We start from the raw sequence: 56,673 nt of genomic DNA on the forward strand, positions 1-56,673 counted from the left end.
CCTCACGGTGGAGCACATAATCGAAGGCACTCCGGGGGAACCATCCACCGAATTGTTTCCAGCCGGGCACAGCCATCCAGATAAACGGCCTTCAGGAAATCGGGGTTGAACTCACCGAGACCTCCAGAACCACCGAATATGCGGAACGCAGGTACGAGGGGCCGCGTGCGCAGGCCCGGAGTTCGTTCGGCGAGGGCGTTGTGGTGCGGCTCATCCAGGCGACCCCGTACTGGCCGGACGCCGTGTCCTGGATCACCCACTTCCAGGCGTCGGAGAACGGTGTCTCGGTCCCGGCCCTCGGGGACGGTCGCAAGAAACTTTCACCCACCCGGGCGACTGCCCGGCCGCCGGGGCTCGTCTCGTAACCGGGCGGTGCGCCGGCTTCCCGCCGGGTCGCCGGGCGCCGCGGATCCCACCCGAGCACCAGGCCGGTCAGGCATCGTGACCTGCACCGCAGCCGCCCCCAGCGGCCCATTCCCCCGGCGGCGGGCGGGCGCCCGTTCCGAACGTTTATGTGATCGGGCGCTCGGCGTTCGGCTCGGAGTGGGTGGGGGTTTTTGCGATCTGCGCGTGCACCGCTCAGCGCACCGACTGCGATCGATTGACACTTTTCATGACCGCGGTGATAGTAACTGCACATTGCTCTCATCGGCCTGTTCCGCCTGACAGGAGCGCATTGTGCAGCCGACGGCCCGCCCTATCGGTCTGCCGTCGTGACACCTTCGGAGGGCGAAGTGAGAAAACGCTCGATCATCAGCGTGGCACTGGCGGCCGCGGTCGCCCCGCTCTGCGCCGCAACGGTGGCACTCACCACGACACCGGCCGCCGCAGCGGTCGGCGGCTCGGGCCCCTACCCGGCCGACTACGAAACCTCCACCAGCCTGCCCAACCACACCATCTACCGCCCCGGAACCCTCCCGTCGGAGAAGATGCCCATCTTCGTGTGGGGCAACGGCGGCTGCTCGGCCAACGGCCTAGACCAGCTGCCCTTCCTCCGCGAGATCGCCTCCCACGGATTCCTGGTCATCGCCAGCGGCAGCCCCAACGGCTCCGGCTCGACCACATCCCAGATGCTCACCCAGTCCATCGACTGGGCGGTCGCCGAAAACAGCCGCCAGGGCAGCAAATACAACGGCAAACTCGACACCGCCAAAATCGCGGTAGGAGGCTGGTCCTGCGGAGGGCTGGAAGCCTACGCCGTCTCCAACGACTCCCGTATCACCACGACCACCATCTTCAGCAGCGGCCTGCTCAACGACTCCGACGACTACCAGCTCCGCCGGCTCACCAAGCCCATCGCCTACTTCATCGGCGGGCCCAGCGACATCGCCTACCCCAACGCCATCGACGACTGGGGCAAACTCCCGGCAGGGCTGCCCGCGTTCATGGGCAACCTCAACGTCGGACACGGCGGCACCTACACCCAGACCAACGGCGGCGAATTCGGCCGCGTCGCGGTGCTCTACCTCAAATGGCGGCTGAAGAACGACACCACCGCCGGCACCAACTTCGTCGGCGCCAACTGCGGCCTGTGCAACACCCAATGGCAGGTCCAGCAGAAGAACCTCACCCTCGGCGGCGACCCGTCCCCCTCCCCGTCCCCCTCACCCAGCAACAGCCCGTCCGCCAGCCCGACCGTGACTCCGACCTCCGGTGGCGGTAGTGGGCCGATCAAGGGTGTGGCCTCCGGCCGCTGCGTGGACGTGACCGGCGCCAGCCAGACCGACGGCACCCAGGTGCAGATCTGGGACTGCAACGGCCAGAACAACCAGACCTGGTCGTCCACCTCGGCCAGTGAGATCCGCGTCTACGGCAACAAGTGCCTCGACGCCGGCGGCACCGGCAACGGCGCCAAGATCCAGATCTACGCCTGCCACGGCGGCACCAACCAGAAGTGGCGCGTCAACTCCGACGGCAGCATCACCGGCGTCCAGTCCGGCCTGTGCATCGACGCCGCCGGAGCCGCCACCGCCAACGGCACCAAGCTCCAGCTCTACAGCTGCCACGGCGGCACCAACCAGAAGTGGACCTGGAGCAGATAGTCCCGGATGCGGAGGGATCCCCCCGGTGCGGCGTGCCCGCCGCGCCGGGGCCCTTCGGACGATTCCCCCGGACGACCTCCTGAAGAACCCCTGAAAACTCCCGCAAGAACCCCCGAAAGAACCCCTCAGAAAGAGCAGAACGATGAGACGACATCTCAGGAAACTCGTCGGCACCGCCCTCGCCGCCGCGCTCACGGCGGTGGTCACGGCGCTGTCCATGCTCGTGGGACCGGTGCCGGGAGCGTCGGCGGCGACGCTGACAGAGGTGACGAACTTCGGCTCCAACCCCGGCAACATCCGGATGTTCCTGTACGTCCCCAACAACGTGGCGGCCAGGCCGGGGATCCTGGTGGCGATGCACGGCTGCAACGGCTGGGCGCAGGGCTTCTACCAGGGCACCGAGTTCGCCTCGCTCGCCGACAGGTACGGCTTCGTCGTCATCTATCCCCAGGCGAACAAGAGCGCCAACGGCATGTCGAACTGCTTCGACGTGTGGTCGAACGAGTCGCTGCGCCACGGCGGCGGCAGCGACCCGGGCTCGATCGTGTCGATGGTGAACTACGTCCAGCAGCGCTACAACGGCGACCCGGAGCGGGTGTTCGCCACCGGCTTCTCCTCGGGCGCGATGGAGACCAACAACCTGCTCGCCACCTACCCCGACGTGTTCAAGGCCGGCGCGCCGTTCTCGGGCGTCCCCTACGGCTGCCTCGGCCCGGCCGGGTGCGGCGACAAGACGCCGCAGCAGTGGGGTGACCTGGCCCGCAACGCCTACCCGGGCTACACCGGGCCCCGGCCGCGGGTGCAGGCGTGGCACGGCACCAACGACTCGGTGCTGAACTACAGCATGCTGCAGGAGGAGGTCGACCAGTGGACGAACGTGTGGGGCATCAGCCAGACGCCCGCCTCCACTGACACCCCGCAGTCCGGCTGGACCCGGCGGCGCTTCGGCTCGGGTCAGGTCGAGGCGTACACCATCTCCGGCGCTGGTCACGACCTGCCGCACCAGGGCATGGGGATCTACGCGATCCGGTTCTTCGGCCTCGACGCGCCGAGCACCTCCCCGTCCGCCACGCCGACCGTCACCCCCACCGTGACACCGACGATGACGCCGTCGGCGACCCCGACCTCCGGCGGGGGCAGCGGGCCGATCAAGGGTGTGGCCTCCGGCCGCTGCGTGGACGTGACCGGCGCCAGCCAGACCGACGGCACCCAGGTGCAGCTGTGGGACTGCAACGGCCAGAACAACCAGACCTGGTCGTCCACCTCGGCCAGTGAGATCCGCGTCTACGGCAACAAGTGCCTCGACGCCGGCGGCACCGGCAACGGCGCCAAGATCCAGATCTACGCCTGCCACGGCGGCACCAACCAGAAGTGGCGCGTCAACTCCGACGGCAGCATCACCGGCGTCCAGTCCGGCCTGTGCATCGACGCCGCCGGAGCCGCCACCGCCAACGGCACCAAGCTCCAGCTCTACAGCTGCCACGGCGGCACCAACCAGAAGTGGACCTGGAACAGATAACGAAGCACGCCCTCGTGCATGACGTCGGACCCCTTGGGTAGACGCACGTCGAGAGTGCGCTGCGGGGCCGCGCGGGACCGGGGTGGATTGGTCACCCCCCGGTCCCGCGCGGCCCTGCGCATGTTCCGGGAGGGCCGAAGGTCCCGCGACCACGGGACTTCGGAGTGACCGGAGGGTGCCGTACGGCTCTGCGCCGCCGATGCGGTGATGCGGTGTTCTTGGAACGTAAAGAACGCGACCACCGCAGTTGAAAGGGGCCGGTCATGGCCATCACCGAAGGGCGGCACCAGAAGGCCCCCCTCCTTCCCGCCGCTCCCCCCGCTCCCCAGATGACCGGCACGACGACCGGCACGGACCCGGCCAGGTACGTCTGGGCCGCCGCCCGCGTCGCCGTCGGCTGGGTGTTCCTGTGGGCCTTCCTCGACAAGCTGTTCGGCTGGGGCTTCGCCACCCCCGCCGCCAAGGCGTGGATCAACGGCGGCAGCCCGACCACCGGCTTCCTGAAGGGCACCGCCGACAGGACCTTCGGCGGCCTGTTCGGCGCCCTCGCCGGCCAGGCCTGGGTCGACTGGCTGTTCATGACCGGCCTCGCCGGCATCGGCGCCGCCCTCGTCCTCGGCGTGGGCATGCGCGTCGCCGCCACCACCGGCGGGCTCCTCCTGCTGATGATGTGGGCCGCCGAACTCCCGCTGACCACCAACCCCTTCATGGACGAGCACATCGTCTACGCCATCGTCCTCGCGGGCCTGGCGCTGACCCGGGCCGGCGAGACGTTCGGCCTCGGCGGACGGTGGGCCGCCACCCCGCTCGTGCGCCGCTTCCCGATCCTCAGGTGAGACTCTCCGGCTCCGATGCCCACTCCCCGCCCCCTGGGAGTGGGCATCGGCCTGTCCTCGATGCGAGACTGCCCCCTATGACCGACCACGAGCTGTCCCGGTCGCTGATTCCGAGCATGCGACTGGACGACCTGCTGGCCGAGTTGCAGTCACGCCTCGAAGCGGTGCTGGCCACCCGCGACCGCGTCCACGCGCTGCTGGAGGCGGTGGTCTCGATCGGCAGCGACCTCGACCTGGAGATCGTGCTGCGCCGCATCGTGGCCACCGCCGCCACTCTGGTGGACGCCACCTACGGTGCGATGGGCGTGATCGGCGAGGACAACACCCTGGTGCAGTTCGTCCCCGTCGGGCTGAGCGAGGAGGAGATCGCCCGGATCGAGCACTGGCCGCACGGTCTCGGCCTGCTCGGCCTGTTGATCAAGCAACCGCGGACGCTGCGCCTGGCCGACATCTCCCAGCACCCCGAGTCGTACGGCTTCCCACCCGGCCATCCGCCGATGGGCGGCTTCCTCGGGGTGCCGATCCGGGTCCGCGACGAGGTGTTCGGCAACCTCTACCTGACCGAGAAGCGCGGCGGCGGGCAGTTCGACGAGGACGACGAGGCGATCGTGGTCGCCCTGGCCACCGCCGCCGGAGTGGCCATCGAGAACGCCCGCCTGTACGAGGAGAGCCGCCGCCGGGAGACCTGGCTGCAGGCGTCCGCCGAGATCACCACCCGTCTGCTCTCCGGCGCCGAGCCGCAGGAGGTGCTCACCCTCATCGCGCACCGGGCCCACCAGATGAGCGCCGCCGACGGCGTCGCGATCCTGCTGCCCCGCGCCGGCAGCGACTCCCTGCACCTGGCCCTGGAGCGCACCGGTTCCGCGGACCCGGCCGACCCCGACGGCGATCCCCGCGACCCCGCCGACGGGAAGGAGCGGGGAGACCAGGCCGGCCCGGCCGGCTCCGCGTACGACGGGCGGGTGCCGATCACGGGCTCGCTGGCCGGGCGGGCCTTCCTCAGCGGCGAGCCGCTGATGCTCGACGACGACGGCGCGGACGAGGAGACGCTCGCCTGGGAGATCGACGCTCCCGTGGGGCCGGTGGCGGCGGTGCCGCTCGGCGCGCCCGGCGCGGTCCGCGGCGTGCTCGCCCTGGTGAAGCGCGCCGGGCGGATGCCCTTCAGCCGGTCGGAGCTGCGCATGCTGCACGCCTTCGCCGGGCAGGCGGCCGTCGCGCTGGAGCTCGCCGACACCCGCAGGGACGCCGAGCGGCTCGGCCTGCTCGAAGACCGCGACCGCATCGCCAAGGACCTGCACGACGTGGTCATCCAGCGGCTGTTCGCCGTCGCGATGACCCTGATGAGCACGGTGCGGCTGGTCGAACGCCCCGAGGCCTCCTCCCGCCTCCAGACCGCGATCGACGAACTGGACACCACCATCCGGCAGATCCGCTCGACCATCTTCGCCCTGCAGACGCCGCGCGAGGACAGCTCTCCCAGCCTGCGGGCCCAGGTGGTGGACCTGGTCGAGAGCGCCCGGGGGCACCTGGGCTTCATGCCGGGCCTGAGCCTGGAGGGCCATCTCGACAGCCGGGTGCCTGCGCAGGCGGCCGAACACCTGCTCGCCGTGCTGCGCGAGGCCCTGTCGAACATCGTCCGCCACGCCAGGGCCTCGCGTGCCGACGTGACCCTCGACGCCACCGGCGAGCGGCTGACGCTCGTGGTGGAGGACAACGGCGTCGGCGTCTCCGCCGAGGGCCGCCACAGCGGCCTGCGCAACCTCGCCGACCGCGCCGAACGGCTCGGCGGGTCCTTCGCCCTCACCGCGCCGCCCGGCGGCGGCACCCGCCTGGAATGGACCATTCCCCTGAGCGGATGACCGGCGCCGGGCGGCGGTGGTCGAGCCGATCTAGTCGTGTTCGGCCTTGAGGCGGGCGGCCAGGGCGGCGGCCTGGGTGCGGCGCTGCATGTCGAGCTTGCCCAGCAGGTTCGACACGTAGTTCTTGACCGTCTTCTCGGCCAGGAACATCCGCTCGCCGATCTGCCGGTTGGTCAGGCCCTCGCCGATCAGTTCCAGGATCTGGCGCTCCTGGTCCGACAGGGCGGCCAGTGGGTCCTTCCTGGTGGCCTGGTCACGCAGCCGGTGCAGCATCGCGGCCGTGGTCTGCGGGTCGAGCAGCGACTGCCCGGCGGCCACCGTCCGCACCGCGCCGACCAGATCGGAGCCGTGGATCTGCTTGAGCACGTAACCGGCCGCACCGGCCATCACCGCGTTGAACAGCGCCTCGTCGTCGGCGAAGGAGGTCAGCATCAGGCAGGCCAGGCCGGGCACCTTCGAGCGCACCTCCCGGCAGACGTCCACGCCGTTGCCATCAGGCAGGCGCACGTCCAGCACCGCGACGTCGGGCCGCAGGGCCGGAATGCGGGCCACGGCCGACTCCGCCGTCCCCGCCTCGCCGATGACCTCGATGTCGTCCTCGGCCTCCAGAAGCGCCGCCACGCCGCGCCGTACCACCTCGTGGTCGTCCACCAGGAACACGCGAATCATGACTCATACGCTAAGCCCTCAGAGCCCGATCGGCCGAGCACGGGCCCGGCCGGTGAGGCGAAAAGCGGCGGTTCGTACTGGGGATACCAAGCCTCGTCTTCGGGATAGCCCGCTCCGCCCGACACACATAACGTTCAGACATGGCCGCTTCCACCAGCCGGACGACCGCCCGTCAGGGGCGTCCCGGCGGGGCGGCCGCGGAGGTGAGCGAGGGGAAACTTTCCCGCGCACCCCGCCCGACCAGTGACGACGCACAGAACCTCCGGCCGAGGAGCACGACGACACGATGAACGCACAGCTCATGAACCGTGCCCACGCCGCCGGGGCCGCAGCGCCCACGGCTGTGTACACCTGTCCGGTGCCCCACATGCCGCAGGCGGTCGCCGCCGTACGGCACCGCGCGCACGGCCCGCTCAGGACATGGGGACTGCCGGAGAACACCGTGGACGAGGCCCTGCTCGTGGTCTCCGAGCTGGTCACGAACGCCGTGCTCCACGCTCTTCCCCCGGCCGAGTTGCGGCTCCTCCTGCTGGAGGACGTCGTACGGATCGAGGTGGCGGACTCGGGGACGGCACCCGTGCGGTCCGGCGGCACGCCCGCGGGCGGACGCGGCGTCGTCGTCATCGAAGCGCTCGCGGTCGGGTACGGCGCCGACGTCCGGCCGAAGTCCGTCACCCACTGGGTGGAGCTGCGGGCCCGGCCCTCGGTGCGGCCCACGAGCCGGCTTCAGTGCTGCAGGGTCTCGGAGGGCGACTCCCCGAACCGCTGCCGGTAGACCGACGAGAACCGGCCGAGATGGGCGAACCCCCAGCGATACGCGACATCGGTGACCGTGGCCGTGTACGGGTTGCGGGCCGCCAGCTCGGCGTGTACCCGATCGAGGCGGACCTCCCGCAGGAAACTCGTCGGCGTCTTCTCCAGATGGCGCCGGAACCCCTCCTGCAGCGCCCGCGCGCTCACCCCCACGGCCTCGGCGATGTCCTCCACGGTGAGCGCCGGCGGCTGATCGGGCATGTCCCCCTCCCGTCGGCGGTCACGCGATCAGGGCGAGGCGCATCCTCTGCGTGGACACCCATCCAGCCTACGTTCCCGCTGGTAGACGGCACAATTGCGCAAGATCGGCCTTGGGGCGGCTTGGTGGAGGACGGGGGGTTCGTAATGTGGACGTCATGCCTCGTCTTTGGGATAGCACACGTTGACCCACCCACATAACGTGGGGATATGGACGCTCTTACCAGCTGGAGGCCTCCTTACCGGGAGGGGTCACGGCAGGGCTCTCCGAACGGGTCCAGCCCACTGGTGATCAGGGAGCACGAGACGATGAACGTACAGGTTATGGAACGTGCCGACGTCACCGGGGCCGCAGCGGCCACGGCTGTCTACACATATCCGGTGTCCCACTCCTTCCAGGCGGTCGGCGTGGTGCGCCGCCGGGCACGCGACGTGCTGGCGGAGTGGGGCCTGCCCGAGGCCATTGCGGACGAGGCCGTACTCGTGATCTCGGAGCTGGTCACGAACGCGGTGCTGCACGCCCTGCCACCAGCCGAGCTGCGGCTGTTCCTGCACGGAGGCGTCGTACGCGTCGAGGTCGGCGACTCGGGAGCGGCTCCCGTGTGGCCGGGCAGCGCGCCCGCTTCGGACGAGCGCGGACGCGGCACCGACGTCGTCGAGGCGCTGGCGCTCCGTCACGGCGCCGACGTCGGGCCTGACTCCGCCACCTACTGGGCGGAACTGCCCGCCTGCTGATCCGATGGGGGCGGCAGGGTCAGCGCCGGAGGGTCTCGGAAGGGGACTCTCCGAACCGCTGCCGGTAGGCCAGCGAGAACCGGCCGAGATGGGCGAACCCCCACCGGTAGGCGACGTCGGTGACGGTCGCGGTGACCGGATCGGTGACCGTGAGCTCGGCCCGCGCGCGGTCGAGGCGCACCTCCCGCAGGTAACCCATCGGCGTCTTGTCCAGATGGCGCCGGAACCCCTCCTGCAGCGCCCGCGCGCTCACCCCCACGGCCTCGGCGATGTCCTCCACGGTGAGCGGCTCGGCCGCGTGCTCCTCGATCAGCCGTACGGCCCGCTTCACGGTGGGCGGCGCCACCGTCCGATGCCCGTCGCGCAACTCGTCGATGTAGTTGCTCGGCTGAGCCATCAGAAGCTGCGTCATCAGCAGCCCCTCCAGCTGCCTGACGACGAGCGGCTGCTCCAGCATTCCGCCACCGGTCTCGGCCTCTCTACGGAGGAGTTCGACCACCGACCGCCAGGAACGGGCCGGGGGCCGCGTCAGGTCCATCCCCAGGGAGAAGGTGAGCGGACGGTCCGGCCGCCGCCCGATCAGCCTGCCGAGCTGGTCTTCGAGTGCCCTGCGGTCGAACCGGGTGAACAGCCCGCAGTGGCCGGCCGACCAGCGCACGGACATGGGCCGGGTGAGCGACAGCACGCAGGCGAGCCCTGGCGTCGACACGATCCGCTCGGGCCCGTGGGACATCGCGGCGGTGCCGATGAGCGGCACCTCGACGAGGAGATGAGTGTCGACCATCTGGGGGGTAATCAACACCTCCGTGCCGTAGTGGAGGCAGTACAGACCGACCTCGCCGAACTCGATCCCGGTCATGCAGGCGTCGATGTGAGCGCCGGACTCCACGGGACGCACCGCGTAGCGGCCGAGGGCCTCCCCGACTCTGGCCTCGGCCTCGTCGACGTCCCGGGTGCACACCCGTTGATGCGCCGCGAACGGTAGCGGCCGATCGGACATCTCCGCCTCCCCCAGCGGTCACGCGAACCGGAACGCGCGGACGTGGCGCGTCCCCCGGACGGTCCGTCCCAGCCTACGTTCGCCCTGGTCAGGCCGTGTACCCCCGGCCCCGCCCGGGCCGGGTCAGCGCCGGAGGGTCTCGGAGGGCGACTCCCCGAACCGCTGCCGGTAAACCGACGAGAACCGGCCGAGATGGGCGAACCCCCATCGGTACGCGACGTCGGTGACGGTCACGGTGACCCGATCGGTGACCGTGAGCTCGGCCCGCACCCGGTCGAGGCGCACCTCCCGCAGGTAACCCATCGGCGTCTTGTCCAGATGGCGCCGGAACCCCTCCTGCAACGCCCGCGCGCTCACCCCCACGGCCTCGGCGATGTCCTCCACCGTGAGCGGTTCGCCCGCGTGCTCCTCGATCAGCCGTACGGCCCGCTTCACGGTGGGCGGCGCGACCCTCCGCTGCCCACCGCACAACTCGTCGATGTAGTTGCTCGGCTGGGCCATCAGAAGCTGCGTCATCAGCAGCCCTTCGAACTGCCTGACGACGAGCGGCTGCTCCAGCATGGCGCCACCGGTCTCGGCCTCGTCGCGGAGGAGCTCGACCACCGACCACCAGGAACGGGCCGGCGGCCGCGTCAGGTCCATGCCCAAGGCGAACGTGAGCGGACGGTCCGGCCGCCGCCCGATCAGCCTGCCGAGGTGAGCTTCGAGCGCCGGCCTGTCGAAGTGCACGATGCACTGCGTGTTCCCGGCCGACCACCGCATGGACCTGGGGCGAGCCGACAGCACGGCGGCGAGCTCGGGCGTGGATCGGATCGACTCCCGGCCGTGGCACACCTCGGCCGTTCCGGCAGACGGGAGCTCGACGAAGAGGGAGTCGTCCGCGACGGGCGGTATGATCGACACCTCCGCTCCGTAGCCGAGGACGTGCAGTCCGAAGTCGCCGAACTGGACTCCGTGCAACCGGACGTCGAGCCGGGCACCGGCCCTCATGGGTCGCAGCTCGTGCGCGCCGATGACCTCCCCGATCCGCACCCGGGCCTCGTCGGCGTCGTGCGTGTGCAGCCGCCAGTGCGCGGCGAGCGGCATCCGCTGATCGGACATGTCCGCCTCCCCCCAGCGGTCACGTGGCCCGAGGGGCGACCCAATCCCCCCGGGTGGGCCTTCTGTCCCAGCCTACGTTCGTCCTGGTGAGCCGCGTACTCCCCGTCGGCGCCTGCCGTACCCCCGGCACCCCGCGGCCGTCCGGTTCAGCCGCGGGCGGCCGCGTCCACCCGGGTGGCCGCCGAAGCATCCGTCGTGGGGTCCCCGGTCGTGACGGGGGCGGTCGAGCCGCGCACCACCAGTTCGGTGGCGAGCTCGACGTGGTGCGACTCGATCCGCTCCCCCGCCGCCAGGCGGAGCGCCGTACGCACCGCGACGGCGCCCATCTCCCGGAGCGGCTGGCGTACGGTCGTGAGGGGCGGCGAGGCCATCCGGGCGATCTGGGTGTCGTCGAATCCCACGATGCTGAGGTCCTCCGGCACCCGCAGCCCGCGCGCCCTGGCGGCCTCCAGCACCCCGAGCGCGATCTCGTCGCACCCGGCGAAGATCGCCGTGGGTGGTTCGGGGAGATCGAACAGCGCCGCGCCGCCCTCGACCCCGTCCTGGTAGTGGAAGTGCGCCGTCCGCACGTACCCGGGAGGTACGGGGACGCCCGCCGCCTCCATCGCGGCCCGGTAGCCGTGCAGCCTGGCCTGGGTGCAGGCCGCGGTGGCCGGGCCGCCGAGGTGGGCGACGCGCCGGTGGCCCAGCCCGAGCAGGTGCTGGGTGGCGGCCAGACCACCGGCGAAGTTCGTGGAGCCGACGCTGGTCACCCGGGTCCTCGGCAGGTTCAGCGGATCGATCACCACGAGGGGCAGCCGCGCCCGGGACAGGGCGCCGAGCTGCCCCCCGGTCAGCTCACCCGTGACGGCGACCAGCGCCCGCCGCCCGGCCGCGACCAGCCCGCGCGCCCACCCCCCGGTGCGGTCGGCGGAGCGCCGGATGCTCACCACGATCGACGCGTCGAGCTCGGCCCCGGCCTCCACCGCGCCCTGGACGATCTCGGTCGAGTACGGGTTGAGGTCGTCGTCGAACTCCACCTCGACCGTGTCGGACGCGGCCGGCTCGCCCCGGCGCTGCGGCGGCGCCACGTAGTCGTGCTGCGCGAGCAGCGACAGCACCAGGGCACGCGTCGCCGGGGCGACGTCGCTCCGGCCGTTCAGCACCTTCGACACGGTCGCGACCGACACACCCGCCGAGGCCGCGACCGTCGCCAGCGTGGCCCGTCTACGACCGGCCGCCATCTGATCCTCCCTGTCGCGTGGCGCCGGACCCCGGCGCCGGGCTCACTTCCACGGGGGTGACCAACCGGCGGTCACTGCCGACGTGGCGGAGCGGGCCGGTCAGCCGTACGCGGCCCCGGCAGGGCAGGTCCGACGCCGACGCCGACGTGCCGACGAGGACGTCGACGTCCCCGGGCTCGACCACCCGCCGCAGGTCGCGTCCGGTGAAGGCGGTCCGGTCGGTGTGGACGGTGAAGGTCGCCCGCGCGCTCTCGCCGGGCTCCAGCCGGACCCTGGCGAACCCGGTGAGCTGCCGCACCGGACGGGTGACCTGCGCGAGCACGTCGTGCAGGTAGAGCTGGACGACCTCCTCGCCCGCCCGCGGGCCGGTGTTGCGCACGCGCACCGACACGGTGAACTCGCCGTCCGTGGGCACCTCGGTCTCGCTGATCTCCAGGTCGCCGACCTCGAAGGTGGTGTAGGAGGCGCCGTAGCCGAACGGGAACAGCGGGCTCGGGTCGAGGTTGCTGATGCCGTGGTCGTCGGCGCCGAGCGGCGGCTGGAGGTAGGTGCCGGGCTGGCCGCCGTGGCTGCGGGGGATCTGCACCGGCAGCTTCCCGCAGGGCTGCACCCGGCCGGACAGGACGCCCGCGACCGCCGCCCCGCCCTCCTGCCCGGGCATGAACGCCTGGACGAGCGCGGCGGCCTTGTCGCGCACGTCCCCCAGCGCGTACGGCCGGCCCGAGACGACCACCACGACGACCGGCGTGCCGGTGGCGGCGAGCTCGGTCAGCAGGTCCTCCTGCACGCCGGGCAGCCGCAGGTCGTCGGCGTCGCAGCCCTCGCCCGAGGTCCCCTGCCCGAACAGCCCGGCGAGGTCGCCGACGACGGCCACGCACAGGTCGGACTCGCGGGCCGCCCGCAGCGCGTCCGCGAAGCCGGAGCGGTCCGCGTCCCGCCAGTCGCAGCCCCGCTCGTGGACGATCTCGGCGTCCGGCAGCTCGGCCCGCAGCGCGTCGAGCAGGCCGCGCGCCTCGATGCCGAGCCCGAGCCCGGGGTAGCGGGGCAGCACGTGGTTCGGGAAGGAGTAGCAGCCCATGAACGTGCGCGGGTCGTCGGCGCAGGGGCCGACCACCGCCACCCGCCTCAGCTCGGGGCGGCCCTCGCCGAGCAGCGGCAGCGCCTCGCCCGCGTCGAGCAGGACGACGGACCGCTCGGCCAGCTCCCTGGCCAGCTCCCGGTTGTGCGCCGAGTCCAGGTCCACCGACTCCGCCTCGGCCACCGACTGCTCCGGCGTCCAGTCGGGGTCGAGCAGGCCGAGCTCGATCTTCTGGGTGAGCAGCCGGCGCGCGGCCCGGTCGATGAGGGCCTCGGGCAGTTCGCCCCGTCGCACCCGGTCGGCCAGGTGCTGGCCGAAACCGAGCGTGTCGGGCAGCTCGACGTCGATCCCGGCGGTCAGCGCCTGCACGCCGGCGTCCTCCGCGTCCGCCGCGACCTGGTGCATCGTGGCCAGGAACGCGACCGACCAGTAGTCGGAGACGACGGTCCCGGTGAACCCCCACTCCTCGCGCAGCACCTCGGTCAGCAGCCACGGGTCGGCGACGGAGGGAACGCCGTCCAGGTCGCAGTAGGAGTTCATGACCGAGCGCGCGCCGCCCTCCGCGATCGCGGTCTCGAACGTCGGCAGGATCATGTCCATCAGCTCGCGCCGGCCCATCGGCACCGGGCCGTGGTTGCGGGCCGCCCGGGACGCGGAGTATCCGGCGAAGTGCTTGAGCGTGGCGATGACCCCCGCCTTCTCCAGGCCGCGCACGTACGCCGAGCCGAGCATCGCGACGAGGTACGGGTCCTCGCCCAGGGTCTCCTCGACCCGGCCCCAGCGGTAGTCGCGCACCACGTCGAGCACGGGCGAAAGGCCCTGGTGGACGCCCACGGCGCGCATGTCCCGCCCGATGGCCGCGGCCATCCGCTCCACCAGGCCGGGGTCGAAGGTCGCGCCCCAGGCGATGGCCGTCGGGTAGACCGTCGCGCCGTAGGTGGTGAAACCGGTCAGGCACTCCTCGTGTACCAGCGCCGGAATGCCCAGCCGGGAGTGCTTCACCACCTCGTGCTGCAGCCGCACCACCTCCGCGGCTCCCTCCGCCGCGCTCACCGGGGTGCTGCCGAACACCCGGGTCAGATGCCCGAGCCCGTGGCGCACCGACTCCTCGAACGGCACCGTCCCCGCGGCGGCGAACACGTCCTGCATGGGCGCCACGTTGTGCGTGCCGGTGTCGTCCTGTGACTCGGCGATCTGCTCGTCCTGCATGTCGTTGCCGATCCACCGGCTGCCGAGCTGGCCGATCTTCTCCTCCAGAGTCATCTCCTCGAGGAGGGCCTCCACCCGGTCGGCCACGGGAAGCGCGGGGTCCTGCCACGGCCGGAGGATCCGGTCCGTCGCGGGGGTCCGATCGAGCGCCGTCATCTGCTCTCCTCAAGAAAGAGTTTCGAAACATTTCGAGGTCCGGTGGCGGATTCGGCTGAAACATAGATGTTTCACGAGATCACCAGCTAGACGCCCATGCGAAAGTACTCTACACACGGCTAACCCGGCTGTGCCGAGCATGTGAGAGGAGCCTTGACACGCTGGTAACGCCTATCTAAATTGGCGTGCCACGCGGCTTGTGTCGAAATGTTTCGACGGGCTGACTTCAAGGAGGAGTGGGGCGGAGGCGCCCACGGTGCTGATCACGCTGTTGATCCAGTTCGCCGGCCACCGCATCCGATGTTCGGCGAGCCGCGCTCAGCCTCGGCATGCGACGTACGGAGAACAGCGTGGAGTCCAGGTCTACATCTCGCCGTGCCTTCCTTTCCCTCTCGATGGGCCTTCCCCTGGGCGCCGCGCTGGCGGCCTGCGGCACGTCCGGCCCGGCCCCGAGCGGCGGTGCCGCGAGCGGCGCCGCCGCGGGCGGAAACGGGGGCGGGGCCAAGGCCAGCTACTGGTTCCTCTCGGGCCCGCCCGGTGAGGCGCCCCGGACCGCGGCAGTGAAGCGGTTCAACCAGGCCAATCCCAACGGCCAGATCGATTTCAACGTCATCCAGAACGACGCGTACAAGACGAAGATCAAGACCGCGATCGGCGCGGGCCAGGCGCCCACCATCATCTGGGGCTGGGGCGGCGGCGGTCTGCGCAGCTACGTGCAGGCCGGCCAGGTCGAGGACCTCACCCCGTGGTTCGAGCAGAACGCCGCAGTGAAGGACCGGCTGTTCCCCGGTGCCTTCGGCGCCGCGACGATCGACGGCAAGATCTACGCGATGCCGTGCGAGACGGTGCAGCCGATCGTCCTGTTCTACAACAAGAAGGTCTTCGAGAAGGTCGGGGTGCAGCCGCCGCAGTCGTACGGCGACATCCTGGATCTGGTGAAGAAGTTCAACGCCCAGGGCATCGCGCCGTTCTCGCTGGGCGGCCAGTCCCGCTGGACGAACATGATGTGGCTGGAGTTCCTCTTCGACCGCACCGGCGGCTCCGAGGTGTTCCAGGCCGTCTTCGACGGCGAGAAGGACGCCTGGAACAACCCCGCGTCCATCGAGGCCCTGACCAAGATGCAGGAGCTCATCAAGGCCAACGGGTTCATCAAGGGCTTCTCCTCGATCACCGCCGACTCCAACGCCGACCAGGCGCTGCTCTACACCGGCAAGGCCGCGATGATGCTGCACGGCAGCTGGTCGTACGGCATCCAGCAGGCGCAGGGCGGCGACTTCGTCTCCAGCGGCGGCCTCGGCTTCATGAACTTCCCGCCGATCGACGGCGGCAAGGGCGACCCGAGCGACACCGTCGGCAACCCCGGCCAGTACCTGTCGATCTCCTCCAAGGCGACGCCCGAGCAGAAGGAGATCGCGAAGAAGTTCTTCGCCTCCGGAGTCCTCGACGAAGCCGAGCAGAAGGAATGGGTCGGCACCGGCGGCGTGCCGATCGTCAACGGCTCCGACAAGCTGTTCACCGGTTCCAAGGACGCGGAGTTCCTGAACTTCATCTACGGCGTCTCGAGCAAGGCCAAGGTGTTCGCCCAGTCCTGGGACCAGGCGCTCAGCCCGACCGCGGCCGAGGTGCTGCTGGACAACATCGCCAAGCTGTTCCAGCTGTCGATCTCTCCGCAGCAGTTCGCGACGAACATGAACGCGGTCATCGGCAAGTGACGATGTCCGCGACTACCACCGGACGGACGTCGTCCGCCGCCGCGCCCAAGGCGCGCGGCGGCGGCGTCCTGCCGTGGCTGGCACTTCCGGCCCTGCTGGCCTTCGTGGCCTTCGCGGTGATTCCGCTGATCGGGGTGCTGCTGCTCAGCTTCACGTCCTGGGACACGCTCGGCACGATCCAGCTGACCGGGCTGGAGAGCTGGCAGTCCGTGCTCTCCGACCCGGGCCTGCCGCACGCGCTGTGGGTGACGTTCCTGATCACGGCGCTCTCCTGGGCGGTCCAGACCCCGGCCAGCATCCTGATCGGGGTGTTCCTCGCGGGACACCAGCGCTACCGCGAGCTGCTCGCGGTGCTGTACTTCATCCCGCTGCTGCTCAGCTCGGCGGCCATCGCGATCACCTACAAGGCGCTGCTCGACCCCAACTTCGGGCTCGGCGCGGGGTTGCACATCGACCTGCTCACCCAGGACTGGCTCGGCGAGCCCGGCCTCGCCCTCGGCGTCGTGATCTTCGTGGTGTCGTGGCAGTTCATCCCGTTCCACTCGCTGCTCTACCAGGGCGGCGTACGGCAGATCCCGCGCTCGCTGTACGAGGCCGCGGAGCTGGACGGCGCGGGACGGGTCCGCATGTTCTTCAACATCACCCTGCCGCAGCTCAAGTACACGATCATCACGTCCTCCACGTTGATGATCGTCGGCTCCCTGACCTTCTTCGACCTGATCTTCGTGCTGACCGAGGGCGGTCCCTCCGACGCCACCCGCGCGCTCGCCCTGGACATGTACAAGCGCGGCTTCCAGGCCAACCTCATGGGAGCGGCCTGCGTGATCGGCGTCATCCTCGTTCTCGTCGGCCTCGCCCTGGCGCTGCTGCTGCGCCGGCTCGGCGGCCGCGACCCCAACGCCAGCCAGCTCGAAGGGGCCTGACCGTGACCGCGACCCACACGCCGGCGGCGGCGAAGCGCCCCACCGCGGCCCACTCGCGCGGACGCCGCCCCGCAACGCCCAGCCAGCGCCCCAACTGGCTGGGCGGGCTCATCGGCTGGCTGTGGCTGGCCGTGGTGATCATCCCGATCTACTGGATCGTGATCACCAGTTTCAAGACGCAGAGCAACTACTACGTGACCAACCCGCTGCTGCCGCCCTCCGATCCGACGCTGGACAACTACCGGCTCGTCATCGAGATGGACTTCCCGCTGTACTTCCTGAACAGCCTCCTCGTCGCCGTCGGCACGGTGATCCCGTCGGTCCTGTTCTCGTTCATGGCGGCGTACGCGATCGTCCGGAGCGGCACCGCCAGCCGGTTCCTCCGCGGGGTGAACTCGCTCTTCCTGATGGGCCTGGCCATCCCGCTGCAGGCGACCGTCATCCCGATCTACCTACTGATCATCAAGCTGAGCCTCTACGACTCGCTGACCGCGCTGGTCCTGCCGTCGATCGCCTTCGCGATCCCGCTGTCGGTGCTGGTGCTCTCCAACTTCATCCGGGACGTGCCCAAGGAGCTCTTCGAGTCGATGCGGATGGACGGCGCGACCGAGTGGATGACACTGTGGCGCCTGGCCTTCCCGCTGACCCGGCCGGCCGTGGTGACGGTCTCGATCTACAACGCGCTGAACGTCTGGAACGGGTTCCTGCTGCCGCTGATCCTCACCCAGAGCCCCGACAAGCGCACCCTGCCGCTGGGTCTGGCGGCGTTCCAGGGCGGGCCGTACGGCGTGAACGTGCCCGCCGTGCTCGCCTCCGTGGTGCTGACCATCGTGCCGATCCTGGTCCTCTACACCGTCGGGCGCCGTCAGCTGCTCAGCGGCCTGACCGCCGGTTTCGGCAAGTAGGTCCCGGGACCCCTCAGTCTCCGCCGTACAGACGGCCCAGGTGGACGAGTTCCACGTCGGGCCGTCTGCCGGCGAGGCGCACCAGCTCCGCCGAGAACCCGGACCGGGCGAAGAGGAGCAGCTTCGGGAGGGCCCCGACCCTCCCCGCCGGCAGCAGCCCGCGCAGATGCTCCAGGCGTTCCAGCTGAGGGACGTCGACCGGCGCCTCGGTGCTCTTGGCCTCCCCGATCGCGGTGATCCGGTCGGCGGCGAACGACGTGGTCTCCGTGACGACGACGTCGAGTTCGTGCCCCCGGCGGTGCTCGCGGCACGGCAGTTCCGTCGGGCGCACCATGCTCGCGACGCCGCCGAGCGTGTCACGTGAGGCGTGCTCGAAGCACCACTGCCGAGCGAGGTCCTCGAAGTGCGCGCCGTAGATGCGGGAGGCGACGGTGTCCGCGTTGGCCTCCCAGACACGATCGGCACGACCCGCGACCAGTTCGGCCTCATGGCGCCGGATGAGAAGCTGGTGCAGGCGCACGACCGGCTCGCTGATGCGGAAGACGCTGCGCTTGCCACGCAGGGCGTCGTCGATCTGTTCGATCAGCCCGATGTCCTGCAGGCCGGCCAGCAGATGGGCGAGAGAGCTGCTGGGACGTCCCAGCGCCGCCGCGATCTCCGAGCGCCGATGGTTGCCGGCACTGATCGCACTCAGCGTCGCCGCGTACGAGGTCGGATCGGCGATCGCCGGCTCTTCCCGCAGGAGCAGGGCGCCCTCACGGAACATCGCGGAGGCGGGGTTCAACAGGCGCCGCTGAACCCAGTGGTCGAACTCGGCGGTCCGCGCCGGCCCCGACCCCCCGCTCATCTCCAGGTAGGCGGGAGTCCCCCCGAGCAGCGCGTGCAGCCGGAACGCCAATTCCGGATCGTGATCGGCACCCCAGAAGGCCGCGGCCTCGCGATACCTGAAGGGGCGCACCACCAGCTCCATGCCCGCCCGTCCACGCAGGGGCGCACCGCCCGCGAGCAACTGTGACATGGTCGTCAACGCGCTGCCGCACAGAATCATCCGGGTCCGGGTGTGCTGCTTGGCGTGGCTCAACGGGCTGAGCGCCTGCTGGAGATAGGAGGGCAGCGCGGGCGTCGCGGAGACCAGATAGGGAAACTCGTCGATGATCAGCGGAGTGGCCGCGTCCTCACCGAGCCGGAGCAGTTCGTCGAGCGCCTCGCGCCACGTACGGAAGGCGACGGGTTGGCGAAGACCCCGATGCGCGGCGTAGGCCGCCCCGAGGTCGGCGAGGTTCTGCGCCTCGGTCTGTTGCGTCGCGCCGAACAGGAACCCTCCGGTCTGCTGAGCCAGCAGCTCCAGCATGAGGGTCTTGCCCTGACGGCGGCGGCCGTAGACCAGCCCGAGAGTCGCCCCGGGTACGGGAGATGCGACGAAATCGACGAGGTTCTCCCACTCGACGTCCCGGCCGTACAAGCGTTCCGGCTTCCGGAGCAAGGACCCCCCTCGTCTCGATGGCGTCGCTGACTATGATAGGTGCAACTATCATAGTCGCAGCAATAATTCGCGCTCGGAGGTCCTGCCAAGGGGCGGCAATCATCGGGCCCGGGTTCGGCGGGAGCCGAGAGGGAGACCGGGCGGCGGGGTAGAGGCACATCGATGCCGATCACTCCCACCTCCGACAGCCTTCACGCGTCCTCGCGCCGTGCCGTCGTACGGCCCGCCGCGGTGGCGGCGTCGATCGCGCTCGCGCCGACTCTGATGACGGCCCTGATGTTCGCCCTGGTGGCGCTCCTGGTGGCGGAAGCGGGTGCGGCCGGCGCCTCCGCCCGGTCCCGCGCGCCCGCCGGTCACCTCGCGGGGACCGGTGACGGCAACGGGAACGACTCGGCCGTACGCGTGGGCAACGGCTCCGGCAACCGGAACATGGTGACGATCGGCAGCAGCCGCATCAGCGGCGTCCAGTACCTGTTCTCCGCGGGGATCGGCGGCGTGAGCAGCGTGCAGGGCGGCCTGTGCCGGCCGCACGGCCGCCACTGCGTGCTGACGCAGAAGGTGCACGCGTCCGCCACCCTGTCGCCGGGCGCCGCGCGTGCCGGTCGTCACGATCGTTCCCGGCAGGGTGAACGCCGTGCGTGACCGGCCGGCCGTGCGGGTTCTCGTCCCCCTGACCCTGGCGATCACGACGGTTCTGGTGATCACGACGGCCTGGTCCGTCGCGCCGCCCGCCGCGGACGCGGCGGCGTTCCGGGCCGACGGCGGCGACCGCAACGGCAACCGCGCCCTGATCCGGGTGGGCAACGGCATCGACAACACCAGCCACTTGGTGGTGGGCAGCGCGAAGAACAGCGGCATCCAGCAGCAGACGATCGGCGTCGGCGGCGTCTCCAACTCCCAGAGCACGGCCTGCCGGCGATGGTTCCGCCGCTGTGAGGCGGCCCAGAGAATATGGGCGTCGAACCAGCAGCATTCCGGGGACATTTCTCCCCGGAAGCGGCACGACGCCAAAAGGACCGCCATGCGGTCGATGCGGCGGTAATCATTTCCCGGCGGCGGTGACGCGCGCGGCCCCACGGGGTAGATGCCCGGTGTATTCCACCCGGATGCGGACACCGAGAGGGCGTAGAAGACAATGGCTCGTCACACGGCGCGAAACGCGCTCATCGGCCCGGCGGCACGCCTGCTGGCGCTGGGCGCGCTGGCGGTCGCGACCGCGGGCGTCGCGCTCTCGCCGGGCAGCGCCGCCGCGGCGCCGGGCCGGGGCTGGGGCTGGGGCGGCGGCGGGGGTGACGCCAACGCCTCGCGCACGCGCTGGGTGGTCAACAACGGCCTGAACAACCGCGCCTACCTGGTGGCCGGCAGCCAGCGGAACGCCTTCGGCGTCCAGCAGGTCGTCGCGGGCGTGGACGCGGCGGTCAACACCCAGGCAGCCAACTGCCGGCACCGACCCGGCTGCGGCATCCCGCAGCGCATCCACGGCAGCAACACGAGTTTCCCCACCACCCGGGGAAACGTGAATGTGGGAGGGCACTGAGCGGGCCTTGCCCGCCTCGGCTTCCGGCCCGTTCCGCCGCGAATATCAGCCGCCTGTTCGCGGTGGGCAAGAATATGACAAGAGGCGCGCCGGGAAATCCGCCGGACCACCGCCGAGAATACGCTGTGCGCGACCCGGATCGGGATGGCGTGTACAGGACGGTGGCGAATGGCTCTTTCATACCGCGGAGCGCGCGGCGGGCGCCGGCGCGTCCCGCTCCTCGCGGGGCTGCTCTCCGGTGCGGCCATCACGCAGGCCCTCCTCGCCGTCCCCGCGGCGGCGGCCGGCCGGGCCGCGGAGGACCCTCCGGGAGGACGAGGCCCGTCCTCGATCGGGAACGGCACCCGCGACCGGAACGTCGTGTTCCTGGACAGCCCCTCCCACCTTCGTGGTCACCAGCACACCAGAGCCAGCACCGCCGGTGGCGCGAGCAACGTGGAGGACGGCTTCTGCCGCCGGGTCGCGAACTGCTCCATCAGGCAGAGCCTCACGGTCGTCATCGGCGCCGACGCCTCCTGAACGCGGGCCTCCGATCACACCGCGGTGGTCACCGCCCCGTCACGTCGTCGACTCCCGCCGGTCCTTCACGGCGCGTACGGCCTCCTCGGGGGAGTCGTAGAACGCGAGCAGCTGGTCCAGGCCCATGATGTGGAAGACCCGGGCGATGTCCTGCTCCAGGCCGGCCAGGAGCAGGGCGCCACCGGCGTCGTGCGCGCGCTGGTGGGCGGCCACCAGCGTGGCGATGCCCGTGGAGTCGCAGAAGGTCAGGCTGGACAGGTCGACGACCAGGTCGGCGCCGGGGCCGAAGGTCACCTCCTCCAGGGCCGCGCGTAGCCGGGGGGTGGTGTGGTGGTCCAAATCGCCGGCCACGACCAGCACGCGTGGTTCCGCGGTGCCCGGTTGAAGGGTGACGGTCAAGCCGTGATCATGCTGCACCTTGGCTCCCGGAGAACGATGATCGGGTGGCGGGTGGGACGGACAGGGCGAGGACCGCGGTGTCGTCGGACACTCCCTCGCCCAGGGCGGTGATCAGGTCGTGCACCGTGTCCAGCAGTGCGTCGGCGCTCGTCGGCCCGGCTGCGGCGAGGTAGGCGGTCAGGCCGTCCTCGTCGAGCATAGAGCCGGTCTCGGTGCGGGCCTCGGTGAGGCCGTCGGTGTAGAGGAGCAACGCGTCCCCGGCGTTCAGACGCGCGCTGACCTGGGCGAAGTGCGGGTTGCGCAGGATGCCGATCAGTTGCCCGCCGGCCGGGTGGATGGGTTCGACCACCCCGTCGGCCCGCACCGCGAGCGCCGGGGGATGACCCCCGGTGGCGAGCGTGACGCCGAACCCGTCGCCGTCGGGTTGCAGGACCCCGAAGACCGCGGTGCAGTACGGCGCCGGCACGTCGCCGCCCGCGTGCTCCTGCTGCAGCACCGCGTCGAGATTGGCCAGCACGGCGTGCGGATCGGCGTCGTACACCGCCGCGGCGCGCAGGGTGTAGCGGACCAGCGAGGTGAGGGAGGCCGCGCCGGCGCCCTTGCCGCAGACGTCGCCGAGGAAGAACCCCCACCGGTCTCCGTCGAGGGGGAACAGGTCGTAGAAGTCTCCGCCGACCTCGTCGGCGGAGACGGGGTGGTAGGCGGCGGCCGCGCGCAGGCCCGGCACCCGGGGCAGCGCGGGCGGCAGCAGGGTCCGCTGCAAGGTGCGGGCCAGCCGTTCCGCGCCCGCGCGGAGCTGCCGTTCGATCTCCACCGTGCGCTGCGTGACCAGCCGCACCTGAAGCTCGTCCATCACGAGGCCGGCCAGGTCCCGCAGGCAGGCGAGCTCCTCCTCGCCGGCCTCGCGCGGGCGGGTGTCCATGACGTTGACGCTGCCCAGCGGCTCACCGTCGGGCGTCACGATCGGCGCCGCCGCGTGGAACCTGATCCCCGGCTCGCCGCGCACCGCCGGATCGCCGGCGGCCCCCGGGTGCAGCCGGGCGTCGGAGACGACGTGCGGGCCGTCGTGCCGTACGGCCGCGGCGCACAGTGACTCGACGACCGGGGACTCCACGATCGGGGACCGGAATGTCGCGGGGCGCGCGGGCGGGCCGTGCGCGGCGATCACCCGGACGCGGTCGTCCCCGACGATCGTCACCGTGGCGAAGGGCGCGTGGAAGATCCTCGCGGCCAGGGCGGCCACCCGGTCGAACGCGCCGCCTGACGCGGTCTCCAGGGCCGCGTAGCGGCGCACGGCCTCCTGCCGGCGCGCCTCCTCGTCGGAGTCCGCCGCCGTGGGCCTGCCGGGCGCTTCCTCGACCGTGCTGACCTCGGGCTCCTTCCTTGCCACCGGGGCGCGTACTTAGGGGGCCCGCGTCACCCGTGAAACGTTTGCCCTATCCTACGGAACCATTGAACTGTTCCTTCCCTGACCTGCCGGACTCGCCCGACAGGGCGGCACGACACCCGGGCCGGCCCGCGGCGGCCCGGCCGTCGAGGGAGAAGACGCGTGGGCGACGAGCAAGCGACGGAACCGATGTCCGCCGAGGACGGTCAGCCGGTGGAGCTCCTGTTCCCCGGCGGCAGCGAGATGGCGCGGCGGATGCGCGCCTATCCGTGGTCCGGGACATCCATGGGAGACCCGGACACCTGGCCGGCGAGCCTCCGCACCGCCTGCCGGATCTGCCTCACCTCCCGTTTTCCCATGATCGTGTGGTGGGGCGAGGAGCTGCGGTTCCTCTACAACGACGCCTACCTGCCGCTGCTCGGGTCCAAGCATCCCGCCCTGGCCAAGCCGGGCGACGAGGTCTGGACGGAGATCTGGCACACGATCGGCCCGATGCTGCGCTCGGTGATGAGCTCCGGCGAGGCGACCTGGTCGGAGGACCTGCTGCTGCCGATGAACCGGCACGGCTACTGGGAGGAGACGTACTGGACGTACTCCTACAGCCCGCTGCACGACGACGACGGCGTCGTACGGGGCGTCTTCACCGCGGTCAGCGACACCACGGAGCGGTTCATCGGGGAGCGGCGCCTGGCGGTGCTGCAGGACCTCGGGGCCCAGGCCGGGCAGGCCCGCAGCGTCGCCGAGGCGTGCCGGCTCGTCGCCGAGGCGCTGGAGCGGTCGGGCGCCGACGTGCCCTTCTCGGCGATCTACCTGCGCCGCCCCGGCACGGACGACCTGACGCCGGCCGCGACGAGCCCGCGCGACGCGAGCGTCTCCCCGCTCCCCGGCGGCCCCGGCGACTGGCCGGTCGACCAGGTGCTGCGCACCGGGGAGCCCGTCGTGGTGACCGACGTGACGGAGCGGTTCGGGGCGTTGCCCTCGGGCGGCTGGCAGACCCCTCCGACACAGGCCGTGGTGCTGCCGCTGGCCGGTGAGACCGGCGGCGGGATGGTCGGGGTGATGGTGCTCGCCGCCGGCGCGGGCCGGGCCCTCGACGAGGCGTACGAGTCGTTCCTCGGCCTGGTGGCGCGGCAGACCGCCGCCCTCGTCAACGCGGCCGTGGCCTACCAGCTCCAGCAGCGCCGCGCCGAGGAGCTGGCCGAGCTCGACCGGGCCAAGACGGCGTTCTTCTCCAACATCAGCCACGAGTTCCGCACCCCGCTGACCCTGATCATGGGACCGGTGGAGGAGCTGCGCACCGCGCTGGCCGGAAACGGCGAGCGGGTGGGCGCGGACCGGCTGCGCGCGGAGCTCGACGTCGTCCACCGCAACGGCCTGCGGCTGGGCAAGCTCGTCAACACCCTGCTGGACTTCTCCCGCATCGAGGCCGGCCGCATGCGGGCCCGCTACGAAGCGGTGGACCTCGCCGCCGTCACCACCGACCTCGCCGGGGTCTTCCGCTCGGCCGTCGAGAAGGCCGGGCTCGCCTTCGAGGTGGACTGCCCTCCCCTGGACGAACCGGTGTACGTCGACCGGGGCATGTGGGAGAAGGTCGTGCTCAATTTGCTGAGCAACGCCCTGAAGTTCACCTTCGACGGCTCCGTCCGGGTCACGTTGCGCGCGGAGGACGGCCACGCGGTCGTCACCGTCGCGGACACCGGCATCGGGATCTCCCGGCACGAGCTGCCCCGGCTGTTCGAGCGCTTCCACCGGGTCGACAGCGCGAGGTCGCGGTCGAACGAGGGCAGCGGCATCGGGCTGGCGCTGGTCAAGGAGCTGGTGGGCCTCCACGGCGGCACGATCACCGCCGAGAGCGCGGAGGGCTCGGGCACCGCGTTCACCATCCGCCTGCCCTTCGGCTCGGCGCATCTGCCGCCCGACGGTCTGGTCCCGGTGCGGCCCACGGAAAGTGAGCCGACGACCGCCGCCGCTCCGTACGTGGAGGAGGCCCTGCGCTGGCTCCCCGAGGGGCCGGAGTCGCGGGAGGACGAGGCCGAGACCTCCGCGGCCGCTTCGGCGCTCGCGAACGGGCCGCGGCCACGGATCCTGGTCGCCGACGACAACGCCGACATGCGGGACTATCTGCGGCGCCTGCTGCGGCCCGCGTACGAGGTCGACGTCGTCACCGACGGCCAGGCCGCGCTGGAGGCCGTCCGCGCCGACGCTCCCGACCTCGTCGTCAGCGACGTGATGATGCCCCGCCTGGACGGCCTGCGGCTGGTGGCGGCGCTGCGGGCCGACCCCCGCACCGCCGCGGTCCCGGTCCTGCTGCTGTCGGCCCGCGCGGGACAGGAGGCCGGCATCGAGGGGCTGGACGCGGGCGCGGACGACTACCTCGTCAAGCCGTTCTCCGCCGACGAACTGCTGGCCCGGGTGCGGGCCACCGTGGATCGGGCGCGGCTGCGCGCCCACCACCTCCGGTGGCACGCCGCCATGATCGAGTCGTTGCAGGAGGCGTTCTTCGTCGCCGACGAGAACGGCGCCGTCATCGAGGTCAACTCGGCGTTCGCCGACATCGTCGGGTACGGCCCCGAGGGGCTCCCCTATCTCCCGCGTCATCCCTGGCTGCCGGCCGAGGCCGACGACCCGGTGACGTACCGGAGGCTCGCCGAGGCGTACGAACGGGTGACGAGCCACGGCAGCGGAGGCTGCGTGGTGCCGCTCCGCCACAGCGACGGGCACCAGATCTGGGTGGCGGCCACCTTCGTCGCCGTCGCGGACCCCGGCACCGGTGAGCGCCGGATCGTCGGCACCCTGCGCGACGTCACCGCCGAGCACTATCTCGTCCAGCGGGAGACGGCCCTCGCCGCGCTCAGCGTGCGCGTCTCCGAGGCGGGCAGCGTGTCCGACGCGCTGACGGGGGCGCTGGAGGAGCTGCGCGAGGTCTGGCGGGCCCGGGACGTGACGGCCGCCCTGTGGCACGGCGAGGCGGAGCCCGCGCTGTTCCGCGCCTGCCCCGCGACCGAGACCGCGGCCGAAACCGAGATCGGGACCGGCTGGCTCGACCTGCCCGCGGAGTTGCGGGACAGGCTCGCCGAGCTGCGCGACTACCCGCCCCTGCGCCCGCTCGCGAGCGAGGCGGACGGCGCGGGCATCAGCCTGGAGCATCCGGCGGGCATCCTCACCCTGTGGATCGATCTCGGCCAGAACCGGCCCTTCACGGCCGAGGACCAGACGCTGCTCGCGCTGCTGACCGGTCATCTGGGCCAGGGCCTGCACCGGGTGCACCAGCTCGACCAGCAGCGTGAGGCCGCGGTCGCCCTGCAGCGGGCCATCCTCGGCCCCTCCCACCTGCCCGCCGGCTTCGCCGTACGGTACGAGCCGGCCACCCGTCCGCTGGAGGTGGGCGGCGACTGGTACGACATCGTGCCGCTGCCGGACGAGCGCATCGGCATCGTGGTGGGCGACTGCGTGGGGCGCGGCCTGGAGGCCGCGGCCGTCATGGGTCAGCTGCGCAGCGCCTGCCGGGCCCTGCTGCTGCAGGAGGCGGGGCCGGCACAGGTGCTGACCGCCCTCGACAAGTTCGCCGCCCTGGTGCCCGGCGCCCGGTGCACGACCGTCTTCTGCGGCGTCCTCGACTCGACGACCGGCCGTCTCGTCTACTCCAGCGCCGGGCACCTGCCGGGCATCCTGGCCCATCCCGGCGGCGGGACCGAGCTGCTGGAGGGCGGGCGCTCCACGCCGCTCGCGGTGCGGCCCGGCCATCCCCGGCCCGAGGACGTCCGCACGATGCCGGCGCGGTCGACGCTGCTGCTCTACACCGACGGCCTCGTCGAGCGCCGCCGCAGCCCGCTGACCAGGGGCATCGACCAGGCGAGCGCCGCCGTGCAGGACGGCCGCTCGGCCCCCATCGAGGACCTCGCGACGCAGGTCATGCGCCGGATGGCGCCGGACACCGGTTACAGCGACGACGTCGCGCTGTTGCTGTACCGCCAGCCCGCGCCGTTCGAGGTGGCCTTCCCCGCCGAGTCGAGCCAGCTCGCCCCGGTCCGTACGGCCCTGCGCGACTGGCTGAACCGGTGCGAGCTGAATCCCACGATGATCCAGAACGTCCTGGTCGCGGCGGGCGAGGCCTGCGCGAACGCGATCGAGCACGGCCACCGTGACGCCCCCGGACGCACCGTGCGGCTGCGGGCGGTCGCCACCGCGGGCGATCTCTACCTGACCGTGGCCGACAGCGGCAACTGGAAACCCCCCAGACCGGAGGCCAACACGCACCGCGGCCGCGGAGTCGCCCTGATGCGCGCCCTGATGCAGCGCGTCACCATCCGTCCCGGTGCCGCCGGCACCACCGTCGACATGCACGCGAGGATCCCCCGATGACGACTCCCCTGACCATGGCTCCGTCCCGCCGCCCCGACGGCACCCCGGTCCTCACCGTCAGCGGCGAGATCGACATGAGCAACGCGGCCGAGCTCGACGCCGCGCTGTCCGGCGCCTCCGTCGACGGCCACGCCCTGCTGGTCGACCTCAGCGAGGTCGAGTACCTCGACAGCGCGGGGCTGACCGTGCTGTTCGCGCACGCCCCGCGCATCGAGCTCGTCGCCAACGACCTGCTCGCCCCGGTGCTCACCATCTCCGGCCTCGTGCAGGTCACCACCGTCCACGGAATGGAGTCCTAGACGGCGGGCGGGGGCCAGGCGTCGCCCCAGACGACGTCGCGCGCCTCGCGGTAGACCTCCCCCTGCCGCTTCGAGACGGGGTGGTCGGCGAGACCGTCACCGGTCGTGCACAGGCGCAGCGTCACCAGCCCCTTGCGCTTCAGCGGGTGGCGTACGACGCGGCTCTCGGCGCGCGGCCACGGCCGGGCCGACGCCGCGACATAGGAGAACTTCTCGTCCTCGAAGCTCAGCGTGCCGTCCTTGACCCGGCGGTGCAGGGCGCTGCGGTTGAGGCGGACCGCGAAATGGCACCAGTCCTGACCCTCCCGGATCGGGCACTCGCCGTCGTGCGGGCAGGGCGCGACGATGTGCAGGCCCGCCCCGGCCAGCAGCCGCCGGGCCGCGGCGATCCCGGCGTACCCGGCGGGCGTGCCGGGCTCGATGATCACCAGCATGCCCCCGTGCCGCGCCGACTCCAGCGCCAGGGACCGCACCACGTCGTCCCGGACCGCGGGCGACAGCTCCCCGAGCACGTACGACATGGTGACCAGGTCGGCCGCGGGCGCGGCCGTCCCCCGGTCGAGCACCGTCTGCCGCCAGCGGGCCTCCCGTACGGCCGCCGCGGGAGAGCGGGCGGCCAGCCGCCGGCCGAAGGCGATGGCGGAGGCGGACTGTTCGAGCACGGTGACGTCCGTCAGCCCGGGCCAGACCGCGTTCGCGGCCCACACCGCGCTGCCCGTCCCGCCCCCCACGTCGGCGTGCGTCCGCGGCGCGAAGCCGGGCGCGAGCAGGGCGACCTGGCGCAGCGCCGCGGCCACCGCGCTGTAGGTCGCCGGCATGCGGTAGCCGGCGTACGCGGCGACGGCGGCCTCGGAGCCCAGCGCGGGGACGTTCCGGTCGAAACCCTCCCGGTACTGCCGGATGAGCGCCGATACGTTTCGCGTCAGTTCGGGCACGGGAAAGCGGCCGAGCGACTCTTCCAGCGCGTCGTCGAGGGCATCGGGAAGGGCGGACACGCTGTTCATGATGCCCCGCCCCCGCTCACGCTGTCGAAACGACCCTCACGCGAGCCGTACGGTGACCGTGTGGGAGGCGCCGGCCCGATCCGCCAGCCGGCCGAAGACGAGCGTGAGCCGGGCCCCCGTCCGGGCGCTGTCCAGGAGCGGATGGGCGTCCACGACCCCGGCCACCGGGTGGTCCCACGTCACCGTCAGCCCGTCGAGCTCGCGCGGTGTATCGGCCCGGGGATCGGCCACCGTCACCGTCGCCGTGCCGTCGCCCAGGTCCCGCACGAGGACCGCGCACGGATCGGAGGCGGCCAGGCCGCCCGCCCGTCCCCCCGCCCAGAAGGCGACCGCGGTGATCCCGAGTGACGGCACCGCGATCCCCTGCTGCGCGGAGGTGTTGGCGAGCACGCGGGCCCAGCCGGGGTCGGCGGCACGGGCCCGCGTCGCGGCCGGGCCCGCCCCCGGCATGAGGTGGTAGACGTAGCCGGCCGCGTCCGGGTCCACGCCGTGGTCCAGCCAGATCGTGGCGTACGACCGGCCGACCCCACCCGCCGTACGGGTTTCGCGCAGCGTCCGCAGAGGCTGCCCCGGGGGCAGGACATAGCCGCCGTGGCCGTCCAGATGCGCCCACCCCACCACGGCGTCCACGGTGAGGGCGGCGCCGGTCCTGCGGTTGTCCACAACGGTCTCGACCGGCACGCCGTCCCGGCCCGTGATCCCGGCGCCGAGGCAGACGACCGCGTCGTCGAGGAAGAACCACGACTTGAAGGCCTCAAGGGTGCTTTTCAGGCCGTACAGGTGCTGGCCCACGGCCGCGTACACGCCGTCGGTGACGCCGCCCACCCATTCGGCCGGCGGGCGGGTGTCGCCCCACGCGCCGCCCGCACCGTCGGGCAGGCTCAGCGTGGAGACGGTGGTGCCCGGCAGCCGGTACGGATCAACGGTGGGCCAGAAGGAGTCGGAGTACTGGTCGCCGTGCTCCCGGCCCCACCAGTAGAGCATTCCGGCGCCCGTGTGCCAGCCGCGCGGGTTCTCCCCGTTGCCGTGCTCGTAGTGGGCCACCCGTGAGGAGGCCATGCTGAGCGCCGCGCACCAGCCGGGCCGGCGGTGTACGGCGCGGGCGCTCGCGGGGAACAGGCGGTGCCCGGGGGGCTCGGGCGCCGCCGGTGTCGTCTCGTCGCGCAGCACGGCCGCGAGCCGCGCGTGGAACGCCGGATCGCCTCCCTCGGCGGCCCGGAGCATGGGCTTCGCGGTGTCGCGCGCCGCCCAGCCCTTGACCATGCCCCGCCAGCGGGCCCGGTCGGCGGCCGGGGCCGTCTCCGCCAGCAGCAGGATCGCGGCGGCGATCTCCCTGCCGCGCGCGTGGTCGCCGTACGGCCGCCTGGCGACGCCGCGTCCCCGTACGAGGTCCATGAACGCGCCGTCGTGGACGAACGGCGCGAACGACCTGTCGACCGCGTCGAGGACGTTGCGGAAGGCCGGGTCGGCGATCTCCCACGGCGTGCCGCGCAGCACCGCGGACAGCGTCGCGAGGCCGGTCAGGGCCACCACGCCATACCCTCCCTGGTAGGGGACCGAGCCGTGCTGGATGAACGAGCCGTCGCGGTAGAACCCGTCGCCCTCGGTGACGTACCGGAAGACCGGCGAGAGCGCGGAGACGGCGAGCGCGGCCCGGCCGGGGTCCGCTCCGGCGATCGCCCGCAGCAGCGTGACCGTGCACAGGTCCACCCGGTTGGCCCCGGTGCTGTTGCCCGCGTAGTCGTCGAGGCGGCCCGGGGGGACGAAGTTGTCCACAGCCTCGCACAGCGCCGCGGTCTGACCGCCCGTCAGGTGTGGACCGGCCAGCAAAGCCGCGTCGAGCAGTGCCCTCGGCGCTCCGATCTGCCAGTCCCACCAGTTGCCGGTCTGGCCGGCGTCCGCGGCGTACACGTGCCGCACGTAGTGCTCGATCCCGGTGGCCACGGCCGAGCCGAGGCCCGGCTCGGCCGTCAGCCCGGTGCCCGGCAGCGCGTACGCGCGGGCCATGGCGCGCAGCCGCGCCGGGGTGGCGCCGAGGGACGGGAAGGGCAGGTCCGGCCAGAGCGACCGGCCGGTGGGGGTCATGGCGTCGCGGTGCAGGCGGGCCTCCGCACCCAGCCGCGCCAGGCGGCCCCGGTACGGCCCCCGCGCCGGATCGAACAGGCCCGCGCCGAGCGTGACCTCCCGCCAGCGGCGGCCCAGCACGGCCAGATCCCCGGTGCCGGGCCCGGTCTGGGGGTCACAGGCCGTCAGGAGGACGGCGAGGCCGCTGAACTGGAGAAATAATCGCCGGGAAGGTCCCTTCACGCGTAGATTATCCGCGCGATCCGCCGCTTTCATCGATCTTCGGCAGACATCTATGGGAGCGCTCCCAAATGACGTACCTTTCTTCTGCCTTGTCACCGGGAAAGGGAGCGTGTTGTGAGACGAGTGTTATCCGCGGCCGGTCTGGCCCTGCTGCTGCCGCTGACGGCGACCTCGGTCGCCTCCGCCTCAGGAGGTCACGGCGGGCACGGGCCGGGGACCTGCGCGAAGAAGGCCGCGCTGTTCTGCGAGGACTTCCAGTCGCTGCCCGTCGGCGGCGCGGCCAGCCTCAAGTGGGGCGTCGACACCAAGCACGGCACGCTCACCGTCGAACCCGCGACGGGCGGCCAGAAGGTGCTGCACGTCCACACCGAGGGCAACGGCCGGGCCTTCCTCAGGGTGGACGACTTCGCTCCACCCGGCAACGGCTTCTACGGCCGCGTCCGGCTGCGCGTGAAGGCGTTCCCCACCGCGCCCGACTGGGCGCACTACACGCTCGTCGAGGCCACCGGCGCGGGTCCGGAGATCGTCCGGCCGCTCGGCGGGCAGTACGTCCCCACGCTGGGCAAGGACCTGTGGGGCGTCGGCGCGGACGGCGGCCCCACCGGCGACTGGACCAACTGGCGCGAGTCCGCGCCCTCCCGGGCCGGCGTCTGGCAGTGCGTCGAGTGGCGGATGGACCCCGCCGACAACCGGATCTCGGTGTGGTTCGACGGCGTCCCCCAGCCCGACCTGACCGTCTCCACCCGCTCTCACGGCGGCAACGACACCGACTTCGTCTTCCCCAGGTTCGACACGGTGAAGCTCGGCTGGCAGCTCTACCAGCCGAACCCCGCTCCCTCGGCGTACGACCTCTGGATGGACGACATCACGCTGAGCACCGGCCGCGTCGGCTGCGCCTGATCCCGGACGCCCGACCCGTCACGCCGCCTCGGTCCGGCTCCCGCACAGCAGGCGCAGGGAGCCGGCCGCCAGGCCGGTGACCAGCACGACGTGTACGGCGAGGTGGACGGCCATGAAGTAGGCCGTGAACGCCACCCCGCGCTGCCGGCGTACGAACCCGACCAGCACCGGATCGGCGACCGCGAACCCGGCGACGAACGCCGCGGGCACCGCGGACGCGAGCGGGTGGAACAGCCCGAACGGCACGCTCAGCAGCACCAGCGCGAGGCACGCCAGGGCGAGCGCGCAGGAGAGGATGCCGGCCGGGCTGTTGGCGTGCTCGGGCTTGGCCGCGCCGCGCCGGGCGGTGGCCAGGGCGAGCGGGATCAACGGCAGGGCCCGCCGCCACTGCTCGGTGAGGACCGGCAGCAGGCGGCTGCCGTCGTCGTGGCGGCCCACGACCGTGTCGGTGAGCACGATGCGGCTGCGCACGGCGAGCCTGCTGCTGTACTCGACGTCCTCGCAGTCGCGCAGCCGCTCGTCGAACCGGCCGGCGGCGAGCAGCACGTCGCGGCGGATCGCGGCGAGGGCGAAGACGACGCTGTTGACCTCTCCGAGGTGGCGGCGCCGCCAGTGGACCGCGTGCAGGATGCGGTACCACTCGACCGGGCCGTCGTCGATCAGCGGCTCGACGTCGTAGACGCCGTGCACGCAGCCGACCTCGGGGTCGCGCTCCAGGATCTCCATCGCGCCCGCCACGGCGTCGGGCCGCAGCGCCACGTCGGCGTCGAGGAAGAAGATCACCTCGCCGGTGGTGGCGTCGATCCCGGCGTTGCGGGCGGCCGAGACGCCCCGGTTCTCCGGGAGGCGCACGACCCGGCAGCCCAGCTCCTCGGCGATCGCCGCCGAACCGTCGGTGGAGGCGTCGTCCACCACGACGACCTCGCCGGGCCGCCGCGTCTGCGCGAGCACCGACTCCAGGCACAGCCGCAGGGTCTTGGCGGCGTTGTAGCAGGGCACCACCAGGGAGATCACCGGCCGCCCGCCTTCCCCGCCGACCCGGCGTACACGGCCAGCGTCTCGTCGGCGGCGCGGCGCCAGCTCAGCGTCTCGCGCACCAGCCGCTCCCCCCGCTCGGCGAGCGCCCGGCGCAGGTCCGGGTCGCCCATGACCTCGACGACCCCCTCGGCGATGTCACCCGGCTCGTCCGCCCGTACGAACCGCACGGCGGGCTCGGCGGGGTCGCCGAGGAAGATCCGGGAGAAGCCGTCGCCCAGGATCACCGGGCGGGCCAGCGCCATCGCCTCGGTCGCCACCAGCCCGAACGGCTCGAACAGCGAGGGGAAGACGCAGGCGTCGGCCATCGCGTAGTACTCCAGCAGGGCCTGGCCGTCCACGAAGCCGCCCGAGGTCAGCACCCGGTCGCCGAGCCCCGACCCGGCGGCGATGCGCCGCACGCCGTCCTCGTCCCCCTCGCCCACGAGCACCAGGCGGAGGCCGGGCACCGCCGCGGCGATCGCGGGCATCGCCTCCAGCAGTTCGTAGACGCCCTTCTGCCGTTCGATCCGGCCGACGAACAGCAGCACCGGGTCCTGCGCGCCGATGCCGAGCCGGGCGCGCAGGTCGGCCGCCCCCAGCCGCAGCTTCTCCCGGTCGAAGCCGGGGTCGGCGACCACCCGTTCGTACGTGCCGCCCAGCCGGACGACGTCGATCGGCGTCCGGACCCACCCCGCCGCGAGCAGTTGCTCACGCACCTCGGGAGTGGCCACCACGACCCGGCGGGAGATCCGCGCCAGCCACCGCTCCAGCGCGGCGAACAGGCCGAGCGGGTCGGTGATGCTGCGCTGCCGCGCCACGCCGTACTCGGTCGTGTGGACGTGGAAGACCACCGGGAGCCGCAGCACGTAGTGGCTCAGCAGGCCGCACAGGAAGTTCGTCGAGTCGTGGACGGCGACGACGTCCGGCCGCCGGGCGGGCGGCAGCCGCCGCAGCAGCAGGAAGTAACGCCAGTTGCTCACCACGACGGTCAGCGCGAGCAGGAGGAACTCCGCGCCACGCGTGCGGTTGAGCCGCCGCCCGCGGGCGACCGCGCCGAGCACCCACCCGAGCACGCGCCCGCGCGGCCGGTACGCCGTGACGCCGCCGGCCCGGTCCCACACCGGCAGCCCGCCGTCGTTCAGGGTGAGGACGGCGAGGTCGTGGCCGCTCGACAGGTGCGGCGCGATCATCTCGGCGTACCGGCCGAGCCCCGCCGTGATGTTGGGCGGAAACTGGTTGATGACGAAGGCGATCCTCATCGCCGTGCCTCCCGTACGCCGGTCACGGCCGCGGGAGGGCCGCCGGGCCGGTACAACCGGGCGCAGGCGGCCACCACGACGGCCACGAGGATGAGATTGGTCAGGGCGAAGGCGACCAGCCCGCCGGTCAGTCCCTGCCAGGCGATGAGCGCCGCCTGGCCGCCGAGCGCGAGCGGCGTGCCCGCCAGCAGGCAGCCGATGAGCACCCGGGCCCCCCGCACCCCGTCCATCGTCAGGGCGACCTGGTAGAGGTTGAAGACCGTGTGCGCGCCGATCCCCAGCGCCGACAGGGCCATCAACCCGAGCGAGTACGGATACTCCCCGCCCATCAGCAGGAAGAAGACCGTGCTCGCCGCGAACGAGAACACGGCGGTCGCGCCGAAGACGGCCGGGCCGAGCCGGGCGATGCGCCGCATCACCGCGGGCTTGTCCAGGGTCGCCAGCGTGGGCAGCAGCACCAGGCCGACGCCGTCGGTGAACACCACGCCCAGCAGCCGCTTGGGGAAGCCGTTGTAGACGGAGTAGACGCCGACGTCGGCAGGGGGCGCCCAGTGGTTCAGGAAGATCACGTCGACCCCGAACGCCACGGCGGTGAGCGCGCCGATGGCGGTGACGTACGCGCCGTGCCGGTACGTCGAGCGGGCCAGCGCCCGCGACCAGAGCCTCGGCCTGACCTCGAACCCGGCGAAGGAGAGCGCGGCGAACACGAGATTCGTGCCGATCAGCGCGACGAGGTACGGCTCCGCGTCGCGCACGTCGAGGGCGAGCAGGCAGAACGCGGCGGTGCCCAGATAGGCGACCGCGACGGCGAGCTTGAGCCACGCGACGAGGCGGAACCGCTTCAGCCCCCGCAGGAAGCTCTCGGTGAGCTGGTTGAGCGTCATCGACAACGCCAGCGCGAGCGCGAAGGCCAGCGTGCGGACGTCCACGCCGAGCGCGGCGGTCAGCGGCCCGGCGGCCAGCAGCCCGGCGGCGAACACCACCGCGCCCAGCACGAGCGTCGACAGCAGCGCCGTGGTCACCAGGGCCGGCCGCGCGCCGGGCTCGGCCCGCGGCAGCTCCTGGAACATGACGAGGTTGAGGCTCATCAGCATGCCGACCGTGACGATCAGCGCGATCGACAGGACGACGGTGAAGTGGCCGAACGCCGCGGCTCCGGCGCCCCGGGCGATCACGAGCGTGGTCGCGGCGGCCGTGCCGCTGGCAACGGTGCTGACCAGCGTGGGCCCGGCCGCCCAGCGGTGGGCGGCCAGCAGCGCGGCCGCCCGCTCCGTCAGCGCGCCCACCGCAGGTACGCCCTCCGGGCGAACTCGAGGTCGCCGGCCGTGTTCACGCCGCGTGCCTCGCCGGGATCGGCGACCGGCACCACGGTCAGCGGCCAGCCCCGCTCGCGCGACAGGTGCGGCAGGAACGGCAGGAAGTTGACCTCTCCGGTGCGCGCTCCTACGGCCGCCTCTGCCAGGTAGCGCGTCCACTCCTCGTGCAGCCCGGCGACGTCGAGGCAGAAGACGCCCACGTCACCGAGCCCGCCGGGACGGCACTCGTCGCCCTCCCTGGACTGCCGCACCCGCGTCAGCACGCCCCGGTCGTCCAGTTCGTACTCCACGTACGGGTCCGGCATCGGCACGAGCGGCAGCGTGAGGCCCTTCTCGTGGGTCTCGGCCACCTCGCGGACGGTCGACGGCGACAGGTTCGCCTGGTCGCCCCAGACCACCAGGATCACGTCGTGGCCGCTCCAGTGCGGGGCCGCGCCGAAGATCGCCCCGCCCATGCCGGTGGGCGACTCCTGCACGCTCACCGAGACCGATCCCGCCGCGATCTCCGCCGCCGCGAGCGCGCGGAACGGCCCCTCCCCCTCGGGGGACATCACGACGTGGACGTGCTCCACGTGCGGCCGGAGCCGCTGGTGGAGCACGTGCCACACGGTGACGCCGTCGGCGACCTCCACCATGATCTTCGGGATGCCGAGCCCCAGGCGGGTGCCCCGCCCGGCGGCCGGGATCACCGCGCAGATCCGCTCAGCCCGCACCGCTCACCTCCACGTCCTTGGCCAGCAGGGTGGCGATCTCCTCCAGGTCGCGGGCCGCCACCGCCCCCGGGGCCGGCTCTGCGACGTGCGCGTGGATGGTCGCCAAGCCCGCGCCGACCGCCGACGCGACGCCGTGCGCGGAGTCCTCCAGCACCACCACCGCGCCGGGGTCGAGACCCCAGTGCTCGCAGGCGTACGCGTAGCAGGCCGGGTCGGGCTTGCTCACCGGGAGGTCGTCGCCGGTGAGCACGTCGATGAAGTACCCGTCGAGGGACCGCTCCGCGAGCGTCCGCTCGACCGAGGCGCGGCTGCCGCCGGTGACCAGGTACGCCGACCGGCCGGCGGTGGTCAGGCGGGCGAGCAGCCGCCGCGCGCCGGGGAACACGGCCACCGTTCCAAGGTTCTCGCGGTACAGCCGCTGCTTGAGCCGGGCCAGCCGGGCCGCCTCCTCGGTGTCGCCCAGCAGGCGCACCGCCACCTCACGGGTGCTCGCGCCGGTGTGGTCCGCGTACCGGAAGGAGGCGAGCAGGCCGGGCGCGACCTCGGCGATGGCCTGCCGGAAGGCCGCCTCGTGGGCCGGGCAGGAGTCGACGAGGGTGCCGTCGAGATCGAAGAGCCAGACGCGGCGGGCACAGGCGTCGGCCAGGAGATCGGTCACCGGGCCCCCGCCAGCGCCGCCTCGTGCCTGATGGCGAGCAGCGCCTCGGCCGTACGCCTCCCGTGATGCGCGCCGGGGTGACCCGGATCCTCCAGGTCGGCGGTGAGCCAGCGGGCCCCCGCCCACTCGCCCCGCCCGAGCACCCCGTGCGGCACCGTCGGAACGCCCGGCGTGGCTTCGGCTCCCACGTCCGGCCCCTGATGGCTGAGGACGTGGGTCACCAGGCGCCGCCGGTTGCCGGGGTCGCCGAGGTAGGCCAGCGTGCGGTCCACGAGGTCCGGCGCGCTCAGCCCCCGGCTGTCGTGGTCGTCGCGGGTGTTGACGACGAAGACCTTCGCCGCCGCCCGGCTCCGCGCCACGGCATCCGCCACGCCCGGCGTGAGATAACTGGGCAGCAGCGAGGAGTGCGGCGTTCCCGGGCCGTAGACGATGAGGTCGGCGTTCCTGATCGCCTCCAGCGCCCGCGGGTTCGGCGTGACCTCGGCGCGGTCCTCGAGCAGGTCATCCCTCGCCCACTCGGGGGGCGACGCCTCCAGTTCGGCCCGCCGCCGCCCGCCGACCGGCTCGCGCAGCAGGAACAGATCGGTGATCGTCGCCTGCGGCCGCCGCTGGTCCCGCGGCGCGACGATGTCGGCCTCGTCGGCCAGCAGCGTGCCGTCCCGCCTCAGTGCGACGAGGAACGCGTTCTCCCCGTTGGTCACGTTGAGCAGCCGTACGGGCGAGCCGAACGCCCGGGCGCAGGCGTCGACGGCGGCGTTGAAGTCCCGGCCCAGCCGCAGGTACGCCCCGGCGAACACGAGGTTGCCGAGCGCGCAGTCGGCGAGGTCGAACCCCTGGGGAGCGGCGGCGAGCCGCCGGGCGAAGGCGCGCAGGTGCGCCGCGACGAGCGCGGACGCCTCCTCCGGCAGCGCGGCGAACCGGCCGCGCCGCGCGGCGACGGCCTCGATGACCTCGGTCAGCCCGGCGGGCGTGGTCCCGGCCGGCAGGCGGTGTTCGAGCACCGTCGCCAGCGCGGCCTGCGCCGGGTCGGCGGGATCGAGGTGGAGCAGCAGGTTCTTGCGGAAGTCCGACGGCCCGAGCATCCCGGGCAGGTAGCGCCGCAGCGCGCCGGTGGAGTGGCCGTTGTCGTAGCCGTTCACCACCAGCGACAGATCGACCCCGGGAGTGACCAGCATGCCCCTCGCGATGCTGGCCGCTCCGCGGCCGCCGTTGAACATGGTGACCGCGACGTTCATCGGGCCTCCTCGGCGACCGGCGCGGGCGCGACGGCGCCGGGGGCGGAAGGCCGCAGGACCCCCCGGCGCAGCAGCCAGTGACGGAAACCGAGATAGACGACGAACAGGGCGCGGTCGCGCGCACCGCGCCAGAACCGCCAGCCGCGCCGGCCCCCGCCGCGCTCGCGGTGCTCGATGGGCACCTCCACCCACTCGTGGCCGATCTCGGCGACCCGGGCGGTGATCTCGGTCGAGCAGTTCATGCCGCCCGACTCCAGGGGCAGAGCCCGGAACAGCGGGCCGTACACCACCTTGAAGATCGAGTTGAAGTCGCGGTAGCGGGTGCCGTGCAGCAGGTTGCTGACCGCGCCGCTGGCCGCCGACCCCCAGCGGTACGCCGCGCCGTCGGCCTTCCTGATCCGGGCGCCGGAGAACGCCATGGCCTCCCCGGCCCGGATGCGCGGGATGACCCGATCGAGGTTGGCGATCGGGAACTGGCCGTCGGAGTCGAGCAGCACGACCCAGTCGAGCCGGGTGTGGGCGATGGCGGTGGCGATGGCCGCGCCCGCGCCCTGGTTGCGGTGATGCGTGACGACGACGAGCCGCGGGCACCGGGCCCGCAGACCGGCGAGGATCTCACCGGTCGCGTCACCGCTGCCGTCGTCGCAGACGACGATCTCCCAGTCGCCGACGGCCGGGTTGTTCTCCAGGTAATCCTGCCACTCGCTGACCGTCGCCGCGATGGTCTCCGCCTCGTTGTACGCGGGCGCGGCCACGGAGATGTCGACAGCACTGTCCGTCCGGCCGTCCAGGGAGCCGCCCGGGGAACCGTCCTCTGGACGCGTCACGGGATGCGTGTACGGCAAAGTCACCTCCTTGGGAGGTATCGGGTTGCGGGGAAACGAGGGAGAGGATCAGCGGTCGTCCGCACCGAGCAGACGGCCGATCCAGCGGTCCAGGGGAAGCAGATTGATCCCGACGATGATCGGGACGTGCACGAGGGCGAACACGATCGTCGCGCCGAACGAGATCGGCCCCCCGGTGAACAGGTTGATGTGCGGCGCGTCGATGGTCGCGGGGATCTCGACGGGGTTGGCGACGAACCACATGATGTCGAGGAAGCCGGAGAAGACGATGAGGACGCCGGTCGCCATGATCTTCAGGCAGCGGCCCGGCGTGCCCCCGCCGATCCGGTACGCGGCGGCGACCGTGAGCACGATGCCCGGATAGAGCAGCAGATAGAGATGCGTGTAGAAGCTGTCGCCCTGGGCCCGCGCGCCGTCGCCGTAGTAGAACCAGCTGATCCTCGGGATCAGATAGCCCGTGAAGAGCACGAACGGGACGTAGAGCAGCCAGTTCAGCCGGGGCGACACCCAGGGGAAGACCGCGATCGCCACGCACAGGCAGGCGAACGCGAGGAGCTTGGCCACCATCTGCCAGGGCGACTGGATCTCCCTGGTGTGCGGCGTGGCCAGCCACACGAAACCGGTGCCGGCGGCGCCGACGACCAGGGCCATCCACCACACGTGGGGCGCCCACGGGCGGGAACCGGCACGGACGACGTCCGCCGGAAAATTTCCGTCGAGACGGGGCCGGGACGGAGGACTTTCGCCGAATGCCGTCATGAGGACGCGGCACCTTCCTTCCAACGTGCCACTGGGGCAGGCGTGCCGTATGGGCGCTGCGAAGAATGCAGCCGCGAGCGCGGGAGCGCTCCCACGCATTATGTCATTCCCATCCGGAAATTCGTCCGCAATAGTGAGTATTGGGCGACAGAGCCGGATATTTTCGGGCGTCTTCCCAGGTCAGACGGGGCCAGTACGACGAAGCCGTACCCGCGAGTAGTTGAATGTTGCGCCACCGTTCGCCATTCCCTCGCGTTACGGACATTGTCAACCGCGTTTGCGGACGCATGTCAATTTTGGACCGGTCCTTATCCCGAGGAGCGGCCGTCCACCCGGACGCGATGCCGCGGCGCGCGCTGATGGCACCGCGCACTGACGGCGCCGTGCTCTGTCCTGCCCGGCGCCGTCCTCAACCCGGCCCCCCGGTCAACCCTTCGGGCATCCGGCCGATGTCTTCGCCGCGCGTGCGGTCAGCGGAAGAGAGCGGCACCCGCCGGGCCGCACCCAGACGATCGACACGTACCACTCGCCGGCGCTACCACGAGATTTCCTCGCGCTCAAGAGACAGCACTTCCCGGCCGTTTCACTGACAGCCGCGCTCGCGATCACATGCTGATGGGGGTCAAGACAGCGAAGTCCCGCAGATGGCCCGCAGCGCATCCCGCAACAAACGCCAGGCGAGCGGGCATGACCAGGTCCGGTCTCCTGGACATCGTGGAGGCAAACAAGTGTCAACTGATCGCCAGAATATGGATAAAAGAGCCTGGCAGGAATATGTCGCCGGATGGGAGCTATTGCTATGCCGTTCAGGACATAAGCACGCACTTCAATCAGTTGCTGTCGGCCCAGGACGAGAGGGGTGTTCTGCTCGCAAACGGGCGCTCGGGTCGCCGGCGGGGCGGACTCGTCGTCAGCGACCGCCCGGGTAGGCGGCCCGGGTCACTACTCTTCGAGCCCTGACGGTTCTCGCTCACCACTGTTCGCGGGGCTCGTCGCCACACGAACCGCCTTCCGCGTCTTGTCGACGAGCCCGTGTGCCGGCTTTCAAGAGGGACGCGGGGGCTTAGCGACCAGGGGACACCCCTGAGCGCCTGTTCACCGGGCGCGGGTCAGTGGTTGACGGGAATTCGGGGAGCCTGGGGGTCGGCGGTGGCCCTTCGATGGCGCGGCGCGTCCCCGCCGCCTCGGCCGTCCTGCTCGCGCGCTGCCCGCTCACGTTCCGGCTGCTCACGTCCCGGTTGCTCGGGCGCCGCCTGACGCGACGACCGGCCCTCGGCCTTCATGATCTCCTCTTCGAGGTCGCCCGGCGTGGGCGCCTCCAGCAGACGGGCCACGATCCGCGTCGCCGCCCGGGGGACGGCCCAGAAGCTGCCGGTGCGCTCGCCGTACCAGACCATCCAGCCGGGCGTCTTCGCCGCCAGGGCCCGCGCCGCGCTCCTGCCCGCGGTGCTCTCGCTCGTCATACCGATCCTCCCGCTCGCCGTGTCTCCGGGGAGCGCCCCTCTACCCCGTTACGGGCGGGCCAAGCACGGCCATGCGAGCACAGCCTGTGAGACGTGGCGCCGCGAGCCCGGCTCCCGACGGTCGGTAATGCCCACGCCAAGAGCACGCCCAGAAAGTAATACTGGTTAAGGGGGATATTAGGGATAGCCCGCTTATCTGGCTAGCTGGTATGTTTGAATGACTCAAGTCCCCGGTAGAGCGGGCGGCGGCGAGGCATCGGCCCGCCGACCCCAAGCTGTGCCGCGCCACTGGCTCGGACGACCGGCTCACGTCACGGAAACCCTTACGGAACAGGGGTTTTGCATGATCCCCGTAGCGCGGGAGACCCCCCGGAGCAACCAGGATAAGTCCCCTGTTCTTTACTTATTTGCCCCTATATGGCGCACAACTGGGGTTGCCGGACGGACTCCCATGCCATCGACTGCCGGACATTACTGGGACCTGACACTCCTCCGGGTAGCGTCGTTCAAGACAGTACGCCCGAAAAATATGGATGAAGGCGCGTATATGACAACGCAGCAGCTTGAGATCAGTGTGAGCGATCACCAGCCGGCCGTCGTGGTCGTGCTGCGGGGTGAACTCGACATCGCCACCGGAGACAGCCTCCGGAACGCGATCAGGAAGCTCGTCCACCAGGGTCGCGCGAAGATCGTGGTGGACGCGTCGAACCTGCGGTTCTGCGACTCCTGCGGCCTGGAAGCGCTGCTGGACGCCCGGGACGACATCGAGAAGGCCGCCGGTTGCCTGCGGCTCACCGGAGTTCACGGCATCTTGAAGATCGTCCTCGAGGCGACCAGGCTGCGCGGCACGTTCTCGATCGACGGCACGCCCGTCGAGGCAGTCGCCGCCATGGTGGTGACGGACTCGCACGACGTGTCCATGGTCTGATCATCGGGATCTGACCTCTGATCATCCGGCCCCCGCCCTCACACCGAGGGCGGGGGCTCTCGTACAGAACCCCTCCTGCCGCAGCGCGCCGGCGGTCGTTTGCACCGGTCGGGCCGGGGTACGCGCGGACGAGGGAAAGACCGGAGCGTTCAGGGGGAGGCACCATGGATCAGTCCCGTGTGCCCGTGCTGGAGGCGTTGGCCGCCTACCGGAAGCGAGGAGATCTCAGCTTCACTCCTCCGGGCCACAAGCAGGGCCGGGGCGTGGATCCGCGGGTCCTGGAGATCATGGGAGTCGACGTCTTCCGCGACGATGTGATGGTCATGAACGGCCTGGACGACCGGCTGCAGACCAACGGGGTGCTCGAAGAGGCCCAGCAACTCATGGCGGAGGCGGTCAACGCCGAGCAGGCGTTCTTCTCCACCTGCGGAAGCTCCCTGTCGATCAAGAGCGCCATGCTCTCCGTGGCCGGTCCGGGCGAGCGCCTGCTGGTCGCGCGCAACGCCCACAAGTCGGTCATCTCGGCACTGATCCTGAGCGGTGTCGAGCCGGTATGGGTCCACGGAGACTGGGACGGCGACCTCCACATGTCGTACCCGCCCACTCCCCAGGCGGTGGTGGAGGCGTTCCGGGCCGCCCCCGACGCCAAGGGCGTGCTCGTCGCCAGCCCGGTCGACTACGGCACGTGCGCCGACCTCGCCGGCATAAACGACGTGTGCCGCAGGTACGGCCGCACGTTCATCGTGGACGAGGCCTGGGGCGCCCACCTGCCGTTCCACGACGACCTGCCCGAGTGGGGGATGAACATCGGGGCGGACCTGTGCGTGACGAGCGTCCACAAGATGGGCGATGGGCTGGAGCAGAGCTCGGTGTTCCACCTGCAGGGCAACCGCGTGGACCCGGCCGTCCTCAAGGCCCGCGAGGACCTGCTCGGCACGACCAGCCCCTCCACCCTGATCTACGCCGCGCTCGACGGCTGGCGCCGGCAGATGGTGGAAAACGGCAAGGACCTGCTCGACCGCGCGCTGGAGCTCGCGGCGTCGGTCCGCGCCGAGATCGGCAAGATGCACGGGCTCTGGGTACTGGACAAGGAGAACACCGGCGCGTTCGACCTCGACCCGCTTGGTCACGCCGTACCCACCGGGCGCGCCCGCCCTGTGCCCCGGCGAGATCATCACCGAGCCGGTGCTGAGCTACCTGACCACCGGGCTCGACGGCGGCATGGACATCCCGGACGCGAGCGACCCCACGCTGAAGACGCTCCGGGTGGTCGCGGAGTGACGACCTTGACGGGGGCTAGCTTGACGGGAGCTATGCCCAGCGGGCGCTGACGGTCTCCGCCAGGAGCATCTCGGCGACCTCGCGCGGACGGCCGCCGCGGGCGTAGGCGGCCCGCTGCCGCGCGGCGCCCGAGCCGTACCGCCGCATGTGGTCGAGCTGGAGGGCCAGCGCGGCCCAGTCGCCGTTCTCCTCCAGCATCGGCCGCACGTGCTCCAGCATGCGGTCGACCAGGTGCCAGCCGGGCACGCGGGCGCCGGCGAGCAGGTCGTACGCCTCGCCCTCCACTCCGTCGTGCGCCGCGCGCCAGTAGGCCGCGCGCAGAAGCGTGTCCTCCACCTCGGGGGCGGGCACGCCGGCCCGTACGTCCCGGAGCGCGGTGGCGGCCAGACCCCGCACGAGCCCGGCCAGCATCGCGGTCTCGGCGGCGGTCGGGCACACGTCCGCCGCGCGGATCTCCAGCGTCGGCACGTGGTCGGAGAGGCGGGCCAGCCAGTAGATCATCCCCCGGTCGAGGATCGTGCCGCCGGTCAGCATCCCGGCGACGAGGTTCTCGTAGTGCCGGCGCGAGCGGAAGTACGGCGGCGGCTCCGCGCTCGGCCACCGGCCCATGACCATCGCCCGCCAGCTCGCGTGGCCGGTGTCCCTGCCGTCCGCGATCGGCGAGTTGGCCGACAGGGCCTGCAGGACGGGGAGCCAGGGCCGCAGGTGGTTGCTGACCCGCAGCGCCTCCTCGCGGTCCCCGAGCCCGACGTGGACGTGGCAGCCGCAGACGCCCTGCCCGTCCATCACGGCCCCGAACTCGCGGAGCATGGCGTGGTAACGGGGGCACGACGAGAGGGGCGGCACCCCGAGGTTGCCGTCCAGGGCCGTGCCGCACGCGGCCAACCCCAGGCCCGCGTCCGCGGCGGCGCGGGCGGCGGCCCGGCGCGACTCCACCAGGTCGCCGTGCAGCGCACGCAGATCGGTGTGCACGGCGCTGTTGCTCTCCAGTTGGAACCGCGTCAGTTCGAACACCAGCCGGTCCGCCGCCGGCCCGGCCAGCCGTGCGTACACGTCCTCGGCCGCCGGGACGACCCGACCGGTGCCGGGGTCCAGAAGAAGGAACTCCTCCTCGACGCCGAGCGTGAGCGCCGCCGGGTCCACGGGTGCCCGGGTGACGAGGGAAGAGCCGTGGACGGTGTCGAACCGGCCCTCCCTTGTCACGTCTGGCATCGGTGGTCTTTCTCGGAGGAGGGTCCAGTGAATCAGTCCCCCATTCCCCCGGACGATGCCGCGAAAAACCACAAATGGCATTTCTTGACGCGGGTCCGTACGGCCCTGCCCGGGCGTGCCGCCCCACTAGACTGACCGCCTGACCGGGGCCTGCCCGGCCGTGCCCGTGTCCCAATGCCCGTGTCCGATCGCCCGTGTCCCGCCGAGGTGTGCCAGTGACCGCCGCCGTCGTAGTGACCCCTGTGCCCGCGCACGTCCCCGACCACGTCCTGGTCATGGCACTTGACGGCGCGCTGGACTACACCAACGCCGACCGGCTGCGTGAGGAGCTCACGGCGGCCGTCGGCGAGGGCCACCGCGAGTTGCTGCTCGACCTGAGCGCGCTGAACTTCTGCGACTCCACCGGGATCCGGATCCTGCTGTCCGTACGCAAGCTGCTGCAGGAGCGGGACGGCGGGGTGACCCTGGCGGGGATGAACCCCCGGCTGGCGCGGATATTCCGGACCACCGGGCTCATCCACGCGTTCACCGTCGAGCCGGACCTCACGGAGGCCGTCGGCGCGCTGAACGCCCGGCCGGGGCCCGAGTAGGGCAGGTAGCGGCATCGGAAGGGTCACAAGAAGGTAGCCTCGGTGACGCCGAGGTGAGATGAACGGCAGAACCCGTGAGGGCGTGGCAGGGCGGCGGCGAGGAGGACAGGTGGTGGACCACCACCGGCAGTGGCCGATAACGGATGACCTCGCGACGTTACGTGACGACATCCAGCGGTTCGCCCTTGCGGCGGGACTCACCGGCGCCCGGCTGGACGATCTCGTCATCGCCGCCAACGAGGCCGCGATCAACGTGCTCGAACACGGCGGCGGAGTGGGCACGCTGGTGATGTCCTCTGACGGCGCCGTGCTCGCCGTCGAGGTGGCCGACGAGCTGGGCACGCTGCGCCCCGGCGCCGTGCCCGGACAGCGGCCCTCCGGCCGGAGCGTCCGGGGCTTCGGCCTCTGGCTCATGGGCGAGTTGTGCGACTCGGTGACGATCGAGCAGGTGCCCGGCCGGTCGACGATCCGGCTGTCCATGCACCTCGACACCGGCGGCCCGGCCGCCGGAGCGGGCGTCGCTCCCGTACGAGGGAGCATCCACCCGATCTGAACCGGCGGCCGGGCCTTCGGCCGGTCCCGCGTTGACCCTGGTTATCCTCTCGATCCCGTAAATCGGGCCGACACGACGGACCGAGCGCCATAACCTGGGTCCCGCCACCACCTCCTCCAGGGCTGCCGCACGGCTACCTGAGAAACGTCCATGACGCGGCGGCAACCGCGATCAGGACGCAGAGGCGAATGGTCCGGGGCGTGCTGTCGACGACGTCCCGGACCGCTCTGGCCACCTCGCCAACCCACGAGCCGATCTCCGGGTCGTGGAACCGGACTTCCTGACGGCGTTCCCCGCTTCCGCGGGGTCTGATGGCACTCATCGGGGCACCCTCCCCCATATGCGCTGTCCGGGCGGCGATTCCCCGGACCTTTCCCAGATGGTCACAGGTGACCCAGCGTGCACGCAACGCACACGGACGGCATTCGGGGTTCCATGCGGAGAGTGACGATCGTGTCACAACTTGCGAGGTATTTTCGCCCTGATACGTCCCGGAAAGCGTGCTTCGCTGTCTGATTTGTCCGCGGCCCTTTCCGGAAATTTGGACCAGCTCGCGACACGCCGTCATTTGTCTCCGAGGGCGGCGACCGGCGGGCGTATCCGGGACAGCACACAGCGACCGCGAAGGCCCCTCGGAGAGCACAAGGAGGCTTCCACAGACGATGTTACCGAATGTGACGGAGTGGTCACGCACACCCGGGCGCGCGGCGGGCCGCCACCGATCAGCCGCCGAGGTCGCGGACGACGTTCTCCAGGCACCGGGTCAGCGTCTCGACCCGCTCCTCCGTGACGGGCTGGTCACCGGTGGCCTCGGGCAGGTCCGCGCGCCGCGTGATCACCAGGGGCCGGTGCCGCTCGTCGATCTGGTCGAGCGGCAGCACCAGGCACTCGCCCCGGACGAAGACCAGCGCGACGTCCGGGTCGGCCGACTCCAGCAGCCGTCGTACGCAGTCGGGGTCGAGCAGCGCCATCGCGACTCCTCCCGTGCCGGAATCGGCAGAACGGGTCCAGGGCGGGTTCAGGGCCGGATGCCCACACCCGTCGTCACTTCCTTGATCCGTCCCCGGCCCGAGTCCGGGGCGAGCGGCGGGGTGCCCATGCCCGCCCCGCGCCGCATGCCCTCCAGTACGGCGCGCAGGGCGTCCACGGCGGTGTGGCGGGGCCGCCAGCCCAGCTCCTCACGGGCCCGGGTGATGTCCATGATCGGGATCTGCAGGGCCATCTCCACCAGGCCCGGCGAGGCCGGGATCAGCCGCAGGTGCCAGCCCGCCGCGACCGCCGTACGTACCAGCGTGGCCGGGACCGGCACCCGCCGCGCGCCGAGGAGGTCCGCGAGCACGGCGGGGTCGACGACCGGGTCGGCGGCGAGGTTGAACGCGCCCCGCACGTCGCGGGTGAGCGCCAGGCGGAACGCCTCGCCGGCGTCCAGCGAGTGCAGCGCCTGGAACCGCAGGCGGGGCATGTCCGGCACGAACGGGATCGTCCCCGGCCGCACCAGCCGCTGCGGCAGGAACGGACCGGCGAACAGCCGCCGCTGCTCGGTCGCGGCCTCCTCCTTGAAGATGAAACCGGGGCGCATCCGCACGACCCGGATGTCCGGGTGGTCGCGCTCGAAGACGTCGAGCACCCGCTCGACGTACGCCTTCTCCCGGGCGTAGGCGGCGTTCGGCCAGCCGTGGGTCGGCCAGGACTCGTCGACGGGCGGGTCCTTCGGCCCCGGCGAGTACGCCCCCACGGACGACGAGTGGACGAGGACCGACACCCCGGCCCGGGCGGCCGCGGCGAAGACGCGCATGCTGCCGATCACATTGGCGTTCCAGGTGGTGACGGGATCGTGGGTGGGCTGGAACAGCCAGGCGAGGTGCACCACGGCGTCGGCCCCGGTCATGATCGGGCCGAGGTCGTCCCGGAAGACGTCGGCCGTCCGCCACTCGGTCTTCGCCGGGCACCAGTCCGGCATCCGCCGGGCCACTCCGACGATCGAGGTCACGCTCGGCTCGGACTCCAGGGCGGTGAGCACGCTGGTCCCGACGTTCCCGCTCGCGCCAACCACGACAACTCGCATGAAGCTCTCCGTTTCCTGACACCCTTCGCGACAAACCGCCACAAAGGTCGCGATAGCCCCATCCCCGGCGGAGGCGCGATCATGCACCAGGGCGACCGAGAGGATGCGGGAGCTCCAGATTTCCCCTGGGACAATGCGGGGGAATCAGTGGTGGCGCGGGAATACCGCTACCTAGGAGGATTAAGTTCTCATAGTGGTCAGAGAGGCGGAACAGCAGAGATGGCTCAGATCGTCGGTGGCGGACGCCCCGTCAATGACGCCGAGCGACGGGTCATCGCCCACCTGCGGGACAACGCGCCTGACGACTGGCTGCTGCTGCACAACATCGAGGTGCCGCGCGGCGCCGACCTGTTCGAGGTGGACGTGGTCGTGCTGACCGGCCACTCGCTCGTCGTGATCGACGTGAAGGGCGCCCGGGGCCGGTTCGAGGTGTCGGGCAACCGGTGGTTCCCCCAGCACCGCGAGGCGTTCGGCTCGCCGGTGGCCAAGCTGCGCGGCACCGCGCGGGCGCTGAAGGGCCTGCTGATCGACGAGCACCGCGAGCTCGAACGGCTGTACGTCGACAACGTCGTGGTGCTGACCGCCCCGGGAGCCGTCCTCGTCGATCCCAGCGGGCGCGACGCCCGGCACGTCACGACGATCGCCGGGCTCGTTCCCATGCTCAGCGACGTGTCCCGGGTCAGGCACGGGTGCAGCCGGGACGCCACGCCGTACCGGACCGCGATCATCGAGGCGCTGAACGGTACCGTGCGCCGGCCCACCGCCCCGCCGCGGTTCGGCAACTGGGAGGTGGAGGAACAACTCGGCGGCGACAGCCGCGTCACCGAGTATCGCGCCGTCAACGCGACCGCGCCGACCAGCGGGACCGTGCTGCTGCGCGTCTACCGCGCCGACCCGATGGCCGAGCAGCAGCGGCGGGTCGCCGAACAGCGCCGCATCGCCAACGCCTACCAGGCGCTCGCCAAGATCCCGCCGCATCCCTGTGTCGTACGCTCGCGGGACTTCTTCGCCATCGACGACGAGAGCCGGTTCGTGCTCGTGCTCGACGACGTCCACGGGCAGGCCCTGCACCTGCATCTGACCGGGCGCGGGCTGGACATCGGCGCCAAGCTCGCCGTACTGGAGGACATGCTGGACGGCCTCGCCCACGTCCACGCCAACAAGGTCATCCACCGGGCGCTCACCCCCGCCTGCGTGCTCGTGGCGGACGACGGCAACGCCATGCTGACCGGCTTCGACTACGCCAAGCCCGGCCCGCGCAAGCACACCGTCGCCAACGAGCTCCCCAACATCCTCGACGTCCACTACGTCGCCCCCGAGTGCCGGGCACGGCCCGACCGGATGACCCCCGCCTCGGACGTCTACTCGGCCGGGGTCATCGCCTTCCAGCTGCTGACGGGCGAGCTCCCCATGCCCGGCATGGACGCCGAGCCGGCCGCCGCGGGGGTCGCCCCGGAGGTCATGGACCTCGTACGGCGGATGCGTGACCTCACCCCCGCGAAGCGTCCGGACGCGGCCACGGCCCTCGCCGAACTGCGTGACGCCCGGGAGGCCCAGCCCCGGCGGCGGGTGCCGCTCGGCGGCAGGATCCGCGACGCCCTCCGCCGCCTCCATCCCCGGGGGTGACACCCGCCCGGATCGCGGCGGGAGGCCGATCGACGGCGATGACGGGACCTTCGTCCCTAACCCGCCGGCGGGCCGATCACGCAGGCTTGCAGACATGAAGCTCGACTCGGCCGGCCTTGAGATTCTCCCGGGAGGGGAATGTCTGAACCTGCTGGCCTCCACCCCCATCGGCAGGATCGTCTTCACCGACCGGGCCCTCCCCGCCGTCCAGCCGGTCAACTTCTGCCTGCTCGACGGGAACATCGTCATCCGCACCGCCGCGGGTTCCAAGCTCGCCGCGGCGGCGCGGAACGCCGTCGTCGCCTTCGAGGCCGACGAGTTCGACGCGACGTTCCGTACGGGCTGGTCGGTGACCGCGGTGGGGCACGCCCGCGCGGTGTCGGAACCCGAGGAGATCGACCGCCTGTCGGCGCTGCCGCTGTCGCCCTGGGTGCCCGGGACCCGCGACCACTTCATCGTGATGGCCCCCGAGCAGATCTCCGGCCGCAGGCTCAACCGCTGACCGCGGCACCGCGCAGGACGCCGGTGTCCGCGGGCCGCCGGGGGGTGGCGGATGATGGACGGGTGCTCGCCCGTCCCGTGTCCCCGTCCCTGCTCGTGGAGGAACTGGCGGATCTGATCGCCGCCCGGCCGCGCGACGCGTGGGTGCGCGTCGCGGTGGACGGCGCTCCCGCCGCCGGGCCGGGACCGCTGGCCGACGCCCTGGCCGGCCCGCTGCGCCTGCGCGGCAGGGAGGTCCTGCGGGCGCCCGCGTCGGGCTTCCTGCGCCCCGCGTCGCTGCGGCTGGAGTTCGGCCGGACCGACCCCGACGTGTTCCACGACGAGTGGCTGGACGCGGCCGGCCTCGTCCGCGAGGTGCTGGGGCCGCTGGAGCCGGGCGGTGACGGGCGGGTGCTGCCCTCGCTGTGGGACAGCGTGCGGGACCGGGCCACCCGGGCCGGCTACGTCACGCTGCCGCCGGGCGGGGTGGCGCTGGTGGACGGCGCGCTGCTGCTCGGCCGCAGCCTGCCCTTCGACCTGACGATCCACCTGTCCCTGTCGCCGGCCGCGCTGGCGCGCCGCACACCGCCCGAGGAGCACTGGACGCTGCCCGCCTACGAACGGTACGAACGCGAGACGGGCCCGGCGCGGGCCGCCGACGTGGTCGTCCGCGTCGAGGACCCGCGCCGGCCCGCCGTGGTCACCCGGCCGGGCTGAACCGGAGGCCGCGACCGGGTGAGGTCTTGCCTGAGATGGACGCCTGCCTCGTTACAACAGGCCGCCCAGGCTCAGCAGGGGAAGTCCCACCTGCAGCCCCGCGTCCACGGCGAGCCCGAGCCGCAGGAGCGGGTCGTCCTCGTAGGCGCAGGTGGTGCAGCACGTCACGCAAGATGTGCTGGTGCAGGTGCATGGCCTGCCGGGCGCCGGGCCGGACCGCGTCACGGACGGCGGGTCGGTCGGCTTCGCGGGCGGCGGGCTGGACACCTTCACGGGCGGTGTGACCGGTGGCCTCACCGGCGGCGGGCTGGACACCTTCACGGGCGGCGTGACCGGCGGCTTCGCCGGCGGGCTGGGGGTCTGCGAGACGTGGGGAACGTGTACGACGTTCTGCACCGGAGGCACGACGATCTCCGGGACGTCGGGCGCCGGAAGCCGCTCCGGCGTCGTGAAGATCGGCACGTCCTCGCCCTCCGGCAGGTTCTGCACGGGCGGCAGGGCCCACCCGGGGCCGTTGCCGATCGCCGGACCGCCGGGGCCCTGGTTGCCGGACGGCATTCCCGGAGCCTGCGGCCCCGTCGTGTTGGGCGGGACGGCCGCCGAGGGGCGGTTCGGCCGCGGACGCTGAGGCTGGGGCTCCCGCTGGTGGGGACGCTGCCGCTCCGGCTGCCGCTGCTTGTGCGGACGCTTGCCGTGCCGGGGGTGGCGGGCGGCCGGGTGGACGCTGACGGCGGGTCGCCGCACCGTGATCGGCACTCCGTCTCCCGGTACGGCCTGCGCCGGTGCGGCGACGACCGCGCCGAGGGCCACGAACCCTCCGGTGACGACGGCGCCCACTCTGACCGCCACTCGCATGCCCATGCAGTTCTTCAACTCTTCTTCCTCGCAGTAGCGATGTCCGAGCCATTTCCTGGCTGGTCAGGTGACACCGGCGCGATCTGGTCAACCGCCCGCACTTACCGCTTGTCCCGATACGCGGAGCTCGAATGCCGACGTGGTCGGCCGGACTTCCGGCGGCCGATACCGGGACCGGCGCCGCGACGGGCCGTCCGCGCAATCACCGATCCCGGTCTCCCATTCAGCCGATTCGCACTCGGCTGATTCGCACTCAGCCGATGCGGATACCCAGGTCGACGAGGAGCGCCACGTCGAGAAGGTGCCTCCTCCAGAGGATCGGCGGGCAGGCGACGCAGGTCGGCGTACAGGTCGGGTCCGGGCTCGGCTCCTCCAGGGTCGTCACCTTCGGCGTCGGCGTAGCGGTCGGCGGGCAGTCGGTGATCGTGACCGTGATCGTGGTACACGTCGGCTGGGCCTGCGGAGCGGCCACCGCGGCCATCGCCGGCGCGGCCACGACCACACCTCCGGCCAGCACCGCGCCGGCCATCAGCCCCTTGACGAGATTCGTGCGCTTACGCATTTCTGTACCTTTCAAACAGCGATGCTCGAGAAATCGAGATTGCAGCTCGGCGAGGACGTTCCTCCCCGGTGTCACCGTGGGAACATCCTGCCAGCCGGTAAATCTCCCCGGTTCTGCCGACACAAACGACCGCCCCCATGTTTTCCCAGGTGTTTGCCGCTCTCAGAATGAGGGAGTCCGAATTATTCATCGCTGTCGCATCGGGCCGCTTATTCGATATCCGACATAGAACCCAAATCAATCACCGCCCGGATGAAATGAAAAAGGCCGGGGACACGCCCCGGCCCTCACACCGCCTGTCTCACAGTCCGTACTCCTCCAGCAGGCGCAGCCACACCTCGCTCACGGTGGGGTAGGAGGGCACGGCGTGCCACAGGTCGTCCAGGGTGACCCCGGCGGCGACCGCGACCGTCGCGGCGTGCAGCAGCTCGGCCGCGCCGGGAGCCACGAAGGTCACGCCGAGCAGCACGCGGCGGCTCTCGTCGACCACCGCCTTGGCCCTGCCCCCGTAACCGTCGCCGAGCAGGTAGCCCCCGGCCACCTGGCCCATCTCGTACTCGACGGCACGTACGTCGAAGCCCTCGGCACGGGCCTGCGCCTCGGTGCGGCCCACCGCGCACACCTGGGGATCGGTGAAGATCACCTGGGGTGCGCCGAGCCCGTCCGCGCGGTCGCGCATCGAGGGCCGGTCGTCCGCCTCGCCCCGCGCCCGGGCGACGATCACGTCCGACGCGATCCGCGCCTGGTACTTGCCCATGTGCGTGAGCGGCGCCAGGCCGTTGACGTCCCCCACCGCGTAGAGCCAGCCGTCGGCCACGCCGGTGGCCCGCATGCTGTCGTCCACGCCCACCGGACGCGACTCCGGCAGGCCCACCGACGCCAGGCCGAGATCGCCGATGGCGGGGCGGCGTCCGGTGGCGACCAGGATCTCGTCGGCCGTGATCGTGTCTCCGCCCGTCAGCCGCACCGTCACCGCCCCGCCCGGCTCCGGCCGCTCGACCTTCTCGGCGCTCTCACGCAGGCGGACGTCGACCCCCTGCTCGGTCAGCGACCGCGCCACCGCCTCCCCGGCGAAGGGCTCCACCCGGTCGAGCAGCCCGCCGCCCCGGACCAGCATGGTCACCTCCCGCGACCCGAGCCCGCGCATGGCCTGCGCCATCTCGCACGCGACCACTCCGCCGCCGATCACCACGAGCCGGTCCGGCACGGCGCGCGCGGCGGTCGCCTCGCGGTTCGTCCACGGCTGTGCGGCGGCCAGCCCGGCGACCGGGGGGATGACCGGGACGCTGCCGGTCGCCAGCACGACGGCGTGGTTCGCGGTGAGCGTGCGCGTGCCGCCGTCGGCCGTCGCGACCTCCACGCTCCGGGCGCCGGTGAGCCGCCCGGCCCCGCGTACGAGCGTCACCTTCGCGGAGTCGAGCCACCTGGCCTGCCCGGAGTCGTCGTAGTTCGAGACCACGGTGTCACGGTGGGCCAGCACGGCACCGGCGTCGATCGGGCCGTCGAGCCGCAGCCCCTGGACCCGGCTCACCTCACCCGCGAGGTCGACCGGCCGCAGCAGCGCCTTGCTCGGCATGCAGGCCCAGTAGGAGCACTCCCCACCGGCCAGTTCACGTTCGACGATGACGGTGCTCAGCCCGGCCGCCGCGATGCGCCCGGCGACGACCTCCCCCGCGGGTCCCGCACCCACCACGATCACATCGAAGACTTCCGGCATGGTCACCCTTCCTCTCGTACCGGAGTCCACCCTGTCACGGGCGCCGGGAGGCCGCGGAGACGAGTCCGCCCTCGTAGGCCGCTATGACGAGCTGGGCCCGGTCCCGCGCGCCGAGCTTGGCGATGAGGTGGCCGATGTGGGTCTTCACCGTGGCCGTGCTCACGTGCAGCGCGGCGGCGATCTCCTGGTTGGACAGGCCGCGCGCGACGAGGGTGAGCACCTCGCGCTCCCGCCCGGTGAGCCCGTCCAGCGACACGGACCACCGCGGGCCGGACGGGGCGGCCGGGGTGGTCCGGGCGAACTCGGCGATCAGCCGCCGGGTGACGCTCGGCGCCAGCAGTCCCTCCCCCGCCGCGATGACGCGGATCGCCGCGAGCAGGTCGGCGGGCGGGGTGTTCTTCAGCAGGAAGCCGCCGGCCCCCGCGCGCAGCCCCGCGTAGACGTACTCGTCCAGGTCGAACGTGGTGAGGATCAGGACCTTCACCGTGGAGGACTCGGCGCAGATCCGCCGGGTCGCCTCGATGCCGTCCAGGCCGGGCATGCGCACGTCCATCAGGACGACGTCGGGACGCTCCCGCCGGGCCAGTTCGACGGCCTCCGTCCCGGTTCCGGCCTCGCCGACCGCGACCAGCCCGGGCGTGCTGTCGACCAGCAGGCGCAGGCTGCCGCGCAGCAGGTCCTGGTCGTCGGCGAGCAGCACGCGGATCGGCTCGGGTGCGGTCACAGGTCCTCCACCTCGGCGGCAGGGTCTCCGGCGGGCTCCGCCGCGGACGGGGCGGGCAGGCGGGCGGACACCCGGAAGCCGCCCTCCGGGCGCGGCCCGGCCGTGAACTCGCCGCCGAACAGCAGGGCGCGCTCCCGCATGCCGATCAGCCCGTGCCCGGGCGGTCCCGGGGGCAGCGTACGGCGGCCCGGGCCGTCGTCGGTCACCTCGACCCGCACCTCGGCCGCCTCCCGCTCGACCAGGACCCGGCACCGGGCGGGAGCCGCGTGCCGCACGACGTTGGTGAGGGCCTCCTGCGCGATCCGGTGGACGGCGAGTTCCAGCGTCTCCGGCAGGGCGCCCACCACGCGCACGTCCAGGTCGACCTCCACGCCCGCGGCGGCCGCCCGCTCCGCCAGTTCCGGCAGCGCCGCGAGACCGGGAACCGGGGACCGGCCGGGAAAGTCGTCCCGCATCACGCCGAGCGCCTGCCGCATCTCCGCGAGGGCACGCCTGCTGGTGTCCTCGATGACCCGCAGCGCCTCCCTCGCCTCCTCCGGATGCCGGTCGGCCACGTGCGCCGCCACCCCGGCCTTCACCCCGATGAGGCTCAGCGTGTGGGAGACCACGTCGTGCAGTTCGCGGGCGATGCGCAGCCGTTCCTCGGCGACCGCGCGCTCGGCCCCCAGTTCGGCGCCGCGCGCGGCGTACGCCCGCCGTTCCCGCACCGCCCGGCCGACCGTCCAGGCGCCGCCCAGCGCGAGCACGCCGAGCACCAGGCTGGTCACGACCCGTCTGGACGCCGGGTCCGCCGACACGCCGCCGACCGCGGTGAACAGCAGCGCCCCCAGGCTCAGCGCACCGATCGCCGTCGTCGGCTCCCACCTGCGCCGCGGCGTCGTCAGCGCGACCGGATAGAGCGCGTACGCCGCGGCGGCCAGCGGCTCGCGGACGACGCCGAGCGCCATCGCGGCCACGGACGCGGCGAGCACGACGCCGAAGACCGGCAGCGGCCACCGCCGTCTGACCGCGACCGGCAGCGTCATCGCCACGATCAGGGCGTGCGTGGTCCACGCGGCCGGGACGCCCGCCTGGAGGGACAGCGCGAACGCGTATCCCAGGCCGGCCAGGGCGTCCAGCGCGACCAGCTCACCACGGCGCAGCGGCCGGGGAAACAACGGCCGCACGTCCGGATCGTCCACCCGCCCACGGTAGACCGCGCGGAGCCCCGGCCGCCTCCCGCCGGGGTCGGTCATCCCGTGGTCGGAGAAACGGCGAGAAGATCACCCCCGGGCTCGACGCCGACAGGGGCCGCCGCGCGGGACCGTCGAGGCATGATCGAAGTCAGAGAACTGACCAAACGGTTCGGCCGCACGGTCGCCTTGGACGGGCTGACGTTCCACGTGAAACCAGGCCGGGTCACCGGGTTCCTGGGGCCGAACGGCGCCGGCAAGTCGACGACCATGCGGGTGATCCTCGGCCTCGACCACCCGACGGGCGGTGAGGCGCTTGTCGGGGGCCGCCTCTACTCCCGCATCCGCCACCCCATGCGGGAGGTGGGCGCGCTCCTGGACGCCGGGGCGGTCCAGGGGGGTCGCACACCGCTCGGCCACCTGGGCTGGATCGCCCGCAGCAACCGCCTCGGCCGGGATCGGGTCGTCTCCATGATCGAGCAGGTGGGCCTCGCGGGGGTGGCGCGCAAGCGGATCGCCGGGTTCTCCCTCGGCATGCGGCAGCGCCTCGGCATCGCCGCCGCGCTGCTCGGCGACCCCGGCGTGCTGCTGTTCGACGAGCCGGTCAACGGCCTCGACCCGGACGGCGTGCGCTGGATCCGCGAGCTGATGCGCGGTCTCGCCGCCGAGGGGCGCACGGTGCTGCTGTCGAGCCACCTGATGAGCGAAATGGAGCTCACCGCCGACCACCTGGTGATCATCGGCCGCGGAC

General features: G+C 72.0%; 52 protein-coding genes and 1 pseudogene (1 of these 53 running past the window's edge). 25 read left to right on the forward strand and 28 right to left on the reverse strand.

Annotation, left to right across the window (positions count from 1 at the left end; translation table 11 throughout):
• Positions 1-734 precede the first annotated feature (734 nt).
• The 4 genes from HHX33_RS35540 (at position 735) to HHX33_RS02725 (ending at position 6,256) form a co-directional block, all read left to right on the forward strand.
• Positions 735-2,042, forward strand: coding sequence for a ricin-type beta-trefoil lectin domain protein (locus HHX33_RS35540; RefSeq protein ID WP_310741178.1), 1,308 nt, complete (start codon positions 735-737; stop codon positions 2,040-2,042).
• Between the two features lie 142 nt (positions 2,043-2,184).
• Complete coding sequence (locus HHX33_RS02715; protein WP_182873125.1) at positions 2,185-3,561, forward strand: PHB depolymerase family esterase; 1,377 nt, start codon at positions 2,185-2,187, stop codon at positions 3,559-3,561.
• A gap of 329 nt (positions 3,562-3,890) precedes the next feature.
• Entirely contained in the window at positions 3,891-4,397 is a 507-nt protein-coding gene (locus tag HHX33_RS02720) for a hypothetical protein (RefSeq protein WP_259402115.1), read from the forward strand.
• 77 nt (positions 4,398-4,474) lie between these two features.
• Positions 4,475-6,256, forward strand: coding sequence for a GAF domain-containing protein (locus HHX33_RS02725; protein ID WP_182873126.1), 1,782 nt, complete (start codon positions 4,475-4,477; stop codon positions 6,254-6,256).
• 30 nt (positions 6,257-6,286) lie between these two features.
• On the opposite strand, the gene HHX33_RS02730 is transcribed toward HHX33_RS02725, so the two are convergent.
• Entirely contained in the window at positions 6,287-6,925 is a 639-nt protein-coding gene (locus tag HHX33_RS02730; protein WP_111701144.1) for a response regulator, read from the reverse strand.
• A gap of 286 nt (positions 6,926-7,211) precedes the next feature.
• On the opposite strand from HHX33_RS02730, the gene HHX33_RS02735 reads away from it, so the two are divergent.
• Positions 7,212-7,700: an ATP-binding protein gene (locus tag HHX33_RS02735; protein ID WP_220501387.1), complete on the forward strand. Its 489-nt coding sequence runs from the start codon at positions 7,212-7,214 to the stop codon at positions 7,698-7,700.
• On the opposite strand, the gene HHX33_RS02740 is transcribed toward HHX33_RS02735, so the two are convergent.
• A complete protein-coding gene (locus tag HHX33_RS02740; RefSeq protein ID WP_182873127.1) occupies positions 7,652-7,939 on the reverse strand; it encodes a helix-turn-helix transcriptional regulator in 288 nt (95 codons plus the stop codon). The two genes, HHX33_RS02735 and HHX33_RS02740, sit on opposite strands and share 49 nt — an antisense overlap.
• A 306-nt stretch (positions 7,940-8,245) precedes the next feature.
• Between HHX33_RS02740 and HHX33_RS02745 the strand changes: the two genes are divergently transcribed.
• The gene (locus HHX33_RS02745; RefSeq protein ID WP_220501388.1) at positions 8,246-8,671 is read left to right on the forward strand and encodes an ATP-binding protein; all 426 of its coding nucleotides are present in this window, start codon (positions 8,246-8,248) and stop codon (positions 8,669-8,671) included.
• A gap of 19 nt (positions 8,672-8,690) precedes the next feature.
• On the opposite strand, the gene HHX33_RS02750 is transcribed toward HHX33_RS02745, so the two are convergent.
• The 4 genes from HHX33_RS02750 to HHX33_RS02765 all read right to left on the reverse strand — a co-directional run bounded on the left by HHX33_RS02750 (position 8,691) and on the right by HHX33_RS02765 (position 14,438).
• Positions 8,691-9,671, reverse strand: coding sequence for an AraC family transcriptional regulator (locus HHX33_RS02750; protein WP_182873128.1), 981 nt, complete (start codon positions 9,669-9,671; stop codon positions 8,691-8,693).
• Between the two features lie 123 nt (positions 9,672-9,794).
• Entirely contained in the window at positions 9,795-10,772 is a 978-nt protein-coding gene (locus tag HHX33_RS02755; RefSeq protein ID WP_182873129.1) for an AraC family transcriptional regulator, read from the reverse strand.
• A 146-nt stretch (positions 10,773-10,918) separates the two neighbouring features.
• The gene (locus HHX33_RS02760) at positions 10,919-11,995 is read right to left on the reverse strand and encodes a LacI family DNA-binding transcriptional regulator (RefSeq protein ID WP_182873130.1); all 1,077 of its coding nucleotides are present in this window, start codon (positions 11,993-11,995) and stop codon (positions 10,919-10,921) included.
• Complete coding sequence (locus tag HHX33_RS02765; protein WP_182873131.1) at positions 11,979-14,438, reverse strand: glycoside hydrolase family 3 N-terminal domain-containing protein; 2,460 nt, start codon at positions 14,436-14,438, stop codon at positions 11,979-11,981. Before HHX33_RS02765 ends, HHX33_RS02760 begins: the two co-directional genes overlap by 17 nt.
• A 395-nt stretch (positions 14,439-14,833) precedes the next feature.
• Here HHX33_RS02765 and HHX33_RS02770 point away from each other — a divergent pair, with 395 nt between their 5' ends.
• The 3 genes from HHX33_RS02770 to HHX33_RS02780 are packed head-to-tail and all read left to right on the forward strand — an operon-like array spanning position 14,834 to position 17,978.
• Positions 14,834-16,150, forward strand: coding sequence for an extracellular solute-binding protein (locus tag HHX33_RS02770; protein ID WP_220501389.1), 1,317 nt, complete (start codon positions 14,834-14,836; stop codon positions 16,148-16,150).
• 2 nt (positions 16,151-16,152) lie between these two features.
• Entirely contained in the window at positions 16,153-17,073 is a 921-nt protein-coding gene (locus HHX33_RS02775; RefSeq protein WP_182873133.1) for a carbohydrate ABC transporter permease, read from the forward strand.
• A gap of 2 nt (positions 17,074-17,075) precedes the next feature.
• Positions 17,076-17,978, forward strand: coding sequence for a carbohydrate ABC transporter permease (locus tag HHX33_RS02780; protein ID WP_182873134.1), 903 nt, complete (start codon positions 17,076-17,078; stop codon positions 17,976-17,978).
• A gap of 13 nt (positions 17,979-17,991) precedes the next feature.
• Here HHX33_RS02780 and HHX33_RS02785 read toward each other — a convergent pair whose 3' ends face one another.
• Positions 17,992-19,461: an AAA family ATPase gene (locus HHX33_RS02785; protein ID WP_182873135.1), complete on the reverse strand. Its 1,470-nt coding sequence runs from the start codon at positions 19,459-19,461 to the stop codon at positions 17,992-17,994.
• Positions 19,462-19,623: 162 nt separating this feature from the next.
• Between HHX33_RS02785 and HHX33_RS02790 the strand changes: the two genes are divergently transcribed.
• The 4 genes from HHX33_RS02790 (at position 19,624) to HHX33_RS02805 (ending at position 21,517) form a co-directional block, all read left to right on the forward strand.
• Entirely contained in the window at positions 19,624-20,103 is a 480-nt protein-coding gene (locus HHX33_RS02790) for a hypothetical protein (protein WP_182873136.1), read from the forward strand.
• Entirely contained in the window at positions 20,096-20,503 is a 408-nt protein-coding gene (locus HHX33_RS02795; RefSeq protein WP_182873137.1) for a hypothetical protein, read from the forward strand. The genes HHX33_RS02790 and HHX33_RS02795 overlap by 8 nt, the downstream gene beginning before the upstream one ends.
• A gap of 93 nt (positions 20,504-20,596) precedes the next feature.
• A complete protein-coding gene (locus HHX33_RS02800) occupies positions 20,597-20,998 on the forward strand; it encodes a hypothetical protein (RefSeq protein WP_182873138.1) in 402 nt (133 codons plus the stop codon).
• 168 nt (positions 20,999-21,166) lie between these two features.
• On the forward strand, positions 21,167-21,517 hold the full coding sequence (locus HHX33_RS02805; protein ID WP_111697667.1) for a hypothetical protein: 351 nt from the start codon (positions 21,167-21,169) through the stop codon (positions 21,515-21,517).
• A 39-nt stretch (positions 21,518-21,556) separates the two neighbouring features.
• Here HHX33_RS02805 and HHX33_RS02810 read toward each other — a convergent pair whose 3' ends face one another.
• Together HHX33_RS02810 and HHX33_RS02815 are read right to left on the reverse strand one after the other, a co-directional pair.
• Positions 21,557-21,916: an STAS domain-containing protein gene (locus tag HHX33_RS02810; protein ID WP_220501390.1), complete on the reverse strand. Its 360-nt coding sequence runs from the start codon at positions 21,914-21,916 to the stop codon at positions 21,557-21,559.
• A 7-nt stretch (positions 21,917-21,923) separates the two neighbouring features.
• A complete protein-coding gene (locus tag HHX33_RS02815; RefSeq protein ID WP_182873139.1) occupies positions 21,924-23,306 on the reverse strand; it encodes a PP2C family protein-serine/threonine phosphatase in 1,383 nt (460 codons plus the stop codon).
• Positions 23,307-23,465: 159 nt separating this feature from the next.
• Between HHX33_RS02815 and HHX33_RS02820 the strand changes: the two genes are divergently transcribed.
• Together HHX33_RS02820 and HHX33_RS02825 are read left to right on the forward strand one after the other, a co-directional pair.
• Complete coding sequence (locus HHX33_RS02820; protein WP_310741179.1) at positions 23,466-27,665, forward strand: SpoIIE family protein phosphatase; 4,200 nt, start codon at positions 23,466-23,468, stop codon at positions 27,663-27,665.
• On the forward strand, positions 27,662-27,964 hold the full coding sequence (locus HHX33_RS02825) for an STAS domain-containing protein (RefSeq protein WP_182873140.1): 303 nt from the start codon (positions 27,662-27,664) through the stop codon (positions 27,962-27,964). The genes HHX33_RS02820 and HHX33_RS02825 overlap by 4 nt, the downstream gene beginning before the upstream one ends.
• Here HHX33_RS02825 and HHX33_RS02830 read toward each other — a convergent pair.
• Entirely contained in the window at positions 27,961-28,968 is a 1,008-nt protein-coding gene (locus HHX33_RS02830) for a small ribosomal subunit Rsm22 family protein (protein ID WP_182873141.1), read from the reverse strand. The genes HHX33_RS02825 and HHX33_RS02830 overlap by 4 nt on opposite strands.
• Positions 28,969-29,004: 36 nt before the next feature.
• Entirely contained in the window at positions 29,005-31,275 is a 2,271-nt protein-coding gene (locus HHX33_RS02835; RefSeq protein ID WP_310741180.1) for a polysaccharide lyase 8 family protein, read from the reverse strand.
• A gap of 114 nt (positions 31,276-31,389) precedes the next feature.
• Between HHX33_RS02835 and HHX33_RS02840 the strand changes: the two genes are divergently transcribed.
• Entirely contained in the window at positions 31,390-32,175 is a 786-nt protein-coding gene (locus tag HHX33_RS02840) for a hypothetical protein (protein ID WP_182873143.1), read from the forward strand.
• 18 nt (positions 32,176-32,193) lie between these two features.
• Here the strand turns inward: HHX33_RS02840 and HHX33_RS02845 are convergent, their stop codons facing one another.
• From HHX33_RS02845 to HHX33_RS02885, 9 genes are all read right to left on the reverse strand, one after another.
• Entirely contained in the window at positions 32,194-33,189 is a 996-nt protein-coding gene (locus HHX33_RS02845; protein ID WP_310741181.1) for a glycosyltransferase family 2 protein, read from the reverse strand.
• Positions 33,186-34,451: a glycosyltransferase family 4 protein gene (locus HHX33_RS02850; RefSeq protein WP_182873144.1), complete on the reverse strand. Its 1,266-nt coding sequence runs from the start codon at positions 34,449-34,451 to the stop codon at positions 33,186-33,188. Before HHX33_RS02850 ends, HHX33_RS02845 begins: the two co-directional genes overlap by 4 nt.
• A complete protein-coding gene (locus HHX33_RS02855) occupies positions 34,448-35,737 on the reverse strand; it encodes a lipopolysaccharide biosynthesis protein (protein ID WP_182873145.1) in 1,290 nt (429 codons plus the stop codon). Before HHX33_RS02855 ends, HHX33_RS02850 begins: the two co-directional genes overlap by 4 nt.
• On the reverse strand, positions 35,725-36,480 hold the full coding sequence (locus HHX33_RS02860; protein ID WP_310741182.1) for an NTP transferase domain-containing protein: 756 nt from the start codon (positions 36,478-36,480) through the stop codon (positions 35,725-35,727). Before HHX33_RS02860 ends, HHX33_RS02855 begins: the two co-directional genes overlap by 13 nt.
• The gene (locus HHX33_RS02865; RefSeq protein ID WP_310741183.1) at positions 36,470-37,138 is read right to left on the reverse strand and encodes an HAD family phosphatase; all 669 of its coding nucleotides are present in this window, start codon (positions 37,136-37,138) and stop codon (positions 36,470-36,472) included. The genes HHX33_RS02860 and HHX33_RS02865 overlap by 11 nt, the downstream gene beginning before the upstream one ends.
• Complete coding sequence (locus HHX33_RS02870) at positions 37,135-38,373, reverse strand: 2-phospho-L-lactate transferase CofD family protein (protein WP_182873146.1); 1,239 nt, start codon at positions 38,371-38,373, stop codon at positions 37,135-37,137. The genes HHX33_RS02865 and HHX33_RS02870 overlap by 4 nt, the downstream gene beginning before the upstream one ends.
• On the reverse strand, positions 38,370-39,200 hold the full coding sequence (locus tag HHX33_RS02875) for a glycosyltransferase family 2 protein (protein ID WP_310741184.1): 831 nt from the start codon (positions 39,198-39,200) through the stop codon (positions 38,370-38,372). The genes HHX33_RS02870 and HHX33_RS02875 overlap by 4 nt, the downstream gene beginning before the upstream one ends.
• A 66-nt stretch (positions 39,201-39,266) precedes the next feature.
• Complete coding sequence (locus HHX33_RS02880) at positions 39,267-39,977, reverse strand: hypothetical protein (RefSeq protein WP_259402027.1); 711 nt, start codon at positions 39,975-39,977, stop codon at positions 39,267-39,269.
• A 1,109-nt stretch (positions 39,978-41,086) separates the two neighbouring features.
• A complete protein-coding gene (locus HHX33_RS02885; protein WP_182873147.1) occupies positions 41,087-41,440 on the reverse strand; it encodes a hypothetical protein in 354 nt (117 codons plus the stop codon).
• Positions 41,441-41,987: 547 nt separating this feature from the next.
• Between HHX33_RS02885 and HHX33_RS02890 the strand changes: the two genes are divergently transcribed.
• The 3 genes and pseudogenes from HHX33_RS02890 to HHX33_RS37640 all read left to right on the forward strand — a co-directional run bounded on the left by HHX33_RS02890 (position 41,988) and on the right by HHX33_RS37640 (position 43,649).
• Entirely contained in the window at positions 41,988-42,368 is a 381-nt protein-coding gene (locus HHX33_RS02890) for an STAS domain-containing protein (protein ID WP_182873148.1), read from the forward strand.
• A gap of 164 nt (positions 42,369-42,532) precedes the next feature.
• Positions 42,533-43,396 (forward strand): annotated as a pseudogene (locus HHX33_RS02895) (aminotransferase class I/II-fold pyridoxal phosphate-dependent enzyme); the annotation flags it as partial.
• A 94-nt stretch (positions 43,397-43,490) separates the two neighbouring features.
• The gene (locus HHX33_RS37640) at positions 43,491-43,649 is read left to right on the forward strand and encodes a hypothetical protein (RefSeq protein WP_396784048.1); all 159 of its coding nucleotides are present in this window, start codon (positions 43,491-43,493) and stop codon (positions 43,647-43,649) included.
• Positions 43,650-43,679: 30 nt separating this feature from the next.
• On the opposite strand, the gene HHX33_RS02900 is transcribed toward HHX33_RS37640, so the two are convergent.
• Positions 43,680-44,861 carry a carboxylate-amine ligase gene (locus HHX33_RS02900; RefSeq protein WP_182873149.1) on the reverse strand — a complete coding sequence of 394 codons (1,182 nt, stop codon included), beginning with the start codon at positions 44,859-44,861 and terminating at the stop codon, positions 43,680-43,682.
• 215 nt (positions 44,862-45,076) lie between these two features.
• Here HHX33_RS02900 and HHX33_RS02905 point away from each other — a divergent pair, with 215 nt between their 5' ends.
• Positions 45,077-45,451, forward strand: a complete 375-nt coding sequence (locus tag HHX33_RS02905; RefSeq protein WP_310741185.1) for an STAS domain-containing protein — start codon at positions 45,077-45,079, stop codon at positions 45,449-45,451.
• A 58-nt stretch (positions 45,452-45,509) separates the two neighbouring features.
• Positions 45,510-46,004, forward strand: coding sequence for an ATP-binding protein (locus HHX33_RS02910; protein WP_182873150.1), 495 nt, complete (start codon positions 45,510-45,512; stop codon positions 46,002-46,004).
• Positions 46,005-46,726: 722 nt separating this feature from the next.
• Here the strand turns inward: HHX33_RS02910 and HHX33_RS02915 are convergent.
• Both HHX33_RS02915 and HHX33_RS02920 read right to left on the reverse strand, forming a co-directional pair.
• On the reverse strand, positions 46,727-46,975 hold the full coding sequence (locus HHX33_RS02915; protein ID WP_182873151.1) for a hypothetical protein: 249 nt from the start codon (positions 46,973-46,975) through the stop codon (positions 46,727-46,729).
• Positions 46,976-47,022: 47 nt separating this feature from the next.
• A complete protein-coding gene (locus tag HHX33_RS02920; protein ID WP_111697649.1) occupies positions 47,023-48,069 on the reverse strand; it encodes an NAD-dependent epimerase/dehydratase family protein in 1,047 nt (348 codons plus the stop codon).
• A gap of 219 nt (positions 48,070-48,288) precedes the next feature.
• Between HHX33_RS02920 and HHX33_RS02925 the strand changes: the two genes are divergently transcribed.
• The 3 genes from HHX33_RS02925 to HHX33_RS02935 all read left to right on the forward strand — a co-directional run bounded on the left by HHX33_RS02925 (position 48,289) and on the right by HHX33_RS02935 (position 50,892).
• A complete protein-coding gene (locus tag HHX33_RS02925) occupies positions 48,289-49,695 on the forward strand; it encodes a methylation-associated defense system protein kinase MAD6 (RefSeq protein WP_182873152.1) in 1,407 nt (468 codons plus the stop codon).
• A gap of 94 nt (positions 49,696-49,789) precedes the next feature.
• Positions 49,790-50,197, forward strand: coding sequence for a pyridoxamine 5'-phosphate oxidase family protein (locus tag HHX33_RS02930; protein ID WP_111697647.1), 408 nt, complete (start codon positions 49,790-49,792; stop codon positions 50,195-50,197).
• Between the two features lie 62 nt (positions 50,198-50,259).
• Positions 50,260-50,892 (forward strand): uridine kinase, encoded by a 633-nt coding sequence (locus tag HHX33_RS02935; protein ID WP_182873153.1) that lies wholly within the window; start codon positions 50,260-50,262, stop codon positions 50,890-50,892.
• A gap of 51 nt (positions 50,893-50,943) precedes the next feature.
• Here the strand turns inward: HHX33_RS02935 and HHX33_RS02940 are convergent, their stop codons facing one another.
• The 5 genes from HHX33_RS02940 to HHX33_RS02960 form a co-directional block, all read right to left on the reverse strand.
• The gene (locus HHX33_RS02940) at positions 50,944-51,753 is read right to left on the reverse strand and encodes a hypothetical protein (RefSeq protein WP_182873154.1); all 810 of its coding nucleotides are present in this window, start codon (positions 51,751-51,753) and stop codon (positions 50,944-50,946) included.
• Positions 51,754-52,000: 247 nt separating this feature from the next.
• Positions 52,001-52,309 (reverse strand): hypothetical protein, encoded by a 309-nt coding sequence (locus HHX33_RS02945; RefSeq protein ID WP_111697644.1) that lies wholly within the window; start codon positions 52,307-52,309, stop codon positions 52,001-52,003.
• Between the two features lie 301 nt (positions 52,310-52,610).
• Positions 52,611-54,026 (reverse strand): dihydrolipoyl dehydrogenase family protein, encoded by a 1,416-nt coding sequence (locus HHX33_RS02950; RefSeq protein ID WP_182873155.1) that lies wholly within the window; start codon positions 54,024-54,026, stop codon positions 52,611-52,613.
• Between the two features lie 34 nt (positions 54,027-54,060).
• Positions 54,061-54,750: a response regulator gene (locus tag HHX33_RS02955; RefSeq protein WP_182873156.1), complete on the reverse strand. Its 690-nt coding sequence runs from the start codon at positions 54,748-54,750 to the stop codon at positions 54,061-54,063.
• Entirely contained in the window at positions 54,747-55,931 is a 1,185-nt protein-coding gene (locus tag HHX33_RS02960; protein WP_220501392.1) for a sensor histidine kinase, read from the reverse strand. The genes HHX33_RS02955 and HHX33_RS02960 overlap by 4 nt, the downstream gene beginning before the upstream one ends.
• A 132-nt stretch (positions 55,932-56,063) precedes the next feature.
• On the opposite strand from HHX33_RS02960, the gene HHX33_RS02965 reads away from it, so the two are divergent.
• Positions 56,064-56,673: the 5' portion of an ABC transporter ATP-binding protein gene (locus tag HHX33_RS02965; RefSeq protein ID WP_182873158.1), read on the forward strand. The gene runs 320 nt beyond the window's last position; 610 of the gene's 930 nt are visible here — the first part of the coding sequence; its start codon is at positions 56,064-56,066; the stop codon falls past the right edge of the window.

The organism is Microbispora sp. H10670 (assembly GCF_014161385.1).
Classification (GTDB): domain Bacteria; phylum Actinomycetota; class Actinomycetes; order Streptosporangiales; family Streptosporangiaceae; genus Microbispora; species Microbispora triticiradicis.

What these genes read in the sequence shown, in the direction of transcription:
- HHX33_RS02930 (WP_111697647.1), top strand. Translation starts at nt 49,790, where the DNA reads ATGAAGCTCGACTCGGCCGGCCTTGAGATTCTCCCGGGAGGGGAATGT.
- HHX33_RS02890 (WP_182873148.1), top strand. Translation starts at nt 41,988, where the DNA reads ATGACAACGCAGCAGCTTGAGATCAGTGTGAGCGATCACCAGCCGGCC.
- HHX33_RS02715 (WP_182873125.1), top strand. Translation starts at nt 2,185, where the DNA reads ATGAGACGACATCTCAGGAAACTCGTCGGCACCGCCCTCGCCGCCGCG.
- HHX33_RS02920 (WP_111697649.1), bottom strand. Translation starts at nt 48,069, where the DNA reads ATGCGAGTTGTCGTGGTTGGCGCGAGCGGGAACGTCGGGACCAGCGTG.
- HHX33_RS02800 (WP_182873138.1), top strand. Translation starts at nt 20,597, where the DNA reads ATGGCTCGTCACACGGCGCGAAACGCGCTCATCGGCCCGGCGGCACGC.
- HHX33_RS02760 (WP_182873130.1), bottom strand. Translation starts at nt 11,995, where the DNA reads ATGGCGGCCGGTCGTAGACGGGCCACGCTGGCGACGGTCGCGGCCTCG.
- HHX33_RS02945 (WP_111697644.1), bottom strand. Translation starts at nt 52,309, where the DNA reads ATGCGTAAGCGCACGAATCTCGTCAAGGGGCTGATGGCCGGCGCGGTG.
- HHX33_RS02755 (WP_182873129.1), bottom strand. Translation starts at nt 10,772, where the DNA reads ATGTCCGATCAGCGGATGCCGCTCGCCGCGCACTGGCGGCTGCACACG.
- HHX33_RS02880 (WP_259402027.1), bottom strand. Translation starts at nt 39,977, where the DNA reads ATGACGGCATTCGGCGAAAGTCCTCCGTCCCGGCCCCGTCTCGACGGA.
- HHX33_RS02925 (WP_182873152.1), top strand. Translation starts at nt 48,289, where the DNA reads ATGGCTCAGATCGTCGGTGGCGGACGCCCCGTCAATGACGCCGAGCGA.
- HHX33_RS02725 (WP_182873126.1), top strand. Translation starts at nt 4,475, where the DNA reads ATGACCGACCACGAGCTGTCCCGGTCGCTGATTCCGAGCATGCGACTG.
- HHX33_RS02885 (WP_182873147.1), bottom strand. Translation starts at nt 41,440, where the DNA reads ATGACGAGCGAGAGCACCGCGGGCAGGAGCGCGGCGCGGGCCCTGGCG.
- HHX33_RS02950 (WP_182873155.1), bottom strand. Translation starts at nt 54,026, where the DNA reads ATGCCGGAAGTCTTCGATGTGATCGTGGTGGGTGCGGGACCCGCGGGG.
- HHX33_RS02745 (WP_220501388.1), top strand. Translation starts at nt 8,246, where the DNA reads ATGAACGTACAGGTTATGGAACGTGCCGACGTCACCGGGGCCGCAGCG.
- HHX33_RS02915 (WP_182873151.1), bottom strand. Translation starts at nt 46,975, where the DNA reads ATGGCGCTGCTCGACCCCGACTGCGTACGACGGCTGCTGGAGTCGGCC.
- HHX33_RS02775 (WP_182873133.1), top strand. Translation starts at nt 16,153, where the DNA reads ATGTCCGCGACTACCACCGGACGGACGTCGTCCGCCGCCGCGCCCAAG.
- HHX33_RS02825 (WP_182873140.1), top strand. Translation starts at nt 27,662, where the DNA reads ATGACGACTCCCCTGACCATGGCTCCGTCCCGCCGCCCCGACGGCACC.
- HHX33_RS02720 (WP_259402115.1), top strand. Translation starts at nt 3,891, where the DNA reads ATGACCGGCACGACGACCGGCACGGACCCGGCCAGGTACGTCTGGGCC.
- HHX33_RS02910 (WP_182873150.1), top strand. Translation starts at nt 45,510, where the DNA reads ATGAACGGCAGAACCCGTGAGGGCGTGGCAGGGCGGCGGCGAGGAGGA.
- HHX33_RS02790 (WP_182873136.1), top strand. Translation starts at nt 19,624, where the DNA reads ATGCCGATCACTCCCACCTCCGACAGCCTTCACGCGTCCTCGCGCCGT.
- HHX33_RS02740 (WP_182873127.1), bottom strand. Translation starts at nt 7,939, where the DNA reads ATGCCCGATCAGCCGCCGGCGCTCACCGTGGAGGACATCGCCGAGGCC.
- HHX33_RS02870 (WP_182873146.1), bottom strand. Translation starts at nt 38,373, where the DNA reads ATGAACGTCGCGGTCACCATGTTCAACGGCGGCCGCGGAGCGGCCAGC.
- HHX33_RS02735 (WP_220501387.1), top strand. Translation starts at nt 7,212, where the DNA reads ATGAACGCACAGCTCATGAACCGTGCCCACGCCGCCGGGGCCGCAGCG.
- HHX33_RS02850 (WP_182873144.1), bottom strand. Translation starts at nt 34,451, where the DNA reads ATGAGGATCGCCTTCGTCATCAACCAGTTTCCGCCCAACATCACGGCG.
- HHX33_RS02830 (WP_182873141.1), bottom strand. Translation starts at nt 28,968, where the DNA reads ATGAACAGCGTGTCCGCCCTTCCCGATGCCCTCGACGACGCGCTGGAA.
- HHX33_RS02900 (WP_182873149.1), bottom strand. Translation starts at nt 44,861, where the DNA reads ATGCCAGACGTGACAAGGGAGGGCCGGTTCGACACCGTCCACGGCTCT.
- HHX33_RS02750 (WP_182873128.1), bottom strand. Translation starts at nt 9,671, where the DNA reads ATGTCCGATCGGCCGCTACCGTTCGCGGCGCATCAACGGGTGTGCACC.
- HHX33_RS02730 (WP_111701144.1), bottom strand. Translation starts at nt 6,925, where the DNA reads ATGATTCGCGTGTTCCTGGTGGACGACCACGAGGTGGTACGGCGCGGC.
- HHX33_RS02765 (WP_182873131.1), bottom strand. Translation starts at nt 14,438, where the DNA reads ATGACGGCGCTCGATCGGACCCCCGCGACGGACCGGATCCTCCGGCCG.
- HHX33_RS02805 (WP_111697667.1), top strand. Translation starts at nt 21,167, where the DNA reads ATGGCTCTTTCATACCGCGGAGCGCGCGGCGGGCGCCGGCGCGTCCCG.
- HHX33_RS02940 (WP_182873154.1), bottom strand. Translation starts at nt 51,753, where the DNA reads ATGGGCATGCGAGTGGCGGTCAGAGTGGGCGCCGTCGTCACCGGAGGG.
- HHX33_RS02770 (WP_220501389.1), top strand. Translation starts at nt 14,834, where the DNA reads ATGGGCCTTCCCCTGGGCGCCGCGCTGGCGGCCTGCGGCACGTCCGGC.